General features: G+C 42.9%; 50 protein-coding genes and 1 tRNA gene. 9 read left to right on the forward strand and 42 right to left on the reverse strand.

Annotated elements, in window-relative coordinates; translation table 11 throughout:
* Positions 1–137: 137 nt before the first annotated feature.
* The 7 genes from clpX to NFR88_RS13760 all read right to left on the reverse strand — a co-directional run bounded on the left by clpX (position 138) and on the right by NFR88_RS13760 (position 6,736).
* Positions 138–1,418: an ATP-dependent Clp protease ATP-binding subunit ClpX gene (gene clpX, locus NFR88_RS13730; protein WP_160202756.1), complete on the reverse strand. Its 1,281-nt coding sequence runs from the start codon at positions 1,416–1,418 to the stop codon at positions 138–140.
* Between the two features lie 20 nt (positions 1,419–1,438).
* Positions 1,439–2,020, reverse strand: a complete 582-nt coding sequence (gene clpP, locus NFR88_RS13735) for an ATP-dependent Clp endopeptidase proteolytic subunit ClpP (protein ID WP_161909311.1) — start codon at positions 2,018–2,020, stop codon at positions 1,439–1,441.
* Positions 2,021–2,056: 36 nt separating this feature from the next.
* Positions 2,057–3,367: a trigger factor gene (gene tig, locus NFR88_RS13740; protein WP_251616793.1), complete on the reverse strand. Its 1,311-nt coding sequence runs from the start codon at positions 3,365–3,367 to the stop codon at positions 2,057–2,059.
* Positions 3,368–3,509: 142 nt separating this feature from the next.
* Positions 3,510–4,127 carry a CYTH domain-containing protein gene (locus NFR88_RS13745; RefSeq protein ID WP_160202753.1) on the reverse strand — a complete coding sequence of 206 codons (618 nt, stop codon included), beginning with the start codon at positions 4,125–4,127 and terminating at the stop codon, positions 3,510–3,512.
* 62 nt (positions 4,128–4,189) lie between these two features.
* Complete coding sequence (dapB, locus tag NFR88_RS13750; RefSeq protein ID WP_251616796.1) at positions 4,190–4,903, reverse strand: 4-hydroxy-tetrahydrodipicolinate reductase; 714 nt, start codon at positions 4,901–4,903, stop codon at positions 4,190–4,192.
* A gap of 32 nt (positions 4,904–4,935) precedes the next feature.
* Complete coding sequence (locus NFR88_RS13755) at positions 4,936–6,252, reverse strand: Na+/H+ antiporter NhaC family protein (RefSeq protein ID WP_251616801.1); 1,317 nt, start codon at positions 6,250–6,252, stop codon at positions 4,936–4,938.
* Position 6,253: 1 nt separating this feature from the next.
* Positions 6,254–6,736 carry a hypothetical protein gene (locus NFR88_RS13760; protein ID WP_161909307.1) on the reverse strand — a complete coding sequence of 161 codons (483 nt, stop codon included), beginning with the start codon at positions 6,734–6,736 and terminating at the stop codon, positions 6,254–6,256.
* A 171-nt stretch (positions 6,737–6,907) separates the two neighbouring features.
* Between NFR88_RS13760 and deoC the strand changes: the two genes are divergently transcribed.
* Positions 6,908–7,573 carry a deoxyribose-phosphate aldolase gene (gene deoC / locus NFR88_RS13765; protein ID WP_251616804.1) on the forward strand — a complete coding sequence of 222 codons (666 nt, stop codon included), beginning with the start codon at positions 6,908–6,910 and terminating at the stop codon, positions 7,571–7,573.
* Positions 7,574–7,632: 59 nt separating this feature from the next.
* Here deoC and NFR88_RS13770 read toward each other — a convergent pair whose 3' ends face one another.
* The 10 genes from NFR88_RS13770 to NFR88_RS13815 all read right to left on the reverse strand — a co-directional run bounded on the left by NFR88_RS13770 (position 7,633) and on the right by NFR88_RS13815 (position 14,538).
* A complete protein-coding gene (locus NFR88_RS13770) occupies positions 7,633–8,730 on the reverse strand; it encodes a hypothetical protein (protein WP_251616808.1) in 1,098 nt (365 codons plus the stop codon).
* A gap of 586 nt (positions 8,731–9,316) precedes the next feature.
* Positions 9,317–9,392: transfer RNA gene (locus tag NFR88_RS13775), tRNA-Pro, on the reverse strand.
* 178 nt (positions 9,393–9,570) lie between these two features.
* A complete protein-coding gene (locus NFR88_RS13780) occupies positions 9,571–10,011 on the reverse strand; it encodes a LytTR family DNA-binding domain-containing protein (RefSeq protein WP_160202746.1) in 441 nt (146 codons plus the stop codon).
* Positions 10,012–10,115: 104 nt separating this feature from the next.
* On the reverse strand, positions 10,116–10,808 hold the full coding sequence (locus NFR88_RS13785) for a GNAT family N-acetyltransferase (protein WP_160202745.1): 693 nt from the start codon (positions 10,806–10,808) through the stop codon (positions 10,116–10,118).
* A 39-nt stretch (positions 10,809–10,847) separates the two neighbouring features.
* Entirely contained in the window at positions 10,848–11,342 is a 495-nt protein-coding gene (locus NFR88_RS13790; RefSeq protein ID WP_160202744.1) for a GNAT family N-acetyltransferase, read from the reverse strand.
* A gap of 137 nt (positions 11,343–11,479) precedes the next feature.
* Entirely contained in the window at positions 11,480–11,971 is a 492-nt protein-coding gene (locus NFR88_RS13795) for a flavodoxin (RefSeq protein WP_160202743.1), read from the reverse strand.
* Positions 11,972–11,996: 25 nt separating this feature from the next.
* Complete coding sequence (locus tag NFR88_RS13800) at positions 11,997–12,683, reverse strand: carboxymuconolactone decarboxylase family protein (protein WP_251616812.1); 687 nt, start codon at positions 12,681–12,683, stop codon at positions 11,997–11,999.
* Positions 12,684–12,693: 10 nt separating this feature from the next.
* On the reverse strand, positions 12,694–13,074 hold the full coding sequence (locus NFR88_RS13805; protein ID WP_160202793.1) for a cupin domain-containing protein: 381 nt from the start codon (positions 13,072–13,074) through the stop codon (positions 12,694–12,696).
* Positions 13,075–13,151: 77 nt separating this feature from the next.
* Positions 13,152–14,297, reverse strand: coding sequence for an aldo/keto reductase (locus NFR88_RS13810; RefSeq protein ID WP_251616814.1), 1,146 nt, complete (start codon positions 14,295–14,297; stop codon positions 13,152–13,154).
* Positions 14,287–14,538, reverse strand: coding sequence for a hypothetical protein (locus NFR88_RS13815; protein ID WP_160202740.1), 252 nt, complete (start codon positions 14,536–14,538; stop codon positions 14,287–14,289). Before NFR88_RS13815 ends, NFR88_RS13810 begins: the two co-directional genes overlap by 11 nt.
* Before the next feature lie 149 nt (positions 14,539–14,687).
* Between NFR88_RS13815 and NFR88_RS13820 the strand changes: the two genes are divergently transcribed.
* The 4 genes from NFR88_RS13820 to NFR88_RS15120 all read left to right on the forward strand — a co-directional run bounded on the left by NFR88_RS13820 (position 14,688) and on the right by NFR88_RS15120 (position 19,547).
* Positions 14,688–15,590, forward strand: coding sequence for a LysR family transcriptional regulator (locus NFR88_RS13820; protein ID WP_251616817.1), 903 nt, complete (start codon positions 14,688–14,690; stop codon positions 15,588–15,590).
* A gap of 201 nt (positions 15,591–15,791) precedes the next feature.
* Positions 15,792–16,544, forward strand: a complete 753-nt coding sequence (locus NFR88_RS15115; RefSeq protein ID WP_285813896.1) for a hypothetical protein — start codon at positions 15,792–15,794, stop codon at positions 16,542–16,544.
* A gap of 19 nt (positions 16,545–16,563) precedes the next feature.
* Complete coding sequence (locus tag NFR88_RS13830; RefSeq protein ID WP_160202738.1) at positions 16,564–17,637, forward strand: tetratricopeptide repeat-containing glycosyltransferase family 2 protein; 1,074 nt, start codon at positions 16,564–16,566, stop codon at positions 17,635–17,637.
* Positions 17,638–17,780: 143 nt separating this feature from the next.
* Positions 17,781–19,547, forward strand: a complete 1,767-nt coding sequence (locus tag NFR88_RS15120) for an exosporium glycoprotein BclB-related protein (protein ID WP_371874480.1) — start codon at positions 17,781–17,783, stop codon at positions 19,545–19,547.
* A 390-nt stretch (positions 19,548–19,937) separates the two neighbouring features.
* Here NFR88_RS15120 and NFR88_RS13845 read toward each other — a convergent pair whose 3' ends face one another.
* The 19 genes from NFR88_RS13845 to NFR88_RS13935 form a co-directional block, all read right to left on the reverse strand.
* Complete coding sequence (locus tag NFR88_RS13845) at positions 19,938–20,510, reverse strand: N-acetylmuramoyl-L-alanine amidase (protein ID WP_251616819.1); 573 nt, start codon at positions 20,508–20,510, stop codon at positions 19,938–19,940.
* A gap of 14 nt (positions 20,511–20,524) precedes the next feature.
* Positions 20,525–20,842 (reverse strand): hypothetical protein, encoded by a 318-nt coding sequence (locus NFR88_RS13850; protein ID WP_251616823.1) that lies wholly within the window; start codon positions 20,840–20,842, stop codon positions 20,525–20,527.
* A gap of 1 nt (position 20,843) precedes the next feature.
* Positions 20,844–21,041 carry a holin gene (locus NFR88_RS13855; protein WP_251616826.1) on the reverse strand — a complete coding sequence of 66 codons (198 nt, stop codon included), beginning with the start codon at positions 21,039–21,041 and terminating at the stop codon, positions 20,844–20,846.
* Positions 21,042–21,054: 13 nt separating this feature from the next.
* Positions 21,055–26,406: a MuF-C-terminal domain-containing protein gene (locus tag NFR88_RS13860; RefSeq protein ID WP_251616831.1), complete on the reverse strand. Its 5,352-nt coding sequence runs from the start codon at positions 26,404–26,406 to the stop codon at positions 21,055–21,057.
* Positions 26,407–26,415: 9 nt separating this feature from the next.
* Entirely contained in the window at positions 26,416–27,687 is a 1,272-nt protein-coding gene (locus NFR88_RS13865; RefSeq protein ID WP_251616834.1) for a hypothetical protein, read from the reverse strand.
* 34 nt (positions 27,688–27,721) lie between these two features.
* Positions 27,722–28,147 (reverse strand): carbohydrate-binding protein, encoded by a 426-nt coding sequence (locus NFR88_RS13870; RefSeq protein WP_251616836.1) that lies wholly within the window; start codon positions 28,145–28,147, stop codon positions 27,722–27,724.
* Positions 28,131–28,460, reverse strand: coding sequence for a hypothetical protein (locus NFR88_RS13875; RefSeq protein ID WP_251616838.1), 330 nt, complete (start codon positions 28,458–28,460; stop codon positions 28,131–28,133). The genes NFR88_RS13870 and NFR88_RS13875 overlap by 17 nt, the downstream gene beginning before the upstream one ends.
* A gap of 11 nt (positions 28,461–28,471) precedes the next feature.
* Entirely contained in the window at positions 28,472–29,815 is a 1,344-nt protein-coding gene (locus tag NFR88_RS13880; protein WP_251616840.1) for a hypothetical protein, read from the reverse strand.
* Complete coding sequence (locus NFR88_RS13885; RefSeq protein WP_251616842.1) at positions 29,812–31,719, reverse strand: hypothetical protein; 1,908 nt, start codon at positions 31,717–31,719, stop codon at positions 29,812–29,814. Before NFR88_RS13885 ends, NFR88_RS13880 begins: the two co-directional genes overlap by 4 nt.
* An 8-nt stretch (positions 31,720–31,727) precedes the next feature.
* Complete coding sequence (locus NFR88_RS13890; protein ID WP_251616844.1) at positions 31,728–33,716, reverse strand: hypothetical protein; 1,989 nt, start codon at positions 33,714–33,716, stop codon at positions 31,728–31,730.
* Positions 33,709–34,092 carry a hypothetical protein gene (locus NFR88_RS13895; protein WP_251616846.1) on the reverse strand — a complete coding sequence of 128 codons (384 nt, stop codon included), beginning with the start codon at positions 34,090–34,092 and terminating at the stop codon, positions 33,709–33,711. Before NFR88_RS13895 ends, NFR88_RS13890 begins: the two co-directional genes overlap by 8 nt.
* 47 nt (positions 34,093–34,139) lie before the next feature.
* Positions 34,140–34,496 (reverse strand): hypothetical protein, encoded by a 357-nt coding sequence (locus tag NFR88_RS13900; protein ID WP_251616851.1) that lies wholly within the window; start codon positions 34,494–34,496, stop codon positions 34,140–34,142.
* A 17-nt stretch (positions 34,497–34,513) separates the two neighbouring features.
* Entirely contained in the window at positions 34,514–35,347 is an 834-nt protein-coding gene (locus tag NFR88_RS13905; RefSeq protein WP_251616856.1) for a hypothetical protein, read from the reverse strand.
* Between the two features lie 14 nt (positions 35,348–35,361).
* Entirely contained in the window at positions 35,362–36,105 is a 744-nt protein-coding gene (locus NFR88_RS13910) for a hypothetical protein (protein WP_251616860.1), read from the reverse strand.
* 58 nt (positions 36,106–36,163) lie between these two features.
* Complete coding sequence (locus NFR88_RS13915; RefSeq protein WP_251616865.1) at positions 36,164–37,801, reverse strand: hypothetical protein; 1,638 nt, start codon at positions 37,799–37,801, stop codon at positions 36,164–36,166.
* Positions 37,801–38,046 (reverse strand): hypothetical protein, encoded by a 246-nt coding sequence (locus NFR88_RS13920; RefSeq protein WP_251616867.1) that lies wholly within the window; start codon positions 38,044–38,046, stop codon positions 37,801–37,803. Before NFR88_RS13920 ends, NFR88_RS13915 begins: the two co-directional genes overlap by 1 nt.
* Positions 38,036–39,487, reverse strand: coding sequence for a phage terminase large subunit (gene terL, locus NFR88_RS13925; RefSeq protein WP_251616868.1), 1,452 nt, complete (start codon positions 39,485–39,487; stop codon positions 38,036–38,038). The genes NFR88_RS13920 and terL overlap by 11 nt, the downstream gene beginning before the upstream one ends.
* Entirely contained in the window at positions 39,480–39,656 is a 177-nt protein-coding gene (locus tag NFR88_RS13930; protein WP_251616869.1) for a hypothetical protein, read from the reverse strand. The genes terL and NFR88_RS13930 overlap by 8 nt, the downstream gene beginning before the upstream one ends.
* A gap of 478 nt (positions 39,657–40,134) precedes the next feature.
* Positions 40,135–40,662 (reverse strand): DNA-packaging protein, encoded by a 528-nt coding sequence (locus tag NFR88_RS13935; RefSeq protein ID WP_251616872.1) that lies wholly within the window; start codon positions 40,660–40,662, stop codon positions 40,135–40,137.
* A gap of 878 nt (positions 40,663–41,540) precedes the next feature.
* Here NFR88_RS13935 and NFR88_RS13940 point away from each other — a divergent pair.
* Genes NFR88_RS13940 through NFR88_RS13955 form a run of 4 tightly spaced genes read left to right on the forward strand, consistent with a single transcriptional unit; the run spans position 41,541 to position 42,879 of the window.
* On the forward strand, positions 41,541–42,038 hold the full coding sequence (locus NFR88_RS13940) for a molecular chaperone DnaJ (RefSeq protein ID WP_251616875.1): 498 nt from the start codon (positions 41,541–41,543) through the stop codon (positions 42,036–42,038).
* A gap of 25 nt (positions 42,039–42,063) precedes the next feature.
* Positions 42,064–42,489, forward strand: a complete 426-nt coding sequence (locus tag NFR88_RS13945) for a hypothetical protein (RefSeq protein WP_251616878.1) — start codon at positions 42,064–42,066, stop codon at positions 42,487–42,489.
* Positions 42,490–42,538: 49 nt separating this feature from the next.
* Positions 42,539–42,700 (forward strand): hypothetical protein, encoded by a 162-nt coding sequence (locus NFR88_RS13950; protein ID WP_251616880.1) that lies wholly within the window; start codon positions 42,539–42,541, stop codon positions 42,698–42,700.
* Positions 42,701–42,711: 11 nt separating this feature from the next.
* Positions 42,712–42,879 carry a hypothetical protein gene (locus tag NFR88_RS13955; protein ID WP_251616883.1) on the forward strand — a complete coding sequence of 56 codons (168 nt, stop codon included), beginning with the start codon at positions 42,712–42,714 and terminating at the stop codon, positions 42,877–42,879.
* Positions 42,880–42,911: 32 nt separating this feature from the next.
* On the opposite strand, the gene NFR88_RS13960 is transcribed toward NFR88_RS13955, so the two are convergent.
* The 6 genes from NFR88_RS13960 to NFR88_RS13985 form a co-directional block, all read right to left on the reverse strand.
* A complete protein-coding gene (locus NFR88_RS13960) occupies positions 42,912–43,334 on the reverse strand; it encodes a sigma-70 RNA polymerase sigma factor region 4 domain-containing protein (RefSeq protein WP_251616886.1) in 423 nt (140 codons plus the stop codon).
* On the reverse strand, positions 43,327–43,503 hold the full coding sequence (locus NFR88_RS13965; protein WP_251616891.1) for a hypothetical protein: 177 nt from the start codon (positions 43,501–43,503) through the stop codon (positions 43,327–43,329). The genes NFR88_RS13960 and NFR88_RS13965 overlap by 8 nt, the downstream gene beginning before the upstream one ends.
* A 3-nt stretch (positions 43,504–43,506) precedes the next feature.
* Positions 43,507–43,788 carry a hypothetical protein gene (locus NFR88_RS13970; RefSeq protein WP_251616896.1) on the reverse strand — a complete coding sequence of 94 codons (282 nt, stop codon included), beginning with the start codon at positions 43,786–43,788 and terminating at the stop codon, positions 43,507–43,509.
* Complete coding sequence (locus NFR88_RS13975; protein ID WP_251616901.1) at positions 43,754–44,143, reverse strand: nucleotide modification associated domain-containing protein; 390 nt, start codon at positions 44,141–44,143, stop codon at positions 43,754–43,756. Before NFR88_RS13975 ends, NFR88_RS13970 begins: the two co-directional genes overlap by 35 nt.
* A 22-nt stretch (positions 44,144–44,165) precedes the next feature.
* Positions 44,166–44,540: a phage N-6-adenine-methyltransferase gene (locus tag NFR88_RS13980; RefSeq protein WP_251616907.1), complete on the reverse strand. Its 375-nt coding sequence runs from the start codon at positions 44,538–44,540 to the stop codon at positions 44,166–44,168.
* Positions 44,533–44,793 (reverse strand): DUF551 domain-containing protein (locus NFR88_RS13985; RefSeq protein ID WP_251616910.1); only part of this gene is annotated, 261 nt, incomplete at its 5' end. The genes NFR88_RS13980 and NFR88_RS13985, both read right to left, overlap by 8 nt.

The raw sequence follows: 44,793 nt of genomic DNA on the forward strand, positions 1-44,793 counted from the left end.
CGAAGCGAATTGTAGTAGGTCCCCTGTCAGGAGTGCAGTGCTTTAGCACGTGGCACTCTACGACCAGTTCCCAAGAGTCAATATGATTGGCTGAGCTAGTCGTATCACTATACGAAAGGCGGCCGTCGCCGCCTGTTTTATGAGGCGTCAGCCTCGCTATTCGCATCTTTATTTTCGTCAACAATCAGCGTCGGTGCCTGACCGTTTTCGATGGTCTCCTTGGTTATGATACACTTTACGATATCATCTCTTGAAGGAATTTCAAACATGATATCATTCATCGCTTTCTCAAAAATGCTGCGCAGACCTCTTGCGCCAGTTTTTCTCTCGATTGCTTTCCTGGCAATTGCACTGACAGCCGCATCTTCAATTTCCAGTTCTACCTGATCCATTTCAAATAGCTTCTTGTACTGCTTAATCAGTGCGTTCTTAGGTTCACGCATAATCCGTACGAGAGCTTCCTCGTCCAACTCCTGCAAAGCAACCAGCACAGGCAGTCTTCCAATAAACTCCGGAATCAAGCCGAATTTCAAAAGATCCTCTGGCTGAATTTCAGAAAGCAGCTTGCTGTCTTCCTTTTTTACAGAAGTCGTCGTTTGATTAAACCCAATGACTCGCTCGCCCATTCTTCGCTGAATAATATTGCTGAGACCGTCAAAAGCGCCGCCACAGATAAAAAGTACGTTACTGGTATCAAACTGAATAAACTCCTGATGCGGATGCTTACGTCCACCCTGAGGCGGTACATTAGCAACAGTACCTTCCAGAATTTTCAACAACGCCTGCTGCACGCCCTCGCCGCTGACATCTCTAGTAATAGACGGATTGTCTGATTTTCTGGCAATCTTATCAATTTCGTCAACATAAATAATGCCCTTTTGAGCCTTTTCTATATCAAAATCTGCCGCCTGCAACAGGCGAAGCAGGATGTTTTCTACATCTTCACCAACATATCCAGCTTCCGTCAATGCTGTTGCATCAGCAATGGCAAAAGGTACATTTAGTAGCTTTGCCAATGTCTGGGCAAGCAGTGTCTTACCAGAACCTGTCGGTCCTATCATGACGATATTGCTCTTCTGCAGGTCAACATCCCTATCTGTATCGTCAGTTCTGTTAATTCTCTTATAATGATTGTATACTGCTACGGCCAGAGTCTTCTTTGCAGAATCCTGTCCAATGACATAATCAGACAGGGTATCAAAGATTTCTTTTGGTTTTGGCAGCTGATATCCCACGTGCTTGACTGGCGTCGTCATCTGTTCCTCACGCTCAGCTTGTTCTATAATGCCCAGACACATATCTACGCATTCATCACATATATAAAGACCCGGTCCTGCCACAAGACGTCTGACCTGGCTCTGCGGCTTTCCGCAAAAAGAACATCTCGCTTCTTTTTTTTCGCCAAATATTTCTGACATAAATATCCCCCTCTACTTATTTATTTGGATGAAATTACTTTATCAATCAATCCATAGGAGGCAGCGTCCTCTGCACTCATAAAGTTGTCTCTGTCGGTATCTCTTTCAATGATAGCTAAATCCTGACCTGTATTCTCGCTGAGAATTCTGTTAAGTTTCTCCCTTGTCTTCAAAATCCAATCAGCATGAATCTTGATATCAGAAGCCTGCCCTTTTGCTCCGCCCAGCGGCTGATGAATCATCACCTCCGCATTAGGAAGCGCAAATCTCTTACCTTTTTTCCCTGAGGACAGAAGGAATGCACCCATGCTGGCTGCAAGACCCACACAAATGGTGGAAACATCGCATTTAATATACTGCATGGTGTCATAAATAGCCATGCCGGCGGTTACAGAACCGCCGGGGCTATTAATGTAAATACAAATATCTTTCTCAGGGTCCTCTGCTTCTAAGAACAGCAGCTGTGCTACCACCAGACTGGCGATTTGGTCGTTAATCTCATCTGCCAGAAAAATAATTCTGTCCTTTAACAGTCTTGAATAAATGTCGTAAGAGCGCTCTCCTCTACCAGTCTGTTCAATTACATATGGTACTAAAGCCATTCTTTTGTGTCCCCCTTATTTCTGTTTGTTTATATTTTAAGCTTCTTCAGCTTTCTTCTCAACCTTGTTTACTTTTGCCTTGTCATACAGCATGTCGATTACTTTCTTCAACTGGATGTCCTTTTTGAAGAAGGTCAGGTTGTCAGTGCCGATCATCTCTCTGATCTGCGCTACATCTACATTGTATGCGTTAGCCATGTCTTTCAGTTCAGTTTCCATTTCTTCTTCGGAAACTTCTACCTTTTCGGCTTCAACGATAGACATCAGAACTAATCTGGTTCCAACCTTCTTAGCTGCGTCTTCTCTCAATTCTTCTCTGAAATCCTTAGGCTCTTTCTGTAAGAACTGCAGATACTGTTCTAAAGAAAGTCCCTGATATCTCAGCTGGTGATCCAGTTCCTGCGCCATTCTGTCGATTTCGTCCTCTACCATAACAGCCGGCACTTCCGGTTTGTTTGCTTCGTAAACTTTTTCGATGACAGCGTCTTTTGCAGCGTTCAGAGCCATTGCATCAGCGTTTGTCTGTAGTCTTTCCTCAGTTGCTTTCTTTAATTCATCCAAAGTGTCATATTCACTGACATCTTTTGCGAATTCATCATCAAGCTCAGGAAGTTCTTCCACTTTGATTTCGTGGATATGGCAGTGGAAGACTGCTTCTTTTCCTGCAAGATCAGGCGCGTGATACTCTTCAGGGAACGTTACTGTTACATCCTTGTCCTCTCCTGCGTTAACGCCAACCAGCTGTTCTTCAAATCCCGGAATAAACATACCGGAGCCAATCTTCAGTTCCTGTCTTTCTGCAGTGCCGCCTTCAAACTGTTCTTCGCCTATAAAGCCAGAGTAATCTAAAATTACAGTGTCACCATCTTCAACGGGTCTTTCAGCTACGACCATTCTTGCGTTTCTCTTCTGCAGCATTTCGATTTCTCTATCCACATCTTCTGCTGCAACAGTCTGAATGACTTCTTCTACCTCTACACCCAGATAATCTTTTACATCTACTACTGGATATACTGCTACAGTAATAGTGATAGTGAGCGGCTTTCCTTTTCCGATTTCGGAAAATTCAGCAGCAGGACTGTCGATGACTTCCAGCTGCAGCTCACGGATCGCTTCTGGATAGTTTTCCTGGAACATGTTGTTAATTGCATCCTCAAAGAATACGCCTTCGCCATAGTGCTTCTCGATGATACTTCTAGGCGCTTTGCCCTTTCTGAAACCATCTATCATAAACTGATTTTTAGATGCCTGATAAGCCTTAACGACTGCAGCCTCAAATTCTTCCGCAGTAAAATCCATAGTAAACTTTACCTGGTTATTCTCTTTGGAAATAAAAGTTGTTTTCATTGATATATATCCTCCTAAAATTATAGCAAGTTCATTAGCTCTACATTCAATTCTGAACATAGAATGCATATTATTATACACTTTTTGGCGCATAAAGTAAAGGATTCTAACAAAAATGACTGCTAAAAACAGTCATTTTTCTTTAAATGAGGTCTAATCCTCTCTTATATTTGCTTCTATCTTCCGCCAAAAGATCATATTTTGCAGAAATTCTTTGTCCCAAAGCAATCATATCCTCTTCATCACCGGAATAAAGCTCAATTTCCATTTCAGAAATCGGTGCAGTGTTTTCTCCACAAATAATCTTACCTACATCGATGGAAAGCTCGCTGATAGATCTTCCAGTATCAATTCTCACCTGTCTGCGCACAAAGTATATATCCATCAATGGAACCAGAGTTCTCTTTCCAACCAAATCTACCAGCACCTGACACATCTCGCTCTGATCGAAAATCTGAATATCCGGTATAGTCAGCTTAGACTCATCATCTACCGGCACGTTGATTTCTTCTCTCTTGTGCATACCTTCATCACTGGAACCGTTCCATTTCAATGTCGCAATCAGCTTGCTTCCTTCTTTTCTAACGCGAAAAGCGATTCCTTCCCTGAAAAGCCTTCTATCTTCAGTATCGAAATATACTGCATGCATTTCAAGTTCTTCTTCTGTATCCTTATCTTTAATGCTTTCCAGATAAGGGTCATGCAAAATTTTTTTAATGACTTCCTCATCTTTTACCGCATATTTCAGTTCAATTTCCATAGTTTCCTCTCATCTCACGGATTTTGTCACAACCTATGTTCTACCACAAATCTCATCGAAAGTCAATAGAATACCTCTTCGATAAAATACAGACCCGGCTTTCTGCCTGTCAGCCACTGTGCCGCTTCAATAGCACCTTTGGCAAAAATCGTTTTTGAAAAAGCAGTATGTTTAATCTCTATCACTTCGTCTTTCATAGCAAAAATAACGGTATGTTCTCCAAAAATTGTACCGCCGCGAACGCTGTGAATACCTATTTCGTTTCTTCTCTTCTCCTCGCCGCAGCGACCGTATTTGCGTTCCCGTTCTCCCAAGGGATCGCAGACCTTAGCTAGCGCAAGCGCCGTGCCGCTGGGCGAATCCACTTTCTGATTGTGATGTTTCTCGATGATCTCCATATCGGAACAGTCCGACAAAAGCGGCACCGCATAGCCTACAATCTTTTTTAAAGAATTGATGCCATAAGAAAAGTTGGAACTTTTAATAATCGGCGCAGATTCTGCCAAACGCCGAATTTTCTCCTCTTCTTCCTCTGTATAGCCTGTTGTTGCAAAAACTGCACCAACGCGACCTTTTCGCTCTTCAATATAACGGCAAATTCCGTCTAAGGCACCAGGGTGACTAAAATCAATGACAACATCTGGTTCTTTAATATCCTCTAGTCTCTCTCCCAATGCAGGTTCAATATTATACACCTTATCGATACCAGGATTCTGCAGTGCCATATCTCTGACAATACGCCCCATAGTACCGGTTCCTACGATTGCAAGATTCATAGGTTCATCTCCTTTCACGTATAATATCCAGTTTATTCTTTTGTGAAAGGATTTGATACTTTTTTCTGGATTCCATAACAAATCGGCACCAGATACAAATAAAAGCTAAAGGTAATTGCTCCAATCCCCACCTGCATAAATCCAAGAGGTACGGTACAGGCAATCGCCCATGGAACAGTCCCCGCCAGCAAAATCACCGAATTTTCAAGGTCGATGGCAAGTTCTTCTTTTGTTGCAGAAAGCGCCTCATATGGTTTCTTCAAAAAATCGCAGCACATCATCGATGCGATAGTTTGATTGCAGAAAATCCCAAGAAAGCCATAAGAAATCAGCACCATAGTAGGAAATCTTCCAATTTTCTTTGCAACGAAGAGAATTTTCTCCTGCAGCACACCCAGCATGTCCGTTCCCGTAAAGATACCCGAATAGGTACTGGAAAGCGACACGATACACACAATCTCTATCATGGAAAGCATGCCACCGCCATCTAATATTTTTCCAAGGCCTCCTTCGCCGGTATATCCAAAAATCAACGTGTGAAGCAGAGTCTGCAAAGACATATCCTCACAAAACAGACTGACCACACTGCCGCTTGCAATACTGACAAGCATAGCATAAATGACTGGAACCTTCAAAAGTGGCAGTACCAACATACAAAGCGCCGGCACTACAGCCCATATGGAAAGGCTAAATTCACTTTCCAGATTATGTAAAAAGCTTTGATCCACTGTCTGAATCGGATTTGTAAAGGAAAGCACGCTATAAATCCCCAAAGTTAGAACCAGCGGCATCCATGCGGTCTTTGCCATCCTCTTTACATTAGCAAGCAACTCCGTTTCCGTGATGGTAGCCACCAGAATTGCACTGGACGATACAGGAGAACCTCTGTCCCCAAAGTAAATACCGCTCATCACCGCTCCAGCAGTCAAAAACTCGTCGACACCGCCCGCCCTTGCCAAAGCAATAAAAATGACGCCAACCGTGCCTGCCACGCCAAAAGATGTGCCCAAAGCATAGGAAAGCAGACAGCACAATGCAAAGGTGATAATCAAAAAAATCGCCGGCGTAATCATCTTAATTCCATAATAAACAAAAAAGGAAATAGTTCCTGCTGAGCGCCAGACCGCCGTAATAAAGCCGATGATAAACATAATCTCAATAACTATCAGCGCATCCTTCAAACCATCCGCTCCCATCTTAGCGATTTCGCTAAGAGCAAAGCCCTTCCTTTTTCCTACAATCGTAAAAGCAATCAGCCCAATAAAAAGAGCAATTACCATGGTGTACCCCGTAATGATACACCAGACCATCGCTCCAATAAATACGATAAAGCCAATCAGTAAATCCATCCTAGTCTCTATCTCCTTTGCGTCTTCTTAGCAGTTCATCGATAAGCTGTTCGTTGAGTTTCTTTTGCATTTCGCGAAGAGAAGCAGCCTCCGGCATATCTGTCATTTGCATAACCCATAGGTACTTCTTCAAATCACACTGCTCAATACGTCTTGCAATAGCGCTGTGAATTGCCATCGCTCTTTCCTTCGCATTGATTAAATAAACTCGCGCAATAATACCGCCGCGCATTCTCTTAATCTCAATAAAACTGTCTACATTTCCCGCTGTGGAAATTGCCTCTTTGATTTCTCTCGCAATAGTCTGCCCAATAATCCTGGACTGTTCCTTTTGCATGAGTACCCAAAAAGACACTGCCGCAATGGTACCCAAGCAAATACCCGCTATGTCTCCAAAGCTTTCCCTGGTCGCAAAGAGCATAATATATCCGAGCGGAAGGCCAAGCCATTTCATCATTCCAATTATTTTAACTGCTTTTTCCATACTAACCCTCTTGTCTTTTCATTTTCAATTTCCTCATTATTATATGCCCTATCGACATCAATGTCAAAGAAAAATACAAAAGTTATCATATCCAGTTTTTTTGTCTTAATGTAAGAGAAAAAATGTGGTAAAATAAGGACATAGAAAATCGAAATTTTGGAGGCTCCCTGTATGAAACTTAATCAATATTTTGACCATACACAACTAAAACCGGATGCAACTGAAGATCAGATTGCTACCCTTTGCCGTGAAGCAAAAGACTACGGCTTTTATTCCGTCTGCGTCAACTCTTCTTACGTTTCCTTTGCTGCCAGCCAGCTTTCTGACAGCGATGTAAAAATCGCAGCTGTCGTAGGATTTCCGCTCGGCGCCTGCACCACTGCTTCTAAGGTCTTTGAAACGGAAGAAGCCTGCAAAGCTGGTGCAAAGGAAATTGATATGGTTCTCCATGTAGGCATGCTAAAATCAGGAAAATACGATTACGTCAGAGATGATATAGCCGCAGTGGTTTCTGCCGCTGCCGCATATGAGGCTGCCGTAAAAGTAATTTTAGAAACCTGCCTTCTAACCGACGAAAAAATCATCACAGCCTGCCATCTGGCGCAAGCTGCCGGTGCAGCCTTTGTGAAAACTTCAACCGGCTTCAGCAGCGGTGGTGCCACCGAACATCACATTCGTCTGATGCGGCAGACCGTTGGCAGTTCCATGGGTGTCAAAGCCTCTGGCGGTATCAGAACCTATGCCGATGTAAAAAAAATGATTGCTTCCGGCGCTGACAGAATCGGCGCAAGTGCCAGTGTTTCTATTATGAAAGAGGCTGCCTTAGAAACAAAATAACCCCATACGATTTCGCCGATTTCGTACGGATTGACCGCGTATAGACAAAAACAGGAGCCTTACGACTCCTGTTCTTCTTTGTAATAACGGTTTAAATATAACAAATATCCCGTTCTATTTTTAATACTTTTTCCCGTATACGGGTTGATATATCCGATTACTTCGTTCACAGACGGAAACTGATAATACTCTAGTACCGCCTCAACCTGAGAAAATATGTCATCGCTGTCGCTTACATAAAATGAGTCGACTCTCCCATACAAATTCCTGCACAAATCCGCTATCGTACTGTAATCTGTGTAGCGCTCTGCAAACTTATCTGCTGCTTTCTGCAGTCTCTCCTCATCATCGTCAACCTCTACGATGTCATCAGTAATTTCCAAGTCGTAAAAGATAACACTGCGTACACTTTCTGCAATACTCTGTACTTCCCAGTCTTCGTCACTGTAATCTGATGTCGAATAGACCGTATCCCAGTTATCATCGTAGTAGTTTGTATCGCTTCCATCACACATACTGAATAATGAAACTGCGATGATTAAAAGGATACCTGCGATTACTTTCAGTCCGGAGCCGTCAAAGTTACCTTCAGCATGCCCGCTGCTATTCTGACTCCTGGCAGCCGCATCTCCAAGAGACGGCGGCTGCGTCGCATCTTCCTGCGATGCATTTGCTTCTCCGAAGTTTTCTTTTAGATTTTCTTTTATACTATCTCGAAATTCCTCCGCCTTTGTCTTGAAAGCAGATAAGTCCGGCGTCTTAAATTCTCGCTTTTCACTACTGTTAGAGTTTACCTCTTCCCGTTCCAGTCTCAGCTTCTGCAGCGGATGAAATTCTTCCCCTTCCATCTCCTGCCGTCTTTTCTCATACTGCGGTTCCTTTGCTTTTCTGCGGTCTCTTTGCGCTTTATCTTCGTCCGCCTCCCGCATTCTGGTCAGCGTTCTTTCCGAAAGATCAGTGCCCCCTGGACTTCCACCGGCTCTTTGATATGCTCTGGCATACGCTTCGTTCAGTTCCGCAATCTTTCTTCTGACATACTCCGGATCGTCCTCATAATCAGCGCTTTTATATTTTGTCAGCCGCTTCGCGTAGGCCGCCTTTACCTGCTCCTTCGTAGCGTCCTCTCTCAGTCCTAATAATGCAAAATTTCTATCCATCACTTACCTCTTTTGCTTCTGGGAAAACTTGCTTCGTTTAGTCGTATTATATAATAATTTCTTCATCGCTGCAATAGCTTTCACCGTTCATTGCACGGCAAACACACGAAAAATATAACATTGACAAAATCCTTATTATTGCAACATACTGTTGAGCGCCAACTTCAACATTTTTTATCTAAATTCTTGCGTTCGCTCTCATGAAAATGCCAACTCCGCCAAGAAAATTTTTGATTCTTGCGTTAATCGGGCGGTTTGCTTCTTTTCATTTTGAAAAAACGCCAACCGTATTTCAATTTTTGCGAAATATTGCGTGCAAACGCAAGAATCTCGAAAAAAACTTTGATGTTGGCGCTACGCTTCCGCATTCCGGTCAGCCAGGGATTTCGCTAACAAAAGCTGGTACACTTTGACCTTGCTGCGTGAGTTCAGATGGTGGATTTTTGACAGCTAACGCAATCTTTCATGCGTTTGCAATGCCGCAGTCAAGGATAAAAATATGCGAATGATAGATTTGCACAACGCATTTCCGACATAAAAAAACTGCCGACCATACTGATTACTCAATATCTTCGGCAGTTTACATTGGTCGGAGTAGTCAGGCTCGAACTGACGGCCTCTGCGTCCCGAACACAGCGCGCTACCAACTGCGCCATACCCCGTCGCCAACATATAATATTATAACATAGTTTTTCAAAAAGAAAAGAGGGAAATTTATAATTCTCATAAATTTCCCCGTTCACGTCTGCACCATTATCAGCATTTTTGCCCTAAATGGTGCAATCTATTATTTCATTTTGCAGTAGCCTCTTTGCATTTTCGATATCTTCTGGCATGAATCTAAATACCCAAAATTCGTTTAATATGCGCTACATTGCGCCTCGACGCGAAAACATTTTCTCCATTGGTCAGCGTCATGCAAATGGTGCCGCTAAAGCTTAAATCCAGCTTTGCGATATGCTTTAGGTTTACAATTTCTGAATTGGAAATACGCAGAAACAACTTCTGATCCAGCCTTCCCTCAAGTTCATAAAGTCTCAGCCTGATTACAAATTCCCCCTCCAAAGTCTGCGCGAAGACCTTTTGTTCCAGTGCGTAAAATCTAACGATATCTTTCGGATCAAGCAAATAAACCATGTCGTCCAAAAATCCCGCCAGCAGATTCTGCTTTGCACTGGACAACCTTTGAATCAGTTCGTGAATTTCTTCCGTCATACAGCTGGTTCTAATGGTGACTTCTGATTCGGTGCAAACTTCGTCTATTTCTATTTTAATCTCCACCTGTGCAACCTCCTTATTCTGCTAATCGGTATATTTTAGCATTTTCTCTATCAAAGCTCTCCCGATTTTTGATAAGTGGTCGCTTTTCCCCTACAATTGGCATTTTATAGTAGCCAAGTGATAGTCTCCTTTGAAATTTCAAATCCTAGCTTTCTTTGCAATGCTTCAGAAGCTTCATTGCCGATGACGATTTCTCCATAAGGGATGTCGCCTTTGTCAATCATGTAGTTGATCATAAACCGTTCCAGCGCCTCGCCATAGCCGCGTCTCTGATATGTCGGAAAAATATCCAAAAGGCCCAGACTGCCATCCAGGTGATTTCCCGAAAATCCTACAAAGTCCTCGCCTGCAAAGGCGCAGAATAAATTGCCGCGGCGGCTGATTTCGTCTACTTCTTCCGGTGGAATGGTATGATAAACTTCTTTAATTTTCGCAATATATTCCGCGTTTGCGCGCTCAATACGCAGGTCTGTCTCAAGTTCCACTTTTTCCTTAGAAAAGCGCGCGACCTTCTTGCATGGAAAAAAAGTGTACAATCCAAACTTCTCTGAAGCGTAAGGTACCAGTTCCTCCTGGCACAAAACAAGCTGATAGCAGTCTGTAATGCAGTCTATCAGGTCTTTCCCCTTTTCTAAACTTGCGGCTGCCAGCATGTGAACATTACTACTTTGATCCAAAAGCAGCACCCCATCCTCTGAGGCGTCTAAAAACTCAGCTGTACCCCTGCGAATGGATTCTAGCATGGCAATATGCAGCAATCTATTTTTTTCCAAATATTGAATCGCTTTATCCTTCATAGTTTTACCTCTCTTATATATTGTTACCACAAACTAAGGTTACTGCAGTCTATATCGATATCGAATTTCGCGCAGGTTTTTACCGCCAATACAATCCTCAAAAACATCATCCGTCTGCTGAAAACCGAACTTCTCATAAAAACGCCTCGCACTGACATTTTCCTCAAGAACCCACAAAAATGCTTCTTCATATCCCTGTGCCTTCAACTCCATAACAACGGATTCTAAAAGAATCTTTCCATAACCCTTTCCCATATAATCGGGCAACAGATAGATTGAGATGATCTCTCCCTGCTCTGCAAACTGTTCAAAACGAGACTTACAGAAGCTACTGGTTCCCATAATTTCTCCATATTCTATTAAAACCATTGTCTCCCATCCCTCACAATCCAGATTTTGCGCCCACTTTCCTGTAGGAATCGAATCCAAATAGTCCTGCGGGATTATGCCGCGATAGGTATACTTCCAGCTTTCCTCGTATACTTTACTGATTGCCACTCTGTCATCGTCTGCTTTGATGTAGCGTACTTCCATACAATCCCTCCTCTGTTTTTTTATTTTATCATAAACAGATTCCTGATTCAAGCAGGATACCGTACCTATTCACAGCGAAGCAATATAAAATCCCTATCTGCACACTCTTTCCGCATCGATAGGGATTTCTTTTTCAATTACTTTTTTTCGAGATTGATCTCAGAAAGCCACGCTGCGACCTCTGCTTCTCTTACTCTGCCCGGCAAAAGCCTGCCTGGCAGCCATTTTGCAGAGCCTTTGCAAACAGCTTGTAAATCAGCCTCAGTTCCGCCCAGACCACTGCCGCCGGATGTAGCAAATACAGCAATCTGCTTTCCTGAAAAGTCATAACTTTCCAAAAATGTTTCGATAATTCTTGGCGCTGTATACCACCAAATTGGAAAGCCTATCAGCACTGTATCGTAGCCTTCCATGCCGCTGACCATGTCCGCAATGGCAGGTCTTGCAGCTTTGTCGTTCATTTCCACGGTACTGCGGGATTTTTTATCCATCCAGTTTAAATCTGCAGAGGTGTACGGCACTTCCGGCTTAATTTCATATAAATCACCGCCGCAAGCTTCTGCAGTCTTCTTTGCAACGCCTGCAGTCACCCCACTGGCAGAAAAATACGCAACTAAAGTTTTACTCATTATTAATTACTCCTTTTATCTTCTTTTATTTACATACCTCTTCAATGCATGTAAGAGCATTGAGGGTTCTCGGATAGCCGATATACGGCAGACATGTGGTTACCGTCTCAATCAAAAGCTTCTTAGTATTTCCCACAGATAAATTTCCTGCGGCATGGGCTTTTGCCTGAGGATCGCAGCCACCGATAGAAATGATTGCCGTAAAAGTAAGGAGCTCGCGAACCTTTAAATCCAAATATCCCCGTGTATAATAGTCACCAAAGCGGTTAGCAGACAGGCAGTCCTGTATATGTTTTGTTTCTGCAGGAGCACTTTCTCTCATCCTACGAATTTGATCGCCGAAAATACTAATCTGCACAGCCAGCCCTTTCTCAAATCGTGTATCTGCCGTTGTCTCAGACATATCTTCCCCCTGCGGCTCTATACCAAGCGCGCAAAGAGTCTCATTGACTACTGCAAGGGCTGCACTGACTCTTGGATATCCGATGTACGGCGCTGCCTGATACATCGCCTCTTTGATTTCTGTCACAGATACTCCTGCAGCAATACACGCCTGCACCTTTTCGGGAATCTCCTGTAAGGTCTGAATTGCTGTCAAACAAACCAACCCAACCATGCCTCGGAGTTTGCCATCCGCTAAACCATACTCTGCAATTTCATTTTCAAAAAAAGCTTTTTGTATTTCATAAAAGCTGCTATCGTACTCCTTCATAATGCGTCTCCTATTTCAGTTTTCCATACTCCTCATCGGAAACCGGTTCCAGCCACTCATTGCTACCGTTTTCAGCAGGCACCTCGATAGCAAGATGCGCAAACCAGCTGTCCTTTGCCGCACCGTGCCAATGTTTTACACCCCTTGGAATATTCACCACATCGCCGGGATGAAGCTCTCTTGCTTCTTCGCCCCACGCCTGATAATAACCGCGCCCTGCCGTTACCAGCAAAATCTGTCCGCCTCCTTTATCGGCATGGTGAATATGCCAGTTGTTGCGGCAACCCGGCTCAAAGGTCACGTTACCGATGACAACCTGCTTCAACGACAGCATATTCAAATAGCTCTGTCCCGTAAAATACTGTGCAAAACCATCATTTGTATTTCCCATAGGAAATATGGATAACTCTTTTCTTTCCACTTTCTTAACCTCCGTCTATTCTTTTCAGCCCAATCTTCTGCCTGCTCTTACATGCCCAAAGCCCCTACGAATTCTTTCATTGCCTGGGAAATTTTAATCTGCTGCGGACATACAGCCTCGCAGCTTCCGCATCCGATACATGCACTCGGCTGTTTTTCCTTTTCCACAGCAGAAAGCGCCATCGGCGCGATGAAACTCATACCTCCTGCCAAAGTGGTTGAACGATGCTCATTATACAGAGAAAGCAGATACGGAATATCAAGACCCTGCGGACAGTGAGTCGTACAGTAACGACATTCAGTGCAAGGTAGCGCCACCTTTGCCGCCATCTCATCTGCAATTTTCTGCAGTACTCTCTGCTCATTCTGATTCAAAGACTTTTCAGTCTCAAAAGTTTCGATATTTGCAAGAAGCTGCTCCATGTTTGACATGCCGGAAAGGATCATCGTAACCTCCGGAATGGATTGCAGGAATCTGAAAGCCCAAGATACCGCAGTTTCGTCAGGACGAAGTGCAGCTAATTTTGCAGTTTCCTCTTCGGTGAGGTTTGCAAGTCTACCACCGCGCAGAGGTTCCATCACCCATACGGGAATTTCATATTCTTTCAAAAGTTCCAGCTTTGCCTGCGCATCCTGGAACTTCAAATCCAGATAGTTCAGCTGAATCTGACAAAACTCCATCTCTTTGCCGTACTTTTCCAAAAATCGTCTCATTACAGGAGCTTCTCCGTGAGCAGAAAATCCTAAATGTTTAATTCTTCCATTTTGCTTCTGCTCCATCAAATATGCAAAGATGCCATGACTTTCGTCCAAATATGCGTCAATATTCATCTCGCACACATTGTGGAATAAATAAAAATCGAAATGGTCAGCCCTGCACTTTTCCAGCTGCTTCTCAAAAATCTCTTCGACTTTATCCATGTTAGAAAGGTCGTAGCCGGGAAACTTTGTCGCAAGGTAGAAGCTGTCTCTCGGATATTCTGAAAGAATTTCTCCCATAATCAGTTCAGAGTTTCCCTCGTGATAGCCCCATGCTGTATCGTAATAGTTGATTCCTTTTTTCATCGCCTCGCTGACCATAGCAGATGCTGCCTGTTTGTCAATTTCAGCATCCTTTCCGTCCACGGTCGGAAGCCGCATAGCGCCAAAGCCTAAAGCTGACAATTTTAAGTCCTGAAAATCTTTATAGATCATGTTCCTTCTCCTTTTTCTGTTTTTTTATGGTGTAAATGAGATAATCGAGGCAATCCAATTTCTTCTGCTCTTCATGAACCTGCTCTAAAAGCTGGCACCTGTATCTGCATAAAATCTGCAGCCGTCTGTCGTATTCTCTTTCTCCACAGCATGCCAAAACCTGTTCGATGGTCGCATTGCTACATCCTGCATCTTCCAGATTTTGAAGCAGCCCTGTATCACATGCCCTCTGCTCTTTCATTTGTTCGCCTCCTTCATTTCCATTATACTTACGCATCTTTCTAATAACAAATACTTATAAAGAATACTCTCATATAGACAAAAAGCATGGTTGACAGTATAGTAAATGTCAGCTTATAATAGATTCAACATGAAAAAGGAGGTTCTTCAATGGAATTAAGAGTGTTACGGTATTTTCTGGCAGTTGCCAGAGAAGAAAGTATTACAGCCGCCGCCCAGCAGCTTCATGTGACGCAGCCTACCTTATCACGACAACTAATGGATTTAGAAGAAGAACTTGGAAGTCCTCTCTTTATTCGTGGTAATCGAAAAATCACCTTAACGGAAGAAGGTCGTTTTCTGCGTAAACGAGCCCAGGAAATTATCGATTTGACTGATAAGACACAAGCTGAGTTTAACAGTGTAGAAGATATGATTACAGGTAATGTCCATATCGGTGCAGGAGAGACCCAGGCGATTCGTCTCTTAGCAAAAGCTGCCTGTCGCCTTGGCGATGAGCAGCCGCATATACATTATCAATTGTTCAGCGGCAATGCCGATGATGTCATGGAAAAACTGGATAAGGGACTTTTAGATTTTGGTATTGTCATTCAGCCTGTGGATATCAGCAAATATGACAGTTTGCAGCTACCTTATCAAGATGTCTGGGGTGTTCTAATGCGGCGTGATGCCCCTTTAGCAAACAAGGATTATATAGAACCTGCAGATTTAAAAGATTTGCCGCTTCTGTGTTCCAGACAGAGTCTGCTCAAATCAGATCTGAGCGACTGGTATGGTTCAGACTTTGAACAACTAAACATCATTATTCGCTATAATCTCATCTACAACGCAGCTCTGATGGTAGAGGAAGGTCTCGGCTATGCCATCACCCTTGATGGTCTCATCAATACCACAGGCGACAGCACATTGTGTTTCAAACCACTTGCACCAAAACTGACTGCAAACCTTTATCTCATTTGGAAAAAATATCAGGTATTTTCTAAAGCCTCGGAAAAATTTTTAGCGTATTTGAAAGACGATCTTTCTACAGCAATGCCTCCGCCCCTTTATTAGCGTAGGCTAACTGCATTATCAATCTATACTTTCGTCTTCATTTTGTCAAAATATACTACCATAAATTTGACAAAGCAGTGACAAGTTTTTTATCTTTACGCAGTATGATTCATCTTTTATATCTTAAATGTATCCCCAAACCAGTTTTACTGCATATAATGTATCATAATACAACAAAAAATAATAACGAGGTGGTTTCAATTGGATAACCATAATCTGTGGTTTCATTCGCAGGACTTATTTTGTATGAAAAGTCGTCCCAGCAAAGAAAATCGTCAAAATATATTACAAAACTCACCAGATTTTAAGCCCGAAGAAAACACATCTAAACCCGATGCTTCTCAGTATACAAACATGCCATCCCCTTACTATTGCGAACCTGGACCAATGGGTCAAAGAGGCGAGCCCGGCCCTTGCGGTCCTCAGGGAGAGCGCGGTAAAACCGGTCCACAAGGCGTTACCGGTCCGCAAGGACCGCAAGGTGCAACCGGACCGATGGGACCAAAAGGCGATCCTGGAGTACAAGGGCCGCAAGGGCCTCCCGGCTATCCACAAAACAGTGTGTTTGCATCATTCATTAATGCAGAAACCCTTTTACCAGAAGAGATTCTCCTTCCATTAAATACTCACATACCGGATCCAAGTGGGAATATTTCTCTCCATGACTCCTGTTCCATTATTTTAAAACCAGGATATTACACAATTTATTATCATCTATCTACAACAGCAAAATCGTCTGGCGCCATAGAATTGATGCCGTTTTTTAATGACTCTAATCAGTCGTTATATGCAGAATGCGTCAATGTTGAAAAACGAAATGAATTGGTAAAATTGTCAAGATATTTTATCGTTGAAACTCATGATGACACTTCTTTGCAATTTACATGGTCTTCTTCTGTCAATACCGCCAGAACGACTATGAATATCATTATACAAAAACTCAACAGACAATAAAACTATAGGAGGACCAAATATGATCACAATAAGTCTTTGTATGATTGTTAAAAATGAGGAAAAACACCTTGCCCGCTGCCTTGATCATATCGCAAATCTTGTAGACGAAATAATTATTGTAGATACTGGTTCAACTGACCAGACATTAGAAATAGCATCTAAGTACACATCGAAGATTTATACCCATCCTTGGATAGACGATTTTTCTGATGCCCGCAACTACGCTTTTTCCAAAGCATCTATGGACTATTGCATGTGGATAGATGCAGACGATGTTCTGGAAAAAACAGAATCCCCAAAATTCCTACAGCTCAAACAGACACTAACATTAGATACCGATATCGTAATGATGAAATATCATACAGCCTTTGATGAAGCTGGCAATCCTTCTTTTTCCTATTTTAGAGAACGTTGGATAAAAAACTCTCCAGACCACCGTTGGGTTGGTGCCGTTCACGAAGTAATTCCGCTAAATGGCAAGATAATTTATTCTGACATTGCAGTCTGTCACAGAAAGATCGGTACAGGAGACCCTGATCGCAACTTGAAAATATACCAAAAACAACTGTCCACAGGAAGGCCTATGGATCCAAGGCAACAATATTATTATGGAAGAGAACTATACTATCATCAAAAATATGAAGAAGCAATTTCAGTTTTTGAACGTTTTATGTCATCATCGGAAGGATGGATTGAAAATAAATTAGAAGCATGTTCTATCTGTGCCGACTGCTATTACCAATTAAATCAAGAGACCTCTGCTCTTCTGACTCTATTTCGCAGTCTCTCTTTCGATTTACCAAGAGCTGAATTATGCTGCCAGATTGGGAAACATTTCTTAGAGCGCAAAAACTACCAAAATGCTATCTATTGGTATAAAAATGCACTGCAGGCAAATCGAAATGAGTATGCTGGTGGTTTTATTTTGCCTGATTGCTATGATTACGTTCCTTTTTTACAGTTATGCGTGTGCTATGACAAATTAGGAGATAGACAAAAAGCAAAAGAATATAATGAGCGTGCTGGAATTTGTAAGCCTCATTCAAAAGCATACCTTTATAATAAACAGTATTTTGATGACCTGAACGTATAACCTGTGCCTTCTATAATTAATGAGAAAAACTTTGCGCTGCGTATTGTAACCAACATATAAAAATATCATATAATATATATGTCAAAAGTTTTTCGATTTTCAAGAAAACCTTTTGTTAATAATATAGAAAGGATATGTTTGATATGAATTCAAATAATTCATATAATTATAATACAAATCAGTACGACAACCCATATTTTTCTCCTTGCTGTAATCATGAACAGGATTGTCCAAAAGGTGATCAGGGACCGCAAGGTCCTCAAGGAGAAAAAGGTGACCCTGGCTGCCCTGGTCCAAAAGGTGACAGAGGAGAACAGGGACCGATGGGGCCACAGGGTATTCCTGGCGCACCTGGTGCAAGAGGACCCAGGGGAAACACGGGACCAGTTGGACCTACTGGCAATACCGGACCAAGAGGTCTTGAAGGTCCAAGAGGATACGCAGGACCACAGGGTATCCAAGGGATTCAGGGAGTTCGCGGTGATGTCGGACCAAAAGGTGATCCCGGCTGCGAAGGGCCGAAAGGTGATATTGGGCCACAAGGTCCAGTAGGAAATACCGGACCAACTGGTCCCATCGGGCCACAGGGCGATATTGGGCCACAGGGTCCAAGAGGCATCCCTGGCATCACAGGACCAACTGGTCCTACTGGTCCAATGGGACCACAAGGTGTTACTGGTGCACAAGGTATTCAAGGTGTTACTGGTCCAATGGGACCACAAGGTCCAAAAAGCTGCCCAGGAGATGACGGACCAACCGGACCAACTGGCCCTATCGGTCCAACTGGCGCTAACGGTGTAACTGGTCCTACTGGCCCTGCTGGCGCTGATGGTGCTACTGGCCCCGCTGGCCCCGCTGGTCCTACCGGCCCTGCTGGTGCTACTGGTCCTACTGGCCCTACCGGCCCTGCTGGCACTGATGGCGTTACTGGCCCTGCTGGTCCTACCGGACCTGCTGGTGCAGACGGTGCTACTGGCCCCGCTGGTCCTACCGGTCCTGCTGGTGCAGATGGCGTTACTGGCCCCGCTGGTCCTACCGGTCCTGCTGGTACCGATGGCGTTACTGGTCCCGCTGGTCCTACCGGTCCTGCTGGTGCTGACGGTGTTACTGGCCCTGCTGGTCCTACCGGTCCTGCTGGCGCTGACGGTGTTACTGGCCCTGCTGGTCCTACCGGTCCTGCTGGCGCTGACGGTCCTACCGGTCCTGCTGGTGCAGACGGTGCTACTGGCCCCGCTGGTCCTACTGGCCCTGCTGGTGCTGATGGTGCTACTGGTCCCGCTGGCCCTACCGGCCCTGCTGGTGCAGACGGTGCTACTGGCCCTGCTGGCCCTACCGGCCCTGCTGGTGCAGACGGTGCTACTGGCCCTGCTGGTCCTACCGGCCCTGCTGGTACCGGTGCCATTATCCCATTTGCTTCAGGGCTTCCAGTTGCTTTAACAACAATAGCTGGTGGGCTTGCCGGACTTCCTGCCTTTGTTGGTTTCGGAAGCAGTGCGCAAGGACTTACAGTACTAGGTTCCAGCATTAATATTACAAATGCTGCAGGAACGCTTTCAAACTTTGCATTTCAGGTTCCTCGTGCTGGCACAATTACCTCATTCAGTGCATTTTTCAGCACAACAGCAGCACTTTCTCTGCTGGGTTCCACTGTCGCCGTAAATGCACAAATCTATCAATCCACAACGCCTAATAATGTGTTCTCTCCAATTCCTGGAACTTTAATCAACTTAACACCATCACTTACTGGAATCATATCCATTGGAACATTATTAAATGGTTCTCTCACAGGACTCAACATTCCAGTAACTGCTGGAACCCGACTGATGCTGGTATTCTCTGCATCGGCAAGCGGTCTAACACTGGTTAATACTGTTGTAGGATATGCAAGTGCCGGCTTGAGCATTAATTAAGATTAAAATAAACTCTTTAGCGAAGCAGTTTCAGCTGCTTCGCTATTTCTTTATGTAGCCCGAAAGCTGGCTCTACATTTTGTCAAATCCCATAAATTGCATAGTCGAATGACTCCAAATTAAATTTCATTTCATATATAGCAAAATAGATAGGCTAAGCCTATCTATTTCTTTGGTGCGGTCTAAGGGATTCGAAACCTGCTTTTTGTGCGTTCAAGAGCGTTCAACAATAGTCATTTGTGTTCATTTCCCAATAGTTTCACGTTTTGCAGAATTGTCAAACACATTCAAGTGTTGTCATTCATTTTCACCCGTTTTCGCAAAAATGTAGTCCAATTTGTAGTCTAAAAACGGAGGTATCAACATCTGACACCTCCGTTTATTTATTCATTATCTATACCTTTCCCAGTATTTGATTAGGGCTCTTGCAGTTGCCTTTCCGTAAGCCTGTAATTCCTTCTTTGTGTCAAAACCCTTTCGGTCGGTTTTGTTATCCACGAAGCCGTATTCCACCAACACCGGCACGCCTACACCTTTGAGGAAGTACAAAGCTCTCGTGTACTTGATACCTCTGGTATTCTGTCCTTCTTTTTTCAGCTCAGCGATAATCAGGTTCGCAAGCACCTTGCCCTGCTTGCTTTTTGTGATGCTGCCTTTCCATACCCAGACTTCGTCACCGTCGCCGCCGCCGGCATTAAAGTGCCCGTCAACAGATACTACTCTGTAGCCTTTCGCTTTGTACCTTGCCATGTCGGCAACATGCGCCGCAAGTGACATGCCGCTACCGTCCTTTTCCGGGTATGCAACCTTGTATGTACGCCCCTTGTGCGCCAGCAGTTCTTTATAGCAAGCTGCCATCACAGTTCTTGCCATATCAGCTTCCACAAATTTACCACTGACAGCGCCTGGGTCGCTCCCACCGTGTCCTGCGGACAAGTAAAACAAAATTGGTCTCTTCGCCATCTATTTACACCTCCTCAAAAAATTCTATCTTGAATTTCTTCTCTTAGTTCTTTCATTTTCTCTACACCATTACCGTCAATGAAGTGATTCAAAAGAGCCAAATTGACCCTCATGTTCTCCTTTGCCATCTCTTTAATATCAGCAATAGCCTGCTTATCATTGCCCAAAAAGGAATCGTGAGCATCAAGCCGTTTTTCGCACTCAGTAATACGTTCCGTCAACCGCCTGAAGGGAGAACACATTTGCATAATCACTTTAACGCCGCCAGCAATGACTGCTAGCGCCCCGAAGAGCGCTAGAATAGTTGATACAGTAACTTGAATGTCGTTCATTTTAAACCTCCTGTTCAACCTCCGGTAAACCTGCTAAACTGGTAAGCAGCGATAAAATACCCGCAAGCACCGCTGCACTTACTACCATCTGCCAGCTAACATCTTCAATTACAACACTTGTCCCAATCATAGCGATACCAGCCTGCGCCATTGTTTTAATCGCTCTTACTGTTGCCGCTTTAAACCATTTCTTAATCATAATTCTTCCTCCTTTATGCGTATGGATTATGTGCATTCCAATTCGCCAATGCAGCAAATATGTATGCTTTCTCATACCGTGAATAAGATGTCTTATCCAGATATGCAACTAACTCAGCCGTAGAGTAATGCTTGTTACCATCGGAATCCGCTCCCTTTGCTATTTTTCTGACTTCCTTCGGTTTTATTCCAAGGTTGTACAAATTTTTAGCATTCTTGTATGCGTGTTCCGACAACTCTCCACCAAATACAGCATTTGCTTCCTTATAGGTTTCCGCTCCACCAGCTAATAATTTCATGGTTTTTGTCACAGAACCATCGGAATCAACATAATTGTCCCTTGCCTTGTAAAGTGTTTCAAAGCGGTCAATGTCCATACCGCTCTTTTCATAAGCTATCTTCTGATTTTTTCCCATCTGTGACACCTTATATCTTTCCTTCGATATCCCCTTGTCCATGAGAAATTCCATCGTTGCTTTATCCTTTGCAGCATCGTACACTTTCTTGATTGCCTTTTTCTTTTCAACATCACTCATATTTTGATATTTTTTAGTAGAAAAAAGTTCCTGCAACCCCTGCTGTGAATATCTGCCTTTTGCTTTTTTATATAAAGTCAAATCGTGCTCACTCATACGATAATTAGTACCTTCAAATTTCTTATCATACTCTTGCTTTGTAGTATTTCTAGGTACAATTTCGCTCAGTTCACCCAACCTGTCACCGAGATTATAAATCTCTTTATCGACCGAAGACTTCTGTGTGCTTTTCAGCGTACCTGGACTGATAAAATTATCAAATACCGCCCTTAAATAATCTCCCGTACCATTTTTCTTTTCAGTATTCCCCCACAAATCTACTGCTGCCTCATTGGTATCCGCAAGGAAAGGAATCTTATTTTCCAAACGGTTAATAAAAGTTTCCATCTTCTTCTGGTCGGAGTTCTCAGCCGTTGATGTGGTAGTACGTTTCTCTGGACTAATTGTTTTTGCAAGTTGTCCAAGTGCAGTCGGGATATATTGCCCCACATAAGATTCTGCAATATTTCCTAATACGCCCAATGTTGCATTATTGTCAAACGCCGTATCAAGCACATTATTGAGTCCTGACAACATAGATAAATTAAAAATCGGGTCAGTCATACCTTTCATACTGCTTAGTACAGACGTAAAGCTAAACCCATCTTTTTCAAAGTCGTTCCCCAGCTCAACACCAACAAAGAATGGCATAGAAATAGGTGCTGCCCAGTCCATAGAATAGGTATAATCACCAATCCTGATAGAATACTCCTGTTCTCCGTTCTGCGCCGCATATCTGCCCTCTGTCGACATTGTGTCGAGGGAACCTTGCGCCATATCGTGCATACCCATATACAGACCTAAGCCAACAATTCCCGTTCCTGTAAGTCCAGAAGAAACCTTTGCGATTCCTTCTATCAACTTGGTATTATCGCCGCCAGCCTTCAATATCTTGCCCATGCCTTGAATCAGTCCGCCCGGCGAATAATCCCAGCCACGCCGCATGATATTGATAGGTGTTTTGGTGAATGGCACGGTTGCATCAACTGCCATACTTGCAGTCTTTTTAATCAGCTGCTCCCCTCTGGTTTTTCCCGGTACTTGGTCAAGCGGTACATTGGAGTACTTTTTCATGTTACTAAAGAAATCCGCAAGCGCACTAGCATCACGATAGGTGCTGTTTAATGCCTCATTCGTGGCGTACTCTCTGGCTTTCCTTAGAACTTCTTCTCCTGCTTCGTCAAGATTTTTAACACCATGCGCCTTTAGATACTGTGCATAAGAACGCTTATATGCAAGTCCCATGAAAACTTCGTCTTCCTTTTCAAGCAAATCTCCGCTCACACGACGCGCCCACTCAAGACCTCTATTATTAAACACTTTTGCGTCAAGGTCTCTGGCTCCTTCTATATACCTTGAATTGCCAGTAATCATGTCTTTCACCTGTTTAAAGTCATTTGCCCCGGCTTCCACAAGATGCTTGTCTCCCAAAGTCAGAATTGCTTTCGTTCTGTCACCATTTTTAACCAGAGCTTTTTCAAGACCTGTGGCAATAACGTTTCTCATGCCTTTTACTGGCACAAACAGAGCATTTCCCAAAATATTTCGGATATGGGTTTTCGGATTGGCAAGCATACACATATACCGCCAAGCATTAGCTTTCTGCGTCCAGGTTGCCGGTATCTGACTCCATACATCACGCATGATTTCTTTTTGCAGTCGGTTTGCTGTTGCTTCATCTGCCGCCTTACCCAACTGGTCGATAAGTTCAGATGGTACTTTTACATTCGTACCCGTTGCACGTTCCAACCTTCCTATCTGTTTACCGATATTGATTGCTTTTGCTTCTGGTGTCAAATGACTAAACATTCTCATTGCCTGCAAGGTTCGTCCTGCTTCGGACTCTAAACTTGCCACATCTCCCAGCACCTTCATCATGCTGTCATAGTCACCCATCTTCTGATAGTTCTGCGCCAGCCTATATCCCATTGCAATATCTTCACTGGTTGCCATTCTTCCATTATCCACAACATTGCTGAAGTCTCTCTGTGCACCAGCCATGTCATTGTCAACAACAGCAATGGCATTATCCATCGCAACCTTATTTTTCTTAGTATACTTTGCATACATACCAGCATTGATATCTTCCTGCATGAACTTTTGGGCTTTTTCGTCCAGCATCGGGCTATTATATATTGTCTTTGCAGACTGCGAAGTTTCCCCATACGGTGTAGCATTGACAACGCCTTGTTCCCGTCCATAAACATTGGAATTGATTTCCTGTGTTGACTGCTTATATATATCCGCTCCAAGGTCTTTGTGTGGTGCCACGACAAATCTGTCGTTGATTTTTGCTGCTGAATCGGGTATACTATTATTAGAAAAACCTTCGCCTGAAACGGCTGCGGTAGGTTCCGGACCTATGTCAGCACCCGTTTTAGGTTCAAGGTTTATTTCTTTTACCTCATGTGCCTTGTAATTATTTACATCAGGAAAAACTTCAACATCAAATCTGGTTATATAATCAGTATCTCCTATGCGAATATCTGTTTCAAAATAATCAAACCTAACTGTTTTCTTTTGCTTACTGCCATGTGGTATATACTCCCCGCTTCCTACATATTTTCCGTTAGATACGATTTCATCAAGTCTTCCTAATAACGCCAAATTTTCTTTTTCTGCTTTTGAACTTACAATCTTTCCGACAATATTTTTGTTAATCTTTACATTATATGCTTTTCCTGCAAATTGTACGTTCTTAACAGGAACAACTCGACTTTGCCCAAAGTTCTCTTTTAATTGCTTCTTTAACTCAGATTTTTCAAGATGTGTTGTCAGATACTCAATATCCGATATTTCTTTATTGCTCACATTTGGAACTGAATATGCCTTTGAAGAAGTACTCGACGTTGTAGGAACATCACCTTTATATGGATTTTTAATTGTTGTAACTTTGCCTACTTCGTTGATTTTTGCTCCTGAATCGGGTATACTATTACCATCTCCGGCGGACAGGTAAGAGGTCTCCCGCCCTACGGCGTTGTTAGAGGTCACCTGATACCGGGGATTTTTATTTACATTGACATTTTCAGCATTTTTGTATATACTGAATATAGGGTCAGATGATGTAGCGTCCCCAGACAATTGGAGTCTGGAAGTTACGGCATCATTTAGACCTGTTTTTTTATTCTCATATAACACCTTTCCTTCTTTTCGTGCACGTTCCATAAATGAATCAAATCCATCTTTTCCATACATGCTTGCGATTTCATCTGCAACACTTAATTGCCCATTTTTATTGAGGTGCAAAGCTACCAAAACAGGGTTATTATTCGTATCAATAATATCTGTAATGATAACTCTACTATTAGGTTGCGTGAAAGAATCTAAAATTGCTACTGGATCAGAAATTTGTTTAGGCAGTTGCTGTAACGCTTCAAATCCTAAATTATGCCCATCTTTTTGGCCTAAATATTTTGCAGGGTAAGCTATTTTTCGCACATTCTTAGACGGCATTGTGATTTTGCTGCTTTTTGCGCCGTACTTTTTCAGAATTGCTGGCGTGTCGGAAACTTTTAGCGGCAATCTTTCATTATATTCTCCCGTCATCACTCTTGACACCTGATTCATAAAACCGTCAGTGTCCGCTTTTAGTTTTGCCTTCTTTGCTTCATTGAAAGACTTCGGCAGTGGTGCTTGTTTTCTCACATTTGCTTTTGGTTCTGGAAGCGTAGCTTTCATAGCATTATCATAGGCGTGCTGCTTCTTCTCCAGCTTAAGTTCTGCCTGCTTGAAGTTTCTTTCTGCCGCCGCCAACTTTTTCTGGCGCATTTCATTCAGCTTTGCAAGGTTCTCTGTTCTTTTCGCAGATTTTGACTGTAAGGAACTCTGTGCCTTGGACAACTTGTTCTGCGCTGCTGTATATTCGTCCTGTGCCGTCTCAACAGCCTTTTTAGACTTATTTAGTGCATTTTTCTGGTGTTCCTGTGCAAAATCCATGTAAGTTTTATCTATCTTCACATTTTTAACTTTGCCATTTACAACGCGCTGCACAGTTTTCTTACCAGAACCCTTTTTCAGAGCCTTTAAAGCGGTAGGCGCAATTTCCATTGCGCCCCCGGTTGCAAAATCTAGCACAGCACTTTCAGCCATGTGCTTTTTCCACTCTTTAGAGCCAACTTTCATACCCTCAGCACGGGCAGACTGGCTATTCATGAAAGTACCTACTGTAGCATCAGCAACAGCACCCTTTACTAAACCTTTCGCAACATTTCCAGCTTGTTTTTTCGCCGCATGTTCAACAGCTTTCTTTGTCGCATTCTGTCCAGTCTTTGTCAATGTCTTTCGGGCGGCAGCCTTCATCATTTTAGACTTTGCCGCCTTTGAGACTAGCCTTTTCCCAGTCTGCGATGTGACCGCTTTCGTTGCTACCTTGCCAGCAGCTTTGCCAACACCGCCATAACCCAGTCCGTAACCAGCCATATTGCCGCCGATATTACCGACTTTATAAGAGCCAGATTGATACAGTTTTTTCGTATCAATATTTTTGTTTCCCTCGGTGAACATCTTCTTGCCAAAAGTCGCAGAGGTAATACCATCCCAGAACCCCAACATTGCTCTTGGCGCTTTATAATCCGTCCACGCTTTGTAAAATGCTTTCTTTGCCTTATCATTCATTTTGTGGGGATTTTTACTTTGTGCAGCTTGACCTGGCTTTGTCTTTTTTCCCTTTGGCTTTGGCAAAGTTGCCTTCTTCGACTTCTTGGAAGGCTTTGAACTCTTTATCTTCTTCAATTGTTCACTGGCTTTTTTTGACTTTCCAGTTTTTAAATCTAAGTCTATGAAGTTCATATGTACTCCTTATTTTTTCAAACTCGGCATTTTAGCATATACTGCATTCGCTTCTGCTTCGGTAAAATAACCTGACTTTATTTTTGATTCTAGATCTTTCACCACCGAATACGGGTCACTAATCATCTTTGATGCATTCGTTTTTGTATACAGCAAAACTTTCCCATAATTCAAATCATCAGCTTTCTTTGTTTTACCTTTATTCGATGTGTTCTTCGTATTTTTTGCTGGTGCTAGACCTCTAGAACTACCAGAACCCGAACCGCCACCGGAAGAATTGCCGCTAGTCAAGTTTTTTTTTGACGTAGTAATCAACCCTCCATCTTTCAGCGATACGCTATACCCTGCATCAGCAAGAGCCATTGATTGATTCAGCAACGCCTGCGCTGCCTCATACTGTGCCTTCGCAGCTTTCTTATTATTGCCCACAATTCTATAATGCAACTTTCCGTTGGATTCAGTCCAAGTCTCGACTTCATACCCCTGCGCAGTACGTTTCAGAACATTCGCCATAACTTTATTATTCCAATTATCAACTTCTTTCTGCAGTGCCTTTGCTTCTGCTTCTTTCGCTTTGACATCCGCTCTATCCTGCTGGTCTTGTTTCCATGCAATAGAATTATTCATGTTCTGCAAGTACGCTTCCGCTATTGCGCTGTTTGTGTTTGCGTCAATGTCTGCATATCTGCTAATTTTATCTTGTCTTACATCTGATAAAGCACTGTTTCGGTTGTACTCGTTATTAGCAAGGTTGGTGCCATATGCCGCTTGCAGTTTCAAGTTTGCTGACTCTGACGCACCACCATTAAGTCCATACTGTGATAACTGCTCAGGCAGTGCTTTTTGCCCCTGTCTATACTGCACATAAGCATTATTGGCGCTTCGGTCATATCCAGTGTTAATCCCACCTATCATTTCTCCGTACACCTTTTCCAATTCCGCTTTTAGGGCAGCGGCATTGGACTGTAACATTTTCTCATATGCCGCTTGCCCTTCCAAATATGGGTCGTTTTCTTTAGGCTGAAACAATCCAGTTTGTCCATTATTACGATTACGCTGCAACGGACCTATCGTAATTGGCAGTTGCATGCCCTGCGGCAATTGTGTACCTCTCAGCGTTTTTGCAGATTCCGCGTTTACCGTTCTCACCGGGTTTTCACGAACATCAGGTCTTAAATTTTTCAAACTTGAATTATTCAATGTACCCTGAACCATTGTTGGGGTAGGTGTCTTTGAGCCAGAAGCCTTCACCTTATCTACAAAAGTTCTTTTTATAGCCATTTAATACCTCCAATAAAAAATAGCCTTTCGGCTACTACATTTCTTTCCACAAACTTTCCGTTCCTACCGCTCCCGGTTCCCAAACGTTGCCATCAGCCAAGGATTCCCATGTCTTGCCGTTATGTGCCACCTTATCACCCTTGCTGTAGGCGTTTGTGCTGTCTGGCTGTTCCCACGCCGGGATAATGTCCGGATTTGGGATAAGCACCTTTGCCCAAAGACTAGGTGCAGATTCCGGTGTCCAATCCTCCTGCACCTTGTGAGGTTGTAGAACTTTGTAAAGTATTCCGTTGTATTGGTATCTGTCGAAACCTCTGTCAATCATGTCTTGCGTAATCTCTTTTCCGACTACACTTTCCCACGTTGGATACATGTCAAAATGTTTACTTGCCAACTCATCAGGCATCACGGGAATTGCTTTCGCCATCATACTAATCAATTCTTCATGCGTCATAGCCATGTTCACTCACCTCCTGCGCTAGTCTTTCCCTGTAATTTGTTTCAATTTGTTCAAGTAACTCATCTGTGATTCCGTATGGATTTTCTGGCGGTTCTACATAATTTGGATTTTCGTAAAATCCATCCTCTTCGGTATAACAATACTTCATTGGTTCAACACTTTTCGGTAGTTCGGCAACTTCTTTCACATCTACACCCCAATCAGGGTATGCAACTTTCTCGTTTAACAAACAGGGATAACCATTCGCTTGATACTCTATTTCCGTATCATAGTTCCATACAGTATGACTTGTTTTATCTAAAATTAAATACATATTACTCCTCCTTATTTCGGTACTGCAATCGGTACCGTATCATATCCACCAGACCCTTTGTAGACAACCCCGCAATCTAATAATCCAGCCGCAGGCGGCTTGAGATAAAACATATCTTTGGACATATTCAATGTAAGAGATATTAACAGCCTTCCAAATGCATATATTAATAGGCTCGAAAAGCTACTATAAGATGATGACTTTCTAAGTAACCCTACTCCATAACTTCTAGTTGTCGCGTCATAGTTAAAATCCATATTCTCAAATAGCCTAATATATATTTGGGTAGAGTCGTAGCGATAGTACACCGCATGCAACCTTCCGGGGATAATTGTAGCTATTGTACATGATGTGCGACTCCCGTTTGAGTAAACGGGCATTTGATATCCATAGCTTATACTGTTGATATTTCCGTCCGTATCTATGCTAAAGCTAGCAACGCGTACCCCGTAAGAACCAGAGACTGTGTTATATAGTAATAAAAGTAATTGTCTCTTTCCTGCATCATACACCATGCCAGCAGGTAGATGAGTTGTTCCAAAATTCGATATCAACCATTCATTGATGGCTGTAAGACCTGTTCCACCCATACTTATAGTGTTACTATTTTTGTCATATACGCCAGACATGAATTGTACACGCATTCCACTTCTATTTGCCTGTGTTGCCACTACTACATATTTTTCATCAACGCAAACACAACAAGGGTAATAATACGATTCCATCGAATCCTTGTAACATTTTGTACTATTTCCTAGTTTCGGAGATTCATCGCTGACATCAACAGGTATTGCATAAAGATTATTCCCGAAAATATAAAAGATTACCATGTGGGCATTATCAATTTCCGTCCCAGTGGTATCGCTTAAAGACCCCGCTAAATTTGTACTTACCTGTACAGTATTACTACTCAAAGTTGCACTGATTGTATGGTCTCTATTAATTTTTAATAAAGTCACAAAGAAAACGGGCGTGGTGTCCGTATACCTGCATATTACTCCAACAGTATATTCGTCTAACTTTACCATTTTTCCGCAAAAAACGTTCTTACTTGTCACACTATCAAACGGCACTGTTATTGTGTTTTCCACAATATACTCTTCATATGCTGTACTTCTAATTAATGCAAATGTATCCGAAGACTGTGTAAGCACAAACTCTCCATTACACACAGGCACCGCCGTATTGCAACTTTGTCCGGTAGTCGAAAACACACCTATCGATTCACTGTACTTGCTCTCAACCGCTACAAAAGAATTTTCCTCCACAGGTTCTACAGTATAACATCTCGCTTCGTTTGCGTTTCCTATCCCTTTACTTCCGCCTCCGCCAGCATTCTTCACACTAATACTCATTTCTTTTTCACCTCCAAAATTATCGGGATATCCACCGTAGGCACATCGCCAAAAGCTTTCAGTACATTCCCGGTGGAACTTCCCACAATCCTTGCGCTACTCCATGCGTCAAGCTGCGCCTCCGTACACGTACTATCCGGTTCGACTGATAAATCGTAAGTCGCTTTCGGATAACTGTCCTCAAAGCTGTACTGCTTATCGTTCCAAGCGTTTGCAGATAAAGTCGTATACGATATTGCTGGTTTGTCAGCTTTATTGCTAATCATCTTTTCTATTTCGTCCGCCGCTTGTTTATAAAATCCTACAGTAACTGCATCTGTATCCTCGGAGCCCCAAAATTCATTTACATTATTCACAGTTTTAACAATGCCATATGTAGTCGCATTCGCATGGGGAACAGATTGCAATGCACTTTGTACCTTTGCTTTGTCCGAATCTGTGTAATCGTTGGAGGATAATCCTTTTCCTGTCACTTTATCAACCTTGCTAGAAAGTGCAGTATTGGTATTTGCAGGCACGTTTAAAAGCTTTGCTTTCTCTCCTGTCGTAAAATGCAGGTCAACATTCTGCATATGATTATTAAGAGATGTATTTGTTGCATAATCACCTCCCGCAATTTCCTGTGCCTCATCTCTTGCAAGTTCCGCAGCTGCCTGCGCCGCTTGTGCTGCCGTTTTGGCGTTCACTGCTGCAGTCTTGTTGGACTGCGCAGAAGATGCGCTTGCCGCTGCAGCAGTTGCGCTATCTGCTGCCTCTGTTGCTTTTACCTGCGCTGTAGACGCATAACCGGACGCAGAAGTCGCCGAAGAAGAAGCAGCAGTTGCGCTATCCTCTGCCTCCGTCGCCTTTGTCTCCGCTGTCTGTGCTGCCACTTTTGCCGCATTTTCACTTATCTTTGCAGCATCAGCTTTACCTGTTGCCGTAGTTGCTGCCTTCTGCGCTATGTCGGCACTTCCTGCCGCTGCCTCCACAGATAATCCTGCCTGTTCTTTATAATACTTTGCGTTGTCTGCATCTTCCCCCGCACGGGAATTTGTGCCTCCCACAGCATAGCTTTTCGCCATTGTTGCCGCAGTATCTGCCTCCTGCGCACTTTGTTCCGCCGAACCCGCAAAATTTCCAGCGTCTTCTGCTTTCTGCGTTGCCACCACTTGTGACGCTGCTGCACTCGCCGCATACTGTCCTGCGTTGGTCTCCGATGCTGCTGCATTTCTCGCCGCCACCTGTGCATCGTCACGATAACCGATTAGAGCAGATTTCAGCGCAGATGAAAGCAAATCATCACTGATGCCGCCTTCCTTGATATGAGCGCTTACTACGCCGTCATTTACGGATATCTCAATTGTATCCGAGTTTGCAAACTCCGTTTCGGCAATAAAATCTGATAAGGATACCGGCTGCAACGTACCATCTGATGCAGTGAAGATGATACTTTGTGTCGTTTTGTCATACCTAAAATTTACAATAATTTTTTCCAGCAACGTATCAATCGTAAACGATGTTCCGTTTTGCCTTATAAATGTCCAAATTCCTGTTACCGGATCAAGAGAAATCTCTTTTAAAGACATATTCACAGTCGTTTTATCAGCCTTTTCGTCCAGTTTATCATCAACGCTACCTTTTGTGTAAACATCATCAATCATAGCTTTAAATGCACCCAGAATACCTTGTACTGTCGTACCAGATATGCCCTCTATGGGTGTGACATTGATGCAGTCTGCGCCGCTGTCTCCCTCTGCTACGGACTGCAACGCATCAATGATGGAATTCAGTGCCGAAGAAATCAGTTCTGGGAATTTGTCAAACACATGTTTATTCTCAGACACTGTTCCGGTAAGTCTCTGACCGGGTGTTGATTTCACGTTATTTGCGTTCACTGCCTGTTTCGTAATTTTTTCTAACATAATCTACCTCACTTTGCAAAATTGCCTATGCTGTAGGTCTTTGTATAGCCAATAATTCCAAACGGTTCATAAATGGCATCATTTTCAAATATCACCTGTAGCCGTTTGTATTTCTTGACCTTTTTTCGCAGAAATGCGTCCTGCGCTGATGAATTACTGTTGAAAGTAAAACGGCTAAAATCAATTACCTTCCAGTTGAAAATGTCCATCTGCCACGTGCCGATTTCAATCGGCGGGTTTCCATCTTTAGAAAAAGATATCGTAACTGAACTCCTGTCATACGGTAGCAGTGTCAGGACATTACCTTTCTTGTTCAGTGTTTTAAAATACTGCGGGTATCCATCACCGTCAAGAGGCGTACTCCACTTGCAGGGAATCGCAATACCGCCAGTCAATAACAATTTCCCATCATTATCAACCATTTCCGTTCCATCATCACAGTACGCTGTAATATCATCTATATCAGTATTAAATTTGCATATCCTGCCATCTACCGTACCAAACCACAGTTCATTGGCGTAAGTAAAGAAACAGGTTGCAGGTATATTTTCCCAATAATATGCTTCGTACACATAATCAGTATTCCTGCCCCGTTCGCTGGATTTCTTGCGTCCGTCCAGTACATATGCATGTCCATTGACGGATAAAATGTAGTACCGGTTCCAAACAATCCCCACTGCATTTTCAAGCGTCGGTTCTTTGCACAATCTTTTGTCAATCAACATAGAACGATTCCTTACTACTTTTTCACTGCTGATATATGTACTTGCAATTGCATAAATCCCCGTTCTTGCAAGGAATAACGGTTCGTCCACCAGCGTATCAAAAGAATTTCCTGATATTGCGCCGACACCAGCAATAGCAGGTGTTACAGAAAACGCAGTCTGACCATCAAACTGTGTTCCTTCAATCAGGTAAATGGTACTTTCCACGCTGATTTCATTTTTGATGGCTACAAGGTACTGCCCTACACGGTGTAGTCCTTTGATTTCGCCATCATTACCTACCGTCAAGTAATTGTCGTCAGGGAAATAAGCTGGCTTATTTACATCTGAGTAGTAGACCTTTGTGCCGCCTACCACGCAGAATAATCTGTCTGCTGCAACATAACCATAGGATTTTACAACACCAGTTGAAAGCAGTTCTACACGTTCCTTTTTGTACAAGCCTTTCATACTGCCGTCCTCCACGTTCGCGTCAAAGGCTTCATAGGTGATTCTTACATTATCCTGTCCTGTTACCACTGGGGCATGCGCCTGTGCAAACGTAACATACGGTGCACAAACAGAAAATGTTTTCATGCTGCCGTCAACATCACGTGCCGTTACTGTTTCTGCCGTCGGAAGCGTATATTCCGTAGTTTCTGTAAACATACCGTCCGCGCCCTGCACTTCTACCTTAACTGATGTTGCCACAATGTACTTGTATGCGTTTTCCGTTCTGTCTTTTTCCGGCACAAGGTTATACACTTTGCTCGTATCATCTCCCAAAAAAGACACCGTTCTTTTCGGCGTAAACAGATTCACGCTGTCAAGAAACGTGCCGCCTGTGCCGTCAGGTTTTCTTGAAATAATCGTCTCTGGCACATATGCGTCAGACAGTGCGTCCTTGAATGTGCTACCTATCTCGTAAATGCCATTTGCAAAGACATACACCTTACCATTGAATTTTATAATTTCTGCATTTTCAATAGTCTTATCAACTAACTTTGTCACCGTATCTGCTGTAATGCGATACACGCCAGCGGTTGTTATAGCATACAGTAAGTCTGAATCTATATAAAGTTTAAGAATTTGCTCATTTTCGCCAAGGCTATATTTGGTTCTCCACCCAAGCCTTTTGACCGGATTTCCCCCATTGTCACTTATCATATTCAGCGTATCCGGTGAACGCTTCCTATTGCATTCGGTTGAATCGCAGGAAAAATCTGCCCCCAGCAAATTATCATAATAAGCGTAACTTAACGTTGGCGGGTTTGGAATATTCATCTTAGCCAAACCTATACCCTCCTGTAATTGTCATCTTCGTGCCATTCATACGCTCAGAAAAAATCTGATTGCACAAATCATCATACTGGTTATAATACATAACCGCTTTCCGTTCGTCGTCATCAAGCCAAATATAGTAAGCACTTAGAAGCGGAAGCAACATAGTTACCTTTGCTGGAAGGTCTATTTCTGTCTCGTCGTCCGAGTCAATGTCAAGGGCAAAGGCTTCCGGATTCACCCCTTCCAGTCTGCTTACTACCGTATTTTTAATAATCTCTATGGAACGATTTATTGCATTGATAACGAGTTCTTTATACTCGTCCATACTTGCGTCTTCTTCAAATCCCATATCTCTTAATTTGTCTTTCAGGTCTCCAAATGTCATACTGACCCTCCTTTTAAAAAGGGGCGGGACAATGCCCGCCCAAATTCTTACGGCAATACAATGACTGCCGCTTTTACATCGGTGGAAGACGGAATGAATACCGCAGTTCCCTTATTTTCGCCAGTAACCTGTTTAAATGCACCGGAATCCAGCCTAAACACAGCAATGCCACCTGCTGCAATAGAAAAAGCATCGAGGTCAGCAACACCCTGAATGCCGTTACCCTGCTTTACTTTTACGTTAGCCGCTGCAGATCCGGTATTCTGAAACAGGAATACTGTTCTTTCGTCCTGCTGGCTAAAATCAATGGCAAAGCCATCTGCCGCCGCAGTGGCAGCAGTCAGCTGTACCAGCTTTCCTTCGTTCAGATTCACTTTCTGAAAATCAATATTTTTAATTGCCATATTTTCTCACTCCCTTCTTACGCTGCTTTACAGTTCAGCACGATTAGCTCTTTTGGTCTGACAATCTTAGTGTCATACAGTGCAAAACCTTTCACCGCATCAGCAAATGCTTTTTCTGGTCTGTACGGCTCTGTATGTACCTTCGGATTTGCAAATGCAATCGCTTTTTTGGTTCGGATCATGACAAGGTCATTGCTGTTTGTATCCTGTGCAACGTTGTTGCTCATCTTCACAATCACATTGCCGTATCTACCCACTTTGCCGTTTTCCAGCATCTTACTGTTGTCGGTGTCAAGCGCAGTATAAGCCTGCTTTAAAATCATGTAGAACCACGGTTTTACAGTCATAACGATTTCATCGTTCGGCTGCACATCGTTGTCATACAGTTTTACAAGGGCAGCATCAATCGTAGACAAAACATTGTCTTTTGTGATTGCTGTAGCTGTAGGATTAAATCTTACTGCCAGCTTGTCTCTTGCTACTTCGGAAATGAGTTTGTCCATCTCGTTCGCAACTCCAAGGCTGGATTCTTTGTTCAGCGCTTCCATGATACCGCCAGTTGCCTGCAATTTGTCAATATCGCCTACCATGTAGTCAAAGTAAGCAATATGGTTGATTGGCATAGATACCGCAGTGGATTCAACCTTTTCAGCACCGGTCAATACGATATCTCCGCCAACCTGTGTTTTGATTGTCGGTTTGCCCACGCCAAGGATTTTGACAGTGTCACCGATATTGGTAACCTCACCTTCATACTCTCTGTTGCAGTCTTCTGCAAACACCATTTTTCTTTCCAGTTCATGCTGGATTTTCTTTGCCCATACTCTAGGCACAAAATTCTTGTAAGACATAAATTTTCACTCCTTTACCATTTTTTCAATGAACGTTCAATGGCTTCAAAGTTTGCTTCCAATTCCTCATCAGACATGGCTTCTACTTGCTCTTTTGTGAAGTAATCGCTTTCTGCCTTTGTACTGTTTACACTTCCAATCGGTTTAGGCGGATTGACCTTCGTTTTAGCTTCTTTCGCCTTCACGGCAAAATACGCATCTATAGAGGACAGCCCTGCAGCAATATATTTTGGGAAGTCCTCGCCAAGGTCTGTGAGGTCTTTTACATTTGCGTCAATCTGCTGAATGTCAGCCAAGCCTTGTTCCATCATTCGTTCAATTTTGATTTGCTGTAATTCATTTTTCAGGTTCACATTTTCAGCTTCGGTGGTTTTTCTTTCCATCTCTGCTTGCATGCGTGCCCGTTCAACTTCTGGTGATACACCTGTTGCATTCGCTCTAGCCTGTATCGCCATTTCCATTGGGTCACCTTCAAAATACATGCCGAGTGCTTCTGCCATCATTGCGTTCTGCGCTTCTATTTCTGCCTGCCTAGCTTCCGCCTCTTCCGCACGCCTGCGCATTGCTGCCCACGCTGAATCCTCCGCTGTTTTGTTTGAAGGTTCTCCTTCTTCCACGACTGGTTCGGCGACTTCCAGTTCTTCTGCGCCTTCTTCACCTTCTGCCGGTTCGGCGACTTCCGGCTCTTCTGCGCCTGCACCTGAAATACTAAGTCCATCGTCAATATCAAGGTGCTGTGTGAACATGTTTTTTAACATAATTTCGTTATCTCCTTTTAAAAAATCTATAAAAAGAGACGGGCAGTGCCGCCTCAATTTACCCTATTAACATTTCCCCTTGCGGAACTTCCTCCTGTGGAGTCTGTTCTTGCATCTGCTGCATCATTTGCTGCTCTTGCTGCATTGCCTGCCGCTTTTTCAGCACCGCCTGCAATTTCGCCTTTGGTACTGCATTACTGTTGCAAAGTTCCACATATTCCTCAAATGTAATTTGCTGTCGTTCAAATACGTTGTCCAGCCACTGCTGTTCTGCCAGCTTCGACCAGGCATTATCCTGTGACACATCAACCCTTACAGAAGGTCTGATAGACTCTACCTGCTCAATTGGAATAATATCAGGCATATTCTGCAACATTGGGTCTGCACTATCTTCCAGCAAACCTTCATAATTTAGACCGTTTGGATTGAATGCTACCCAGATATCAAAAAAAAGCAGCGCCACATCTTCTACAAACTGTTGATATTGGGATATCTGCTTATTCAGAGGAATCTGCGCTTGGTCTCTGACCGCTAAAATAGCCTGCCCCGATGCCTGCTCTGGGTTGACGTTACCAGTTGCATAATCTCCTGCGCCTGCTAGTTCTCTTGACATGGTAAGCAAGTCGCTGAGTAGCTTGTCCGCATCGGAGGAAATGTTTGTTGCATTCAAATACGAAACCATCTGGTTGACAGACTGAGCGCCGCCGTTCACTTCAATTGGTGCCCCAGTTTTGTCCAAATCCTCTGGATTTGTAACAGCGTTTCTGTCATATGCGATTCGTGGATATGCAGTCAGCTTGACGGTTACGGAACGTCTTGCAATGGTTTTATTGACCTCAAGCTGATTCGGAATCAGCTGCGCAACCTCAGATACTCCACGTGCTGAGTTTGGACGTTTCTTCCAAATGAACGGCACAATAGGATAAGAGCGCAACCCAGTTCCGGTATATTCTCCAGCATCGTTCGTGCCTCTAACAACATGTGCAGGTTCGTACACAACATTTTTAGTCGACCTTGCAATTTCCACGTAGCCCTCTGCATTTTTGCTCATACAGAGGATTGACGTAATCTTATCGGTAACTTCGTCCTGATTGACTATCTGCACATCTTTATTATCATCAGAACGAATCAGTTCAAGTTTTTCTTTCGATATGTCATTTTCCTTTGCAATCTTGCGCACGCTTTCCACGTTAAGACGTTCAACTATCAAAACATACGGCTGGGTCTGTATATCTGTGATATTCTCATCTGCCAGTAAAACGGTTGTATTCGCAAGCACCTGTGGCGGTACTTTGGAATCACATTCGCCCCAAAAAGCATAAGCATCGCCCTGCACCGCAGCAGCCTCTATGACTTCCCATGCACAGGCATTCATTTTGCCCTTGTCCCAGCTTTCTACAAACATTTTGTTTAGGATTTCACAAATTTTTTGCGTATCCTTGTTGGAATTTAGGTCGGAATATACCGCGGTCATCATGTTCTGCGACACAACGCCGACTTTATACTTGATGACTGGTTCGATAAAGTTGAGAACTGGCAGTTTTTCACCGCCACTTTCCATACCTTCCCACTGGTTTCCTATGTAAAAGTTCCAATTCTCGTTAGTCTTCTTAATCAAGGACTTTTTATCTAAATAATCCTTGCATTTCTGATATCTTTTCCAAATTTTAGTCAGATTTTCATCTTGCTTTTTCATTAGATAACCTCCTGACCTCCGGACGTACCGTCATAACGGTCTATATTCCTTAAAAGTGCTGCTGTCTTCTCATCAATCTTTGGTTTTTTCGTTCTTTTTACGATATTTTTCACAGTCGGAACAGTTACTTTCACCTCCGCATTAATGTTGTAGCCTTTCAGGAAGTACTGAACCACAATAAACGGCACAATTAAGGCATTAAAAAACGCCAGTATCACTACTGCCGCAACTAAACTATATAACATTGACTTTTTCACCTCTATCTATTGACTTTCGTTTCTTTTTCAGCCCCGGAAACATCCTATACAAAGGGGGTTCTGCTGCTGATGGCTTATGTTCTGATTTGCTATAGATTAACCTGTTTAAAGCCTGTGACATAGCGTCTACTTGATCATCATGTGAACCGCGCGGAAATGCCGCACATTCTTCGACAAACTCATCTGTAAACGGTTTGTTTCTTGGTAAATACACATTGCCTGACTCAATCGCACCGGAAACAGCATTGACTCTAGCAACCTTACCACCTTCAGGGGTTATCGGAATAATTCCCGCTATATCATGCCTTAATACCTGTACGATAGCGGAACCATTCGCCTTATCCTCTATCAAAGTAGAAAGGCACTTTGGATACATCGCCCTAAGCCTAAGTATCTCTCTGACGGTGTCCGGCATATTCAGGTGACGCTTCACCGCATCAACAAGATACATATTTGCGCCTGTCTTGCCCCAAACCTGTATTGCTACATAGTCATTGTCTTTACCATCTTTGAAAGTTGCGTCAACAGACATTACCCAGTCGACAATATCAGGAAGTTCATCGTAGTATTGCCACCACTCACGTTTTAGCATATTACCTTCCGCAGAAGTGGGTCTTCCTTGAAACAATGCGTTCCAGCTTCTTGTTCCATCTGTGTAACCACTTTTGAAATCGGCAAGCCATTTATTATCTTTCTTGATTTCCGGACAAAGCGCATCTCCGACTTTTCTTCCAAGCGGGTCGTTTTCCTCCGCCTCACACGGCAGATTCAAGATTTCAACATTCTTTTCTCTTGCAATAATTCTACCCGCAAGGTCATCTTCATGCCATCTTGTCATAATGACAATGATTTTAGCGCCCGGCGCAAGTCTGGTTTTATACGATGAATTCCATTCGTCCCAAATTCTTTCTCTATAGCTTTCAGAATCAGCTTCCTGTTGTGTTTTGACCGGGTCATCAATGATAAATAGATTTGCTCCGTTACCGGTAACACCGGAAGTCACACCTCTTGATATCATTCCGCCCTTATGATTATCTAATTCAAACTCAACAGCTGAATTCGGCGATTTTGCCAGTTTTATTCCAAATATCTCATTGCCATGCTCTTCAATCTTTGCGCGATTACGCCGTCCAAACTTTTCAGCAAATGTCTCCGAGTAAGACACTTCTATCACTCTATGCAATGGATTTCTACCAAGATACCATGACGGAAGGGTCTCTGTTACAGTCATGGACTTTCCATGCTGCGGCGGTGTCGATAATACTAAAATATCATACGCATTATCCGTTTCTCTCTCTAAAAAAACCTGCACCCTATCACACAAATACCGATGAAACTTTGACGGAATCCAACCTGTATTCACGAATTCACAATATGTACAATAATCATTTTGGAGTATTGCACGCAAGGCGTCATCACGTTTACTCATGCAACCTCACCTCTTTATTGTGCTTCATGCACCATTCGCTGCCTTGCAGCTTGTCTATCTTTGCTGTGACGATATCACAATCATCATTGCATCTCATCAAAGCCGCTGCCAAACAGCAGCAGACTATTTCTCCATTTTCTGATTTAATCCTAATCCTAAGCTTTTCCATCTTTCCCTCAAATTTTTATAATTTTATACTGATGAAATATTCGACCAGTGGGATGTTTTAGATTTGATTGGAAATGTACGCATGTACTACCTACCCGCTGGCGCGAACGAGTGGGGCGCGTTACGATGTGGTATCCTACCCCCACTCCTACCCATCATGGCGAAATTGGTATATCCTTTTTTCTATTCGTAAAATATGCAATAAAAAATCTGCCGGACACTGCAACATTATTCATCAGCGGCAGACACTGCACATGCTGTCATGTACTATATCTTGTGTGCATAGGTGGTGTATACTAATATCGTTACATTTTCATAGCATTTCCAACGTTTTCAGGACCTTAACTATTCCGAAAATTGTCATGTTGGGAATAGTTAAAATGTATCAAATGTATAAATATACGTCATTTTCATGGTGTTACCCCGACATTTCCCGGTACTTTATACACATTATTCACCAATACAGAATACTTATACCGCTATTTCTGCCGCTCTGTGTACTGCTTGATTAACTTGTCGGCGGTCGCTTTGTCTGCCAGCTTTGGCTTGATTTCGGTATTGACATTTTCTTGCTTGTCTGCCCAGTTGCACCAGTTTTTCAGACAGAAGATTGTCATAGTTTTCTCATATTTCCCAAGGCTTGCGCCCTCTGTCAAGCAGTCTGACAGCATATCAATGTACATCTTTTTGATTTCGGGAAAATATATCTCCAGCGTGTTATATACCGTTCTCGGCGTGATTTGTAGATATCTAGCAAAATTCGCCTTTGTTGGATATATGCTGTACTCGTTTAGTCTTACATGCTCTATAAAGTCACTAAATGTATCTATTAAGTCTTCCGGTGTGCTAAAGGCTTTAGGCTTTCCTGATAGTGTTCCTTGACCTGCCCCCGGATTCTTAACGCCCGAATGTGTTCTAATTTTGTTCCCTGCCTCATCTATGCAGGTAGTCTTTCCTATGCGGGTCAATTCCCCGACTGCCTGCGACATTGGCAAAACCTTTCCCATGTTGTTTATCTCCTTACTCATTTCTTGCAATGGTGTTTATAAATATTATCAAAATTCATATTCTGTTTTTTTCCCTTGTGATTACTTGTTGTGTGCTTGTTTATCCCCAACACAAAACCCCGGCTGTAGATTGACCGGGGTATGTGTGAAAGGAAAAAACACAATGAACCAATTATGTAAAATGTGGGAGAACACTGTAGATTAGGTTTTCCCATCATTTCCACAATATCATTATACCACGGAAAAAGCCCAAAAATTTACGGTGTTTTTCCGGTGTTTTAAGGGGTTCAAGAAAAAGTTTTGCGGGAATACCGTTAGAATTTCAACGTTTATTGAATTTATTAAAAAAAGTTTTGAAAAGGGGTTGACATACTTTTGCAAGTATGCTATTATGAAAATGTCAAGAGGACGAAGCCAAGCGGCAAGCCTTTTAAAGAGGGGTAAGCGGAAGCGAGAACCTTACAGAAAGGAATTTGAACGATGCGAATCACAATTACACTTTCAAAAGGTGTATTGAGGATTACGATTTCGACAAATAAAAAGACCGCAACGGCTCGCACCCGGTAGCGGTCAAACGTAATCCGAAGCTTGCCGTAAGGCTCACTCCTCTTGACATCATAATAACACAAAAAGGCGGTGATTGCAATAGGAAAAACAAGCTCAGATGTAAAGAACCGTTGGAACCGAGAGAATTACTGTAGACTTACCGCAATGATTCCGAAAGAAATCGGTGAAAAATTTAAAAAGAAATGCAAACAAGAAAACATATCCATGAATAGCATTTTTTTGGAAGCAGTCGAAAAATTTTTAGGGAATGAATAGGTTCCCTAAAAAATATAGCATACTTTATAAAGTATCATAAAGAAAGGAACAGAACAATGATGAATACAAGATTTTTTAAGAACATCGAAACTTTAGAAGACCTGAAAGCACAGTACAAAAAATTAGCAATGGCAAACCACCCGGACAGAGGCGGCGACCTTGAAACCATGAAAGCCATCAACGCAGAGTATGACGACCTTTTTAAGATGGTAAAAGATATCCACAAAACAAAAGAAGGTAAGACCTACGAAAAAGAAAATAACGAAGCACCGGAAGCATTCAGAAATATGATGGAAACCCTCATCAGAATGAACGGCGTACACATTGAAATTATCGGCTGCTTTGTATGGGTATCCGGCGAAACTAAGCCGCATAAAGACCAGCTGAAAGAAATTGGTTTCAAATGGCACAGCAAGAAATTATGTTGGTATCTTGCCCCAGCTGATTACAAGAAACGCAACAAGAAACAGTTTGGACTGGACGAAATCCGCACCATGTACGGCGTACAGTTTGAAGCAGACGGAGAATCAAGAGAAAAGAGGCTGACCGCATAAGGTCAGCCCCAAAGGAAGGAAACACATGGAATACAGAAACGGAACATATACAGAGCAAATATATATCACATTATTTGACCCCAAAACAACGGCAAACATCGACAAACTTCAGCGGCACGATAAATATGCTGTCGACGCAATAAAGTACCTTGAAAACATGATTTTAAAGGTCAAGGAACATCGCAATGAGTTAGCCGCAAGAGCCGTTGACCTGTCACTGATGGACAGCCGCACCACTATCACACTAAAGCGTGAAAAACGATACAAAGATAAGGTGTATTATTTCCTGACAGAAAAACGGATTTATGCCGATGGAACATCGCATCTCATCAGCTCCACAAAGTACGAAGGAAAACGGCGTAGCGATGCCATAAAGGCATTTAATCAAATCAAAACAAAAAAACCGCATTATGATTTTGTGCTTGACATTGAGAAATCATGGTGGGAATAAGCCGAAACGCCGGGCGGCTAATCCCGGCAGAAAGAGAGGAAAATATGATATGAAACGTAGGAAAATTAAAACAGTATGGGCATATCTTGACGGCAAAAAACTTGTTGACGTCGTGCAAGCAGCACTTGATAATAATATATCTGTTGATAATGTAAAACAGTTGCTTATCAAAGAAAATCTAGATCACAAAGTGACATTTAAAGTAGAGTAAGGAGGAACACCTTGAAACGAATTTTAAAAATTACCGCAATCATTGCAATTACAGCAGTTATCACCTATTTAATCACCATGAACAGCCTAATCATAGAAACCGATGGAAACGGAGACAGCGCCTTTGTAGAATCATTCGGAATTAAGTGGTTTATGGGAATTAACGGGTTTGAAGTGTAGAAAGACCGGGTCGAAACTGACCCGGTTTAATACTATCCAAAAATTAAATGCTGAAACCTATTCAGTGCCCTTTTCCGTATGTCATAGATCGCAGATTGTTCAAGGTGTAGCGCCTCCGCAAGATGATAAACTGCGGCAGTTTTAGTCTGACCTTTAAGAAAAAACTCCGTTAATACAGTTTGTTCTGTCTCTGTAAGCTGCGACATACAATCATCAATCCTCTTTAAGTCGTGCTCGTAGTCCTCAATCTTAGCAGCTAAGTCAATGCGCCTAAGTGCTGTTTTTTCCAACGCATCAGTCCCCTTTGACCCTGATACCTTACCGCTACTGTAATCCATGCCGCCTGCCCCATCTAAAGCATTGTACTGCTCCCTAAGCGATTTTAAAACAGCTTTGTTGTGATTATATTCTGCAAGCAGTTTTGCCGTGTCATAGTGATAATACTGTTCAATCAAGCCTTTTTCCTCCCTGCTTTGTCACCGGGAAATGTGCCCGGTCTCCGTTTACGTCCGTAATGATAGCCGCGTGGCATGTCCTGCACTGGTTGTTGCAAGGTATGTACCCTTTCCTGTTCGCCATCGACTCATCACATTCTATTTTCTTAATCCATGAAAATTTTTTCATGCTTTACCTCCCTTCTAAATCGTCAAGCAGCTGCTTAACATCTATTCCGGTCAGGTCTTTGCAGTCCTTGACCTGCTCCCATACACTTGTCCGCTTGTCTGCTACCTCTGCCATTAAAGCCAGATAAGCGCCCAGAAAGTCCGCTATCCTCTTGCTGCGCCAGCCGTAGACCGTCCACAAGGTTCTGAAAACGATTGCCATGTTTAAGTAATTCGACTCTCTGACATAGTCGGGCGGCTTCCGCTGCGGTTTACTCTGCTTCTTTTTCTTTGCTCTTGGTATCATTTTTTCTCTCCACAAGTTCCATAATGCAGTAATTTGCCAAATCCAGCAGAGTGTCCTCCACAGATTCATCTTTCACCCGCCTATTGCCGTGCTGCATAAGCTGCTCTAGGCGGCTCATTTTATCCTCTAATCGGATTAGAATAGCTTCGGGGTATTTCGCCCTTACCTTGACAAAACTGTCTCCGTAGTCTGGTGTTTGCTCTATTTCTGTAATCATGGCTGCTTTACATATGTCAGACAAACCTTCAAGTTGAATAACAGCATCAATGTAGTTCGTTACTATCCAGACCATGTAACTTCTCCTGCCTAAAGCGTATCGCAAGGCACAAATTAAAATCATTTCATAGTCTGTCATTCCTATTCACCTCCCCTATAGATCACCAACATTGACGGAAAAGGCGCTGGATCAGCTGGATTTCCGCTTTTCCGTATATGTAATCGTGAAAATAGCTTGTATCTGTTCTCGCTGGAATCAAAAGAACGATTGTTATTCCTTTTTTTGATTCCTCATATGCCTTTTTGACCCAGTTTTTAAGTTCTCTGCCGTAAGGTGGATTGCAGAATACCGTCCCGCCGCAGTCCCAGCTTTGCAAAAGCCCGTCTGTTTCAGGCGTATAATAAATGCTGCATTTCGCCGTTTTATTAGTTGCCGCTGCATCAAGCGCAAATGCAAATTCTTCGTTTAGCTTATTGAAGAAGTCTTGCGGTGTACACCAATCCATTTTCTGGGAAGACAAAAGCACATCATTCATCTTCTCCCTCCCACGGTTCAGGCAGTGGCTGCCATGCGTCAACTTCCGTTGCAAAAAATCCGGCATCATATCTGTTCTCTGTGTCAAAATCAAAAACATCTACGAGTTTGACAATTTTGTCATTAACGCCATCATAATCCGTTCTGCTTATAAGATATCTGCCAGCTATTTCCGGAAGTCTCTCACTGCATGGTATCCATCTCGTTTTCTCTAGTGCCTCCATCGCCATGTTAATTTCACAATCCAGACAATC

It is taken from the genome of Senimuribacter intestinalis, from assembly GCF_943192965.1.
Taxonomy (GTDB): Bacteria; Bacillota; Clostridia; order Peptostreptococcales; family Anaerovoracaceae; genus Senimuribacter; species Senimuribacter intestinalis.

Excerpts from the sequence above, each read along its gene's own strand:
- NFR88_RS13935 (WP_251616872.1), bottom strand. The coding sequence starts at position 40,662 with ATGGGAAAGGTTTTGCCAATGTCGCAGGCAGTCGGGGAATTGACCCGC.
- NFR88_RS13770 (WP_251616808.1), bottom strand. The coding sequence starts at position 8,730 with ATGGATAGAAATTTTGCATTATTAGGACTGAGAGAGGACGCTACGAAG.
- NFR88_RS13760 (WP_161909307.1), bottom strand. The coding sequence starts at position 6,736 with ATGGAAAAAGCAGTTAAAATAATTGGAATGATGAAATGGCTTGGCCTT.
- NFR88_RS13855 (WP_251616826.1), bottom strand. The coding sequence starts at position 21,041 with ATGATTAAGAAATGGTTTAAAGCGGCAACAGTAAGAGCGATTAAAACA.
- NFR88_RS13805 (WP_160202793.1), bottom strand. The coding sequence starts at position 13,074 with ATGGGAAATACAAATGATGGTTTTGCACAGTATTTTACGGGACAGAGC.
- NFR88_RS13900 (WP_251616851.1), bottom strand. The coding sequence starts at position 34,496 with ATGGCAATTAAAAATATTGATTTTCAGAAAGTGAATCTGAACGAAGGA.
- NFR88_RS13810 (WP_251616814.1), bottom strand. The coding sequence starts at position 14,297 with ATGATCTATAAAGATTTTCAGGACTTAAAATTGTCAGCTTTAGGCTTT.
- NFR88_RS13860 (WP_251616831.1), bottom strand. The coding sequence starts at position 26,406 with ATGAACTTCATAGACTTAGATTTAAAAACTGGAAAGTCAAAAAAAGCC.
- NFR88_RS13870 (WP_251616836.1), bottom strand. The coding sequence starts at position 28,147 with ATGGCTATGACGCATGAAGAATTGATTAGTATGATGGCGAAAGCAATT.
- NFR88_RS13880 (WP_251616840.1), bottom strand. The coding sequence starts at position 29,815 with ATGAGTATTAGTGTGAAGAATGCTGGCGGAGGCGGAAGTAAAGGGATA.
- NFR88_RS13795 (WP_160202743.1), bottom strand. The coding sequence starts at position 11,971 with ATGAGTAAAACTTTAGTTGCGTATTTTTCTGCCAGTGGGGTGACTGCA.
- clpX (WP_160202756.1), bottom strand. The coding sequence starts at position 1,418 with ATGTCAGAAATATTTGGCGAAAAAAAAGAAGCGAGATGTTCTTTTTGC.
- NFR88_RS13785 (WP_160202745.1), bottom strand. The coding sequence starts at position 10,808 with ATGAAGGATAAAGCGATTCAATATTTGGAAAAAAATAGATTGCTGCAT.
- NFR88_RS13965 (WP_251616891.1), bottom strand. The coding sequence starts at position 43,503 with ATGAAAAAATTTTCATGGATTAAGAAAATAGAATGTGATGAGTCGATG.
- NFR88_RS13875 (WP_251616838.1), bottom strand. The coding sequence starts at position 28,460 with ATGTATTTAATTTTAGATAAAACAAGTCATACTGTATGGAACTATGAT.
- NFR88_RS13800 (WP_251616812.1), bottom strand. The coding sequence starts at position 12,683 with ATGAAGGAGTACGATAGCAGCTTTTATGAAATACAAAAAGCTTTTTTT.
- NFR88_RS13895 (WP_251616846.1), bottom strand. The coding sequence starts at position 34,092 with ATGACATTTGGAGACCTGAAAGACAAATTAAGAGATATGGGATTTGAA.
- NFR88_RS13970 (WP_251616896.1), bottom strand. The coding sequence starts at position 43,788 with ATGATACCAAGAGCAAAGAAAAAGAAGCAGAGTAAACCGCAGCGGAAG.
- NFR88_RS13915 (WP_251616865.1), bottom strand. The coding sequence starts at position 37,801 with ATGAAAAAGCAAGATGAAAATCTGACTAAAATTTGGAAAAGATATCAG.
- clpP (WP_161909311.1), bottom strand. The coding sequence starts at position 2,020 with ATGGCTTTAGTACCATATGTAATTGAACAGACTGGTAGAGGAGAGCGC.
- NFR88_RS13830 (WP_160202738.1), top strand. The coding sequence starts at position 16,564 with ATGATCACAATAAGTCTTTGTATGATTGTTAAAAATGAGGAAAAACAC.
- NFR88_RS13905 (WP_251616856.1), bottom strand. The coding sequence starts at position 35,347 with ATGTCTTACAAGAATTTTGTGCCTAGAGTATGGGCAAAGAAAATCCAG.
- NFR88_RS13920 (WP_251616867.1), bottom strand. The coding sequence starts at position 38,046 with ATGTTATATAGTTTAGTTGCGGCAGTAGTGATACTGGCGTTTTTTAAT.
- NFR88_RS13980 (WP_251616907.1), bottom strand. The coding sequence starts at position 44,540 with ATGAATGATGTGCTTTTGTCTTCCCAGAAAATGGATTGGTGTACACCG.
- NFR88_RS13940 (WP_251616875.1), top strand. The coding sequence starts at position 41,541 with ATGATGAATACAAGATTTTTTAAGAACATCGAAACTTTAGAAGACCTG.
- deoC (WP_251616804.1), top strand. The coding sequence starts at position 6,908 with ATGAAACTTAATCAATATTTTGACCATACACAACTAAAACCGGATGCA.
- dapB (WP_251616796.1), bottom strand. The coding sequence starts at position 4,903 with ATGAATCTTGCAATCGTAGGAACCGGTACTATGGGGCGTATTGTCAGA.
- NFR88_RS13885 (WP_251616842.1), bottom strand. The coding sequence starts at position 31,719 with ATGTTAGAAAAAATTACGAAACAGGCAGTGAACGCAAATAACGTGAAA.
- NFR88_RS13745 (WP_160202753.1), bottom strand. The coding sequence starts at position 4,127 with ATGGAAATTGAACTGAAATATGCGGTAAAAGATGAGGAAGTCATTAAA.
- NFR88_RS13930 (WP_251616869.1), bottom strand. The coding sequence starts at position 39,656 with ATGGAAAAGCTTAGGATTAGGATTAAATCAGAAAATGGAGAAATAGTC.
- NFR88_RS13945 (WP_251616878.1), top strand. The coding sequence starts at position 42,064 with ATGGAATACAGAAACGGAACATATACAGAGCAAATATATATCACATTA.
- NFR88_RS13975 (WP_251616901.1), bottom strand. The coding sequence starts at position 44,143 with ATGACAGACTATGAAATGATTTTAATTTGTGCCTTGCGATACGCTTTA.
- tig (WP_251616793.1), bottom strand. The coding sequence starts at position 3,367 with ATGAAAACAACTTTTATTTCCAAAGAGAATAACCAGGTAAAGTTTACT.
- NFR88_RS13755 (WP_251616801.1), bottom strand. The coding sequence starts at position 6,252 with ATGGATTTACTGATTGGCTTTATCGTATTTATTGGAGCGATGGTCTGG.
- NFR88_RS13790 (WP_160202744.1), bottom strand. The coding sequence starts at position 11,342 with ATGGAAGTACGCTACATCAAAGCAGACGATGACAGAGTGGCAATCAGT.
- NFR88_RS13845 (WP_251616819.1), bottom strand. The coding sequence starts at position 20,510 with ATGGCGAAGAGACCAATTTTGTTTTACTTGTCCGCAGGACACGGTGGG.
- NFR88_RS13815 (WP_160202740.1), bottom strand. The coding sequence starts at position 14,538 with ATGAAAGAGCAGAGGGCATGTGATACAGGGCTGCTTCAAAATCTGGAA.
- NFR88_RS13820 (WP_251616817.1), top strand. The coding sequence starts at position 14,688 with ATGGAATTAAGAGTGTTACGGTATTTTCTGGCAGTTGCCAGAGAAGAA.
- terL (WP_251616868.1), bottom strand. The coding sequence starts at position 39,487 with ATGAGTAAACGTGATGACGCCTTGCGTGCAATACTCCAAAATGATTAT.
- NFR88_RS13865 (WP_251616834.1), bottom strand. The coding sequence starts at position 27,687 with ATGGCTATAAAAAGAACTTTTGTAGATAAGGTGAAGGCTTCTGGCTCA.
- NFR88_RS15120 (WP_371874480.1), top strand. The coding sequence starts at position 17,781 with ATGAATTCAAATAATTCATATAATTATAATACAAATCAGTACGACAAC.
- NFR88_RS13950 (WP_251616880.1), top strand. The coding sequence starts at position 42,539 with ATGAAACGTAGGAAAATTAAAACAGTATGGGCATATCTTGACGGCAAA.
- NFR88_RS13850 (WP_251616823.1), bottom strand. The coding sequence starts at position 20,842 with ATGAACGACATTCAAGTTACTGTATCAACTATTCTAGCGCTCTTCGGG.
- NFR88_RS13910 (WP_251616860.1), bottom strand. The coding sequence starts at position 36,105 with ATGTTAAAAAACATGTTCACACAGCACCTTGATATTGACGATGGACTT.